The organism is Bifidobacterium callitrichidarum (assembly GCF_003129905.1).
GTDB lineage: Bacteria > Actinomycetota > Actinomycetes > Actinomycetales > Bifidobacteriaceae > Bifidobacterium > Bifidobacterium callitrichidarum.
This window is the reverse complement of sequence record NZ_QFFM01000014.1, coordinates 54,191-98,184: the sequence shown is the minus strand read 5'-3', so window position 1 is coordinate 98,184 and position 43,994 is coordinate 54,191. Positions and strand designations below refer to the sequence as shown.

Annotated in this window: 40 protein-coding genes and 4 pseudogenes (1 of these 44 cut by a window edge); 16 read left to right on the top strand and 28 right to left on the bottom strand. The window is 61.5% G+C overall.

Features of this window, described 5'->3' with window-relative positions; all coding sequences use genetic code 11:
• Positions 1–127: 127 nt before the first annotated feature.
• The 6 genes from DF196_RS08045 to DF196_RS08020 form a co-directional block, all read right to left on the bottom strand.
• Entirely contained in the window at positions 128–1,423 is a 1,296-nt protein-coding gene (locus DF196_RS08045; protein ID WP_109057332.1) for an O-acetylhomoserine aminocarboxypropyltransferase/cysteine synthase family protein, read from the bottom strand.
• A gap of 83 nt (positions 1,424–1,506) precedes the next feature.
• The gene (locus DF196_RS08040) at positions 1,507–2,736 is read right to left on the bottom strand and encodes a trans-sulfuration enzyme family protein (RefSeq protein WP_109057331.1); all 1,230 of its coding nucleotides are present in this window, start codon (positions 2,734–2,736) and stop codon (positions 1,507–1,509) included.
• A 226-nt stretch (positions 2,737–2,962) separates the two neighbouring features.
• Positions 2,963–3,868, bottom strand: coding sequence for a cysteine ABC transporter substrate-binding protein (locus DF196_RS08035; protein ID WP_109057330.1), 906 nt, complete (start codon positions 3,866–3,868; stop codon positions 2,963–2,965).
• A gap of 109 nt (positions 3,869–3,977) precedes the next feature.
• Positions 3,978–4,865: an amino acid ABC transporter ATP-binding protein gene (locus DF196_RS08030; RefSeq protein ID WP_109057329.1), complete on the bottom strand. Its 888-nt coding sequence runs from the start codon at positions 4,863–4,865 to the stop codon at positions 3,978–3,980.
• Positions 4,858–5,532 (bottom strand): amino acid ABC transporter permease, encoded by a 675-nt coding sequence (locus DF196_RS08025; protein WP_109057328.1) that lies wholly within the window; start codon positions 5,530–5,532, stop codon positions 4,858–4,860. Before DF196_RS08025 ends, DF196_RS08030 begins: the two co-directional genes overlap by 8 nt.
• A complete protein-coding gene (locus DF196_RS08020) occupies positions 5,519–6,178 on the bottom strand; it encodes an amino acid ABC transporter permease (RefSeq protein ID WP_109057327.1) in 660 nt (219 codons plus the stop codon). The genes DF196_RS08025 and DF196_RS08020 overlap by 14 nt, the downstream gene beginning before the upstream one ends.
• A gap of 467 nt (positions 6,179–6,645) precedes the next feature.
• Here DF196_RS08020 and DF196_RS08015 point away from each other — a divergent pair, with 467 nt between their 5' ends.
• Positions 6,646–7,296: an alpha/beta hydrolase gene (locus DF196_RS08015; protein WP_109057326.1), complete on the top strand. Its 651-nt coding sequence runs from the start codon at positions 6,646–6,648 to the stop codon at positions 7,294–7,296.
• Positions 7,297–7,303: 7 nt separating this feature from the next.
• Here DF196_RS08015 and DF196_RS14215 read toward each other — a convergent pair.
• Both DF196_RS14215 and DF196_RS14210 read right to left on the bottom strand, forming a co-directional pair.
• Positions 7,304–8,341, bottom strand: a pseudogene (locus tag DF196_RS14215) (GTP-binding protein); the annotation flags it as partial.
• Between the two features lie 137 nt (positions 8,342–8,478).
• A pseudogene (locus DF196_RS14210) lies at positions 8,479–9,511 on the bottom strand (GTP-binding protein); the annotation flags it as partial.
• Positions 9,512–9,758: 247 nt separating this feature from the next.
• Between DF196_RS14210 and DF196_RS08005 the strand changes: the two are divergent.
• The gene (locus tag DF196_RS08005; protein WP_109057324.1) at positions 9,759–10,463 is read left to right on the top strand and encodes a 3'-5' exonuclease; all 705 of its coding nucleotides are present in this window, start codon (positions 9,759–9,761) and stop codon (positions 10,461–10,463) included.
• A gap of 245 nt (positions 10,464–10,708) precedes the next feature.
• On the opposite strand, the gene DF196_RS08000 is transcribed toward DF196_RS08005, so the two are convergent.
• From DF196_RS08000 to DF196_RS07965, 9 genes and pseudogenes are all read right to left on the bottom strand, one after another.
• A complete protein-coding gene (locus DF196_RS08000; RefSeq protein ID WP_146194735.1) occupies positions 10,709–11,032 on the bottom strand; it encodes a hypothetical protein in 324 nt (107 codons plus the stop codon).
• Between the two features lie 242 nt (positions 11,033–11,274).
• Positions 11,275–11,901, bottom strand: a complete 627-nt coding sequence (gmk, locus tag DF196_RS13905; RefSeq protein ID WP_241519648.1) for a guanylate kinase — start codon at positions 11,899–11,901, stop codon at positions 11,275–11,277.
• A 57-nt stretch (positions 11,902–11,958) separates the two neighbouring features.
• Positions 11,959–12,873, bottom strand: a pseudogene (pyrF, locus tag DF196_RS13900) (orotidine-5'-phosphate decarboxylase); the annotation flags it as partial.
• The gene (gene carB, locus DF196_RS07990) at positions 12,873–16,256 is read right to left on the bottom strand and encodes a carbamoyl-phosphate synthase large subunit (RefSeq protein WP_109057321.1); all 3,384 of its coding nucleotides are present in this window, start codon (positions 16,254–16,256) and stop codon (positions 12,873–12,875) included. The pseudogene pyrF and the gene carB, both read right to left, overlap by 1 nt.
• A 1-nt stretch (position 16,257) precedes the next feature.
• A complete protein-coding gene (gene carA, locus DF196_RS07985) occupies positions 16,258–17,508 on the bottom strand; it encodes a glutamine-hydrolyzing carbamoyl-phosphate synthase small subunit (RefSeq protein WP_109057340.1) in 1,251 nt (416 codons plus the stop codon).
• 207 nt (positions 17,509–17,715) lie between these two features.
• Positions 17,716–18,252 carry a transcription antitermination factor NusB gene (gene nusB / locus DF196_RS07980; protein WP_109057320.1) on the bottom strand — a complete coding sequence of 179 codons (537 nt, stop codon included), beginning with the start codon at positions 18,250–18,252 and terminating at the stop codon, positions 17,716–17,718.
• Positions 18,253–18,307: 55 nt separating this feature from the next.
• Positions 18,308–18,871 carry an elongation factor P gene (gene efp / locus DF196_RS07975; RefSeq protein ID WP_109057339.1) on the bottom strand — a complete coding sequence of 188 codons (564 nt, stop codon included), beginning with the start codon at positions 18,869–18,871 and terminating at the stop codon, positions 18,308–18,310.
• A 132-nt stretch (positions 18,872–19,003) separates the two neighbouring features.
• Entirely contained in the window at positions 19,004–21,736 is a 2,733-nt protein-coding gene (locus DF196_RS07970) for an ABC transporter permease (protein WP_109057319.1), read from the bottom strand.
• Positions 21,737–21,755: 19 nt separating this feature from the next.
• Complete coding sequence (locus DF196_RS07965; protein WP_109057318.1) at positions 21,756–22,457, bottom strand: ABC transporter ATP-binding protein; 702 nt, start codon at positions 22,455–22,457, stop codon at positions 21,756–21,758.
• A 183-nt stretch (positions 22,458–22,640) separates the two neighbouring features.
• Here DF196_RS07965 and DF196_RS07960 point away from each other — a divergent pair, with 183 nt between their 5' ends.
• The 3 genes from DF196_RS07960 (at position 22,641) to DF196_RS07950 (ending at position 25,230) form a co-directional block, all read left to right on the top strand.
• Positions 22,641–23,261, top strand: a complete 621-nt coding sequence (locus DF196_RS07960; protein ID WP_109057317.1) for a TetR/AcrR family transcriptional regulator — start codon at positions 22,641–22,643, stop codon at positions 23,259–23,261.
• Between the two features lie 124 nt (positions 23,262–23,385).
• Positions 23,386–24,249: a LysR family transcriptional regulator gene (locus tag DF196_RS07955; RefSeq protein WP_109057316.1), complete on the top strand. Its 864-nt coding sequence runs from the start codon at positions 23,386–23,388 to the stop codon at positions 24,247–24,249.
• Positions 24,250–24,660: 411 nt separating this feature from the next.
• Entirely contained in the window at positions 24,661–25,230 is a 570-nt protein-coding gene (locus DF196_RS07950; RefSeq protein ID WP_109057315.1) for a sugar O-acetyltransferase, read from the top strand.
• A 78-nt stretch (positions 25,231–25,308) separates the two neighbouring features.
• Here the strand turns inward: DF196_RS07950 and DF196_RS07945 are convergent, their stop codons facing one another.
• Both DF196_RS07945 and DF196_RS07940 read right to left on the bottom strand, forming a co-directional pair.
• On the bottom strand, positions 25,309–25,623 hold the full coding sequence (locus DF196_RS07945; protein ID WP_421728465.1) for a cupin domain-containing protein: 315 nt from the start codon (positions 25,621–25,623) through the stop codon (positions 25,309–25,311).
• A gap of 269 nt (positions 25,624–25,892) precedes the next feature.
• Complete coding sequence (locus DF196_RS07940; RefSeq protein WP_109057313.1) at positions 25,893–26,885, bottom strand: aldo/keto reductase; 993 nt, start codon at positions 26,883–26,885, stop codon at positions 25,893–25,895.
• A 463-nt stretch (positions 26,886–27,348) separates the two neighbouring features.
• On the opposite strand from DF196_RS07940, the gene DF196_RS07935 reads away from it, so the two are divergent.
• Positions 27,349–28,536 (top strand): MFS transporter, encoded by a 1,188-nt coding sequence (locus DF196_RS07935; protein ID WP_109057312.1) that lies wholly within the window; start codon positions 27,349–27,351, stop codon positions 28,534–28,536.
• 93 nt (positions 28,537–28,629) lie between these two features.
• A complete protein-coding gene (locus DF196_RS07930; RefSeq protein ID WP_109057311.1) occupies positions 28,630–29,070 on the top strand; it encodes a GNAT family N-acetyltransferase in 441 nt (146 codons plus the stop codon).
• Positions 29,071–29,075: 5 nt separating this feature from the next.
• Here the strand turns inward: DF196_RS07930 and DF196_RS07925 are convergent, their stop codons facing one another.
• Complete coding sequence (locus DF196_RS07925) at positions 29,076–30,293, bottom strand: ATP-binding protein (RefSeq protein ID WP_241519645.1); 1,218 nt, start codon at positions 30,291–30,293, stop codon at positions 29,076–29,078.
• A gap of 150 nt (positions 30,294–30,443) precedes the next feature.
• Positions 30,444–30,809: a winged helix-turn-helix transcriptional regulator gene (locus DF196_RS07920; protein WP_241519644.1), complete on the bottom strand. Its 366-nt coding sequence runs from the start codon at positions 30,807–30,809 to the stop codon at positions 30,444–30,446.
• A 143-nt stretch (positions 30,810–30,952) separates the two neighbouring features.
• On the opposite strand from DF196_RS07920, the gene DF196_RS07915 reads away from it, so the two are divergent.
• Together DF196_RS07915 and DF196_RS07910 are read left to right on the top strand one after the other, a co-directional pair.
• Positions 30,953–31,468 (top strand): flavodoxin family protein, encoded by a 516-nt coding sequence (locus tag DF196_RS07915; RefSeq protein ID WP_158276296.1) that lies wholly within the window; start codon positions 30,953–30,955, stop codon positions 31,466–31,468.
• A 62-nt stretch (positions 31,469–31,530) separates the two neighbouring features.
• Positions 31,531–32,250 carry an SDR family NAD(P)-dependent oxidoreductase gene (locus DF196_RS07910; RefSeq protein ID WP_109057308.1) on the top strand — a complete coding sequence of 240 codons (720 nt, stop codon included), beginning with the start codon at positions 31,531–31,533 and terminating at the stop codon, positions 32,248–32,250.
• Between the two features lie 188 nt (positions 32,251–32,438).
• On the opposite strand, the gene DF196_RS07905 is transcribed toward DF196_RS07910, so the two are convergent.
• Positions 32,439–32,768 carry an SDR family oxidoreductase gene (locus tag DF196_RS07905; RefSeq protein WP_277745506.1) on the bottom strand — a complete coding sequence of 110 codons (330 nt, stop codon included), beginning with the start codon at positions 32,766–32,768 and terminating at the stop codon, positions 32,439–32,441.
• A 58-nt stretch (positions 32,769–32,826) separates the two neighbouring features.
• On the opposite strand from DF196_RS07905, the gene DF196_RS07900 reads away from it, so the two are divergent.
• Positions 32,827–33,060 (top strand): LysR substrate-binding domain-containing protein, encoded by a 234-nt coding sequence (locus DF196_RS07900; protein ID WP_241519643.1) that lies wholly within the window; start codon positions 32,827–32,829, stop codon positions 33,058–33,060.
• Between the two features lie 55 nt (positions 33,061–33,115).
• Here the strand turns inward: DF196_RS07900 and DF196_RS07895 are convergent, their stop codons facing one another.
• Both DF196_RS07895 and DF196_RS07890 read right to left on the bottom strand, forming a co-directional pair.
• Entirely contained in the window at positions 33,116–34,453 is a 1,338-nt protein-coding gene (locus tag DF196_RS07895) for an MFS transporter (RefSeq protein WP_241519642.1), read from the bottom strand.
• A gap of 303 nt (positions 34,454–34,756) precedes the next feature.
• A complete protein-coding gene (locus DF196_RS07890; protein ID WP_109057305.1) occupies positions 34,757–34,972 on the bottom strand; it encodes a hypothetical protein in 216 nt (71 codons plus the stop codon).
• A 478-nt stretch (positions 34,973–35,450) separates the two neighbouring features.
• Here DF196_RS07890 and DF196_RS07885 point away from each other — a divergent pair, with 478 nt between their 5' ends.
• Entirely contained in the window at positions 35,451–36,107 is a 657-nt protein-coding gene (locus DF196_RS07885) for a sugar O-acetyltransferase (RefSeq protein ID WP_109057304.1), read from the top strand.
• Between the two features lie 13 nt (positions 36,108–36,120).
• Here the strand turns inward: DF196_RS07885 and DF196_RS07880 are convergent, their stop codons facing one another.
• Positions 36,121–36,678: a DUF1349 domain-containing protein gene (locus DF196_RS07880; protein WP_158276295.1), complete on the bottom strand. Its 558-nt coding sequence runs from the start codon at positions 36,676–36,678 to the stop codon at positions 36,121–36,123.
• Between the two features lie 225 nt (positions 36,679–36,903).
• On the opposite strand from DF196_RS07880, the gene DF196_RS07875 reads away from it, so the two are divergent.
• Complete coding sequence (locus DF196_RS07875; protein ID WP_109057302.1) at positions 36,904–37,887, top strand: AraC family transcriptional regulator; 984 nt, start codon at positions 36,904–36,906, stop codon at positions 37,885–37,887.
• 121 nt (positions 37,888–38,008) lie between these two features.
• The gene (locus DF196_RS07870) at positions 38,009–38,530 is read left to right on the top strand and encodes an NAD(P)H-dependent oxidoreductase (protein ID WP_109057301.1); all 522 of its coding nucleotides are present in this window, start codon (positions 38,009–38,011) and stop codon (positions 38,528–38,530) included.
• A gap of 62 nt (positions 38,531–38,592) precedes the next feature.
• Here the strand turns inward: DF196_RS07870 and DF196_RS07865 are convergent, their stop codons facing one another.
• Positions 38,593–39,564, bottom strand: coding sequence for an L-lactate dehydrogenase (locus DF196_RS07865; RefSeq protein WP_109057300.1), 972 nt, complete (start codon positions 39,562–39,564; stop codon positions 38,593–38,595).
• A gap of 69 nt (positions 39,565–39,633) precedes the next feature.
• Complete coding sequence (locus DF196_RS07860) at positions 39,634–40,419, bottom strand: methyltransferase domain-containing protein (protein ID WP_109057299.1); 786 nt, start codon at positions 40,417–40,419, stop codon at positions 39,634–39,636.
• 190 nt (positions 40,420–40,609) lie between these two features.
• Here DF196_RS07860 and DF196_RS07855 point away from each other — a divergent pair, with 190 nt between their 5' ends.
• The 3 genes from DF196_RS07855 (at position 40,610) to DF196_RS07845 (ending at position 43,804) form a co-directional block, all read left to right on the top strand.
• Entirely contained in the window at positions 40,610–41,140 is a 531-nt protein-coding gene (locus DF196_RS07855; RefSeq protein WP_109057298.1) for an NAD(P)H-dependent oxidoreductase, read from the top strand.
• A gap of 585 nt (positions 41,141–41,725) precedes the next feature.
• Positions 41,726–42,841, top strand: a complete 1,116-nt coding sequence (locus tag DF196_RS07850) for a CTP synthase (RefSeq protein ID WP_109057297.1) — start codon at positions 41,726–41,728, stop codon at positions 42,839–42,841.
• Between the two features lie 354 nt (positions 42,842–43,195).
• Positions 43,196–43,804, top strand: a complete 609-nt coding sequence (locus DF196_RS07845) for a sugar O-acetyltransferase (protein ID WP_109057296.1) — start codon at positions 43,196–43,198, stop codon at positions 43,802–43,804.
• Positions 43,805–43,825: 21 nt separating this feature from the next.
• On the opposite strand, the pseudogene DF196_RS07840 reads toward DF196_RS07845, so the two are convergent.
• Positions 43,826–43,994 (bottom strand): annotated as a pseudogene (locus DF196_RS07840) (3-hydroxyacyl-CoA dehydrogenase family protein); its annotated part runs 476 nt beyond the window's last position; the annotation flags it as partial.

Sequence of the window (43,994 nt, the reverse complement as noted above, 5' to 3'; positions counted from 1 at the left end):
GGACTAGGATTTCACGCTCACCACAGGTGAGGCACCACTCCGGATTACGCGCTCATTTTCAAATGAGGCACCTCGTGGGTACGCAGGCGTTTACCGGCTGTTCAGCGGAGGAGCCAGCGGATCTGATTCAGTACGCGCCGGCGATGGCCTGATCGAGATCGGCGATCAGATCGTCCACCGACTCCAGTCCGATGGACAGGCGAATCAGATTGTCGCTGACCCCGGCCGCGATGCGGGCGTCCACGGGCACTTCGCGGTGGGTGATGTGCGCGGGATCCACGATCAGAGAACGCGCGTCGCCGATGTTCGGGATGTAGGAGAACAGCCGTGTGCCGTCGATGATGCGGCGCACGTTATCGGCGCTGCCGTCCACCAGGAAGGACAGGATCTGGCCCACGCCGCGCGGGAAGTACTTGCCCACCAGGTCGTACTGCGGCGTGTATCCAAGACCGGAGTAGTTGACCTTCATCACGTGCGGGCTGCGGGTCAGATGCTCGGCGATACGACGCGCTGAGGCGACCTGCTGACTCACGCGCTGCGGCAGCGTCTCGAGACCCACAAGCGCCAGATAGGCGTTGAACGGGCTGGCCACCGCGCCGAACGTACGCAGGTACTTGATGCGGATACGTTTGATGAACGCCGCCGCACCGAACTTTTCGGCGAAGCTGTGCCATTCGCCGGCACGATCGTCGCTGATGACCTGCTGACGTGCGGTGAACTGCGGGAACCGACCGTTGGCCCAGTCGAAGTGACCGCCGTCGATGATGGCGCCGCCGATGGCGTTGCCATGCCCGGTGATGCCTTTGGTGGTGGAGTGCACGACGATGTCCGCGCCGAAACGGATGGGATTGAGCAGGTAGGGCGTGGGCACGGTGTTGTCCACGATCAGGGCGATGCCGCGCGCGTGTGCGAGCTTGGCGAGCGGTTCGATGTCGAGGAGTTCGGTGGACGGGTTAGCCACGGTCTCGGCGAAGATCGCGCGCGTGTCCGGACCGATTTTAGAGGCGACCTCGTCCAAGTCGTTGATGTTCTTCACGAAGTCGGTGTGGATGCCGAACTGCGGCAGGAAGTCGCCGAGCGCGTCCACGCTGGCGCCGTACAGGTTGGTGGGGGCGATGATGCGACCGCCGCCCTCCCCCGCGCACATGAGCGCATAGCTCACGGCCGCCATGCCGGAGGCGAGGGCCACCGCACCGACGCCGCCTTCGAGCGCCGCAAGCCGCTTCTCCAAGGCGTCGACCGTGGGGTTGGCCACGCGCGAGTATTCGAACCCGTCGATGGCACCGCCGGCGAGCGCGTCGCCACGCACGGCGTTCTCGAGGTCGAATGCGGCCGAGGCATAGATGGGCGGCACCGCCGCATGCCCATTGTCCAGCGGTTCATACCCCGCATGAATGGCTTTCGTGGCGAAATCGATGGTCATGGGCGTGCGGAATTCCTTTTGTGCTGCGGCCCGGCCGGTCGCGGCCGTGCCGTCGGTGTGTGCGGCTGGGTTGCGGGTCGGGTTCAGGCGAAGATGCCGGAGGTGAGCTGGCCGAAGATATCGGATTCGCCGTGACGTTCGAGGTAGCTCTCGTAGGCGATGTCGAAGGCCTGGCCCAGATCCTCGATGAGGTCGGCGGCGTCTTCGATGCCGATGGCGAGACGCACGAGCTCATCGGTGATGCCGACCTTGAGGCGTTCCTCGCGCGGCAGTTCGAAGTGCGTCATGCGACAGGGCAGTTCGGCGAGGGATTCGACCGCACCCAAGGAGACGGCCAGACGGAAGACGTGCAGGTTGTTGAGCACGTCCGCCGGGTCCACGCCGGGCACGACTTCGAAGCTCAGCACGCCGCCGGCTCCGCGGAGCCCCTTGGCGGCCAGTTCCCGGTCACGGCCGGGAAGGCCCGGATAGTTCACGGTCTTGACCAGCGGATGGGCGAGCAGATATTGGGCGATGGCCTTGGCGTTCTCCTGCTGGCGGTCCATGCGCAGGGCGAGCGTCTGGATGCCGCGACGCACCGCATCGCATTCGGCCGGCGCGAGCACGCCGCCGAAACGGTTCTGCGCGAAGTAGACGGCCTTGCCGATCTCCTCGCTCAGGGTGACCACGAGTCCGGCGTTCACGTCGGAATGGCCGGCGAGGTACTTGGTGGCGGAATGGATGACCACGTCCGCGCCCAGGTCGAGCGGACGCTGCAGGTACGGGGTCACGAAGGTGTTATCCACGATGGCGACGGCACCGTGCTTGTGGGCGATGTTGGCGATGAGACGCACGTCGTTGACGTCAAGCAGCGGATTGGTGAGGACTTCGAAATAGACGGCCTTCGCCGCGGGGACACCCTGCTTCGGGTCGCCGGCGACCGCGCTTTCCAGCGCCTGGGCGTCATGCGTGTCCGCCGCCTCGAAGATGAGGCCGCGGTCGGCGAAGTACTCGTGGAACAGCGAATAGGTGCCGCCGTAGATGTTCTTGCCCACAATGATGCGGTCGCCGGGCTTGAAGATGGAAAGGACGGCGTGGATGGCGGCCAGGCCCGAGGCGAAGGCGAAGCCACGGGTGCCGTGCTCAAGCTGGGCGATCTGGCGCTCGAGGAAGTCGCGCGTGGGGTTGCCGCTGCGTGCGTAGTCGTAGCGGGGCATCGCATCGACCTTCTCGAAGGCATATGTCGTTGAGTTGTAGATCGGCGGGTTCACGGCTCCGGTGGTGTTGTCCCCAACCGGCAGTCCGTGGACGAGCTGAGTGTTGAACCTGGTCATTGCGCACCTCCCTTACGGTGTTTCCTTGGCGCCATATCTGATTGCGGGGGCTCTCCCCGCCGGGCACGATTACGACAGTAATGCAAAACGCCGGCCCGCGGGCCGGCGTCGTTATATGTGTTGGTTATGGGAGGCTATGCACCGCTCGATCAGAGCTCTCTGCAATTACGGACGGCCTGCGGCCGGCTCAGCGTTACCTTCGCGCGGCTATCACCTCGCTCAGGCATCAGAGCTTTCCGCCTTCCACCACGATCTCGTCGGGGTTGACCTCGTCGCCGTAGACGGGCTCGAGGGTCTGCTCGTAATCCTTGTGGAAGAAGTTCTCCTCGCCGAGTTTGACGATCTCCTCGTTCACGAAGTCGAGCAGCTCCTTGTTGCCCTTCTGCACGGCGGGGGCGATGGTGTCGTCGTCGCCCAGGTGGGTGATGCCGACCTTGAAGCCCTTGTTGGCCTTGGCCCAGGCAAGCACCTCGGTGTTGTCGGTGGAGAAGGCGTCGCCACGGCCGTCAAGCAGGGCGTTGTAGGCGTCGGCGTACTGGTCGTACTTCTGGAGCTTAACGTTCGGGGCGTTCTTCTCGAACCAGGTTTCGGCGGTGGTGCCCTTGGCGATGATCAGGGTCTTGCCGTCCAGCTGGCTCACGTCGGTGATCTGCGCGTCCTCCGGGGAGACCACGCCGAGGGCCACCTTCATGTACGGCTTGGCGAAGTCGACCTTCTCGGCACGTTCGTCGGTCACGGTGAAGTTGGCGAGCACCAGATCCACCTTGTTGGAGGTGAGCACGTCCACGCGGGCGGCCGGATCCACGGAGGTGTATTCGACTTCGACGCCGAGGTCCTTGGCCAGGCGCTCGGCGAAGACGATGTCGTAGCCCTGGTACTTGCCGTCCTGATCCACGTAGCCGAACGGGGCCTTGTCGGAGAAGACGGCGATCTTGATCTTGCCGCTCTTCTTGATGTCGTCCAGGCTACGGGCCTTGGCGTTCTCGCTGGAGCTGGTGGCACCGGAATCCGAGGACGCGGTGTCGCTCGGGGTGGCGGCGGACGGGCCGCATGCGGCCACGGACACGGCCATCATCAGGGCCGCGCCGGTAGCGACGATCGTTTTCAGTGCGTTGCCAATCTTGATGGTCATTGGCTGTTTCCTTCTCTTCTTGTGGTTGGTTGTTGGGATGGTAGGTCTATCGGTAGGGGATGCCGGAATCACCGGGAATTACTCGGGAATCACCGGGGTCCGCGTTCCGTCACTCGAATTCGAACGTGCGCAGGAACTGACGGGCGCGTTCGGTTTCGGGGTGGGCGAAGAAGGCGTGCGCGTCGTGCGATTCCTCCACGATGTGGCCGCCGTCCAGCAGGATCACATGGTCGGCGATGGCGCGGGCGAACTGCATCTCGTGGGTCACGATGAGCATGGTCTGGCCGGCCTTGGCCAGTTCCAGGACAACGTCGAGCACCTCGCGCACCATTTCGGGGTCGAGGGCCGCGGTGATCTCGTCCAGCAACAGCACCTCCGGGTGGAGGATGAGCGCACGGCAGATGGCCACGCGCTGGCGCTGGCCGCCGGAGAGCTCATGCGGCCAGGCATCCTTGCGGTCGGCGAGGCCCACGCGCTCCAGGAGCTTCAACGCCTCGGCCTCCACTTCGGCCTTGCCGCGCTTTTGCACGAGCAGCGGGGCCATGGTGATGTTGCCGAGCACGGTCTTGTTCGGGAACAGGTCATAGCTCTGGAACACCATGCCGATGCGCGTACGCAGCTCGCTGGAGCGGTTGGAACGGCCGGCCTTCTCGGTGCCGGGTCGGCCTTCGTCGATGACCTTCTCGTTGATGGAAATGGTGCCGCCCTGGATCGGCTCGAGGCCGGCGATGGTGCGCAGCAGCGTGGACTTGCCGGAGCCCGAGGGACCGAGCACCACGAGTACCGTGCCGTGCTCCACCTTGAAGGAGATGTCGTTGAGCACGGGCTTGTCCGCATTGGCGTACCGCTTGACCAGGTGCTTGACCTCGAAGCCCTTGCAGTCGGAGACGGCGGAGGGACCGGCTGTTTCGAACGCGGCGATCGCCTCGGTGGATTGGACCTGCGGCTTCCGCTCCGCCTGCACGGTTCGCTCGGTTCGTTCGGTTCGCTCAGTCATGCGACCACCTCTTTTCCAGACGGCGGGCCACAATGGACAGCGGCCAGCACACGATGAAGTACATGAAGAAAATGGCTCCGTAGATCCACAGGGTTCCGGTCGGATACTGGAACCGGTTCGCATCGATGATCTGCTGGCCCACCTTGATGACCTCGACCACGTCGAGCAGCACGGCCAAGGATGTGGTCTTGACGATACGTGTGGCCAAGTTCACGCTGGCGGGCAGAAGTCGGCGGATGGCCTGCGGCAGAATCACGCGGGAGAACGTCTGCCAGGGGCTCAGGCCCAGCACATAGCTGGACTCGTACTGCACCTTGGGAATCGACTGCAATGCGCCGCGCACCAGATCGCCGAGCTCCGCGCCGCCCCAGAGGATGAACACGAGCACACAGGCGCCGGTGGCATCGAGGTTCCAGTCGAACCAGCGGGCGAAACCGTAGTAGGCCAGGAACAGGAGCGCCAGCTGCGGCATGATGCGGATGAAGTCGAGGTAGACGCGCATGATCGCGCGCACCACGGGGTTCCTGAGTGTCATCAGCCAGCCGACCAACAGGCCCACCGGAATGGACACGCCCACGGACACGCCGGCGATCCACACCGTGACCCACAGTCCCTGCAGCAGGCGGGGGAAGACGCCGGGCTGGAGGAGAATCTCAGCGCCGTGCATAGTCGAACCTCCTCTCCAGCCAGGTGCCGAGGATGGAAATCGGCAGCAGAATCACCAAATAGGCCACCACCAGCATGAACAGGGATTCGTAGGTGCTGTAGTACATGCCGATGAGGTCCTTGGCCATGTACATCACGTCCGCGAGGGCGATGGCGGAGACCACGCTCGACTCCTTGAACAGGAAGATCACGTTGGCCACGAGACCGGGAACCGCGGTGGAGATGGCCTGCGGCAACACCACGCGCGTGATGGACTGCACCGGGGTCAGGCCCAGCACGTAGGCGGTCTCACGCTGCACCTTGGGCACCGATTCGAGGCCGCCGCGCATGGCCTCGGCCATGTAGGAACCGCCCAGGAAGCCGAGGCCTACGATGGCGCAGGTTTCGGCGGACCAGACCACGCCCAGTTTGGGCAGGCCGAAGTACAGGAAGTACAGCTGCACCAGCAGCGGGGTGTTGCGGCTCAGCTCGATGTACGCCCGCACGATCTGCCGGGCCACCGGGACACGCGCGATCTCCACTCCGGCGCATACCAGTCCCACCGCGATGGCGAGCAGGATGCCGAACACGGAGATGAATACGGTCATCAAGGTGCCGTTGACGAAGAAGGGTGCGTAGCGTTGCACGAACGACCAGTCAAACGCCATGGACGCACTCCTTTCCCTTCAGCTCTCTCATGTCTTTCGTCTTTACGTCTTTATGTCTTCTGATGTCTCTCGGTTGCGTTCGTATGCGTTTGCGATGCTCCGTTCGCGACGCCGCCGGGCGGGGTCCCAAAAATTCGGATGGATACCGACGTATACGATTCGGGGGCCGAACAATCCGTCCAAGCCCCCGTTGGTTATCGTAGAGTATCACAGCGTGCAACGGTGCCGTCTGGCTATAGAGGTTGGTTATAGGACCTTATTTGCGGCGGTGTTTCAAGGTTTCCAGGCCGGATTGGTTTTACGTGGTGCTGTACGGAATGCGCTACCAGCGGAACCGTCTGCACCCCGCTCCCCGGACCGAGGCGAACGTGTGGCAGCAATACACATATACAACAAACGTGCGTAATGGGCGAGGGTCAGGCATGGGCCAACCGGCGGCGAACATAGGCGGACTACACTGTGGAGGCATGAAGATTTCCAAGGCTTTGACCCGGCTGAAGGGTCCGCAAACCGCTCCGGTGTTCGTGCTGCTGCACGGCTGGGGCTCCAACGAGTACGATCTGCCCGATCTGTTGAATTACTGCGGCGCAGGTTCAGCCGACTATGCCAGCTTGCAGGCGCCTATCGCCTACGGCATGGGATACACATGGTTCGGCGACTGGGCGCACGAAGGCGTACCGGAGGGCGAATCGCTGGACAGGCAGGCCCTTGAAGCGGCACAGGCCATCGATGATTGGGTGGCGACGAATATCCCCGCGGATCGTCCGGTGGTGACCATGGGTTTCTCACAGGGCGGTCTGCTGGCTTGCCATCTGCTGCGCGTGAATCCGAAGCGCTATGCGGCCGCCGTGTCCTGCTCGGGCTGGCTGGCTCCCGGGCCGGTTGCCGGCGATGCGGAACTGGCGTCGATCAAACCGCCGGTGTTCTACGGTCATGGTGCCGTGGATGACATCTTTCCGAAGTCCGATGTGGCTGCCATGGGCGAATTCTGGCGCGGGCATGGCACGCTGACCGAGGAGATCTACCCCGGTATGGCGCATTCCATCAACATGCCGGAAATGCGCGATATCCAGCGTTTCCTGGAGGCCAACGGCTTCGTCCGCCCACAGATTTGGTGATTGCGGACTATGCCGTGGCGTAGTCGAGGTGCTTGAATTCCGGGACCTTGTACCATTTGACGGGGTAGCCGGCGCCGTGGGCGCAGAAGACCGAGTCGGGGGTGTTGTCCAGGTCGGATTCGGGGTCGTAATGGGCTTCGCGGATGATTTCGTCCTCGTTATGGCAGGGGCGGTAGCCGCCGAAGGTGGCGGAGAATCGACCATGGCCATGCGTGTACTGGTTCACGTCCATGGCGTAGTCTCGCATTTCGGAGACCGGCGCTGACCCTTCAATCACCACGTAGTCGCCGTCCATGACCGGTGAGTCGAAGGTGCCGCTCATCCGTTGTATGTCGCTCATGGCGCGGCCGATCATGTCCGCTGGCACTTCGAGACGGAACCGGTACCACGGTTCCAACAGACGGCAGTTACCCGCGCCGGAGGTGTCCGGCCTCTCCTCCACCGGCGCTGCCGGATGGCCGCTGACTCCGGCACGCAGCTCCATCAATCCTTGCCGAATCGCCCGGTAGGTGGCTTGGCGGAAATCACCGCCCTCGGTGTGCTTGAGATGTGCCTTGCCGGCCACCAACGTCATCAAGATGTCTGCGAGCGGCGAACCGGTCAGCACGCCAAGATGCTCACGTTCGGTCAGATGGGTGAGGATGAGCCGCTGCCAGTTGCGGTCCAACTCGTTTTCCGACAGTGCCGACTTGACTCGGATGCCACTGCCCGGCTCCCCCGGTTCCAGCAGGATATGTGCCTCCGCGTAATGACGCAACGGCTCAAAATGTCCCACGCCTTCAATGGGCGCGGTGATGGTTTCGCGATAGAGAATCGAGCCCGGACCGAACGCCACATCCAGCCCGAACCGGTCGTGTAGCGTTTGCTGGATGATCTCCAACTGCACCGCACCCATCAGCTGTATATGGACTTCGGCCAGTCGTTCCACCCACACCACATGGAGCAGCGGATCCTCATCCTCCAGTTCACGCAACGCGCGCATGACCTTATGCAAGGTCAGGTCATCGAATCGGGGGCGCGGAGACTCGGGAGACGATTCCTCGGCAGTAATTTCGCCACTCTCGTCGTCCTGGTCGTCTCGGGAATCGGAGGCCCTGTCCCGAGACGCATCGGAGACTCCGTTCCCCTTGACCGTGGTACCGGAATCATCGGGCTTCCGCCTATCAGTCGCATCCTCTTCCGCCGCATCAGCCGGCAGCACCGTGTAGGTCAACACCGGCTGCAACGACGGCGACTCGGCATCCGGTTCCGCGCCTAGTCCCTCCCCGGGGAACGTGCGGGTCAAACCGGTCACCGCACACACCGCACCCGCCGGCACTTCGGTCACCGTCTCGAATTTGGCGCCGTTGTACACGCGCACCTGGTCGATCTTCTCCGGTTCCCCGTTGACATCCACCATCTCCTTGGCCTTCAGTGTGCCTCCGGTCACGCGCAGCCAGGTCATGCGGTTGTGCTGCTGGTCGTGCGCGATCTTGAACACGCGCGCGCCGAACGGCTCGGACCATTGCGGTTCCGTGCAGAATGTTTCCAAACCGTCCAGAAACTCCTCAACGCCTTCCAGCTTCAACGCCGAGCCGAAGTACACAGGGAACAGGCGGCGGGCCGCGATCATGGACCTGATGCGTCCCACGGTCAGCGTCTCGGATTCCAGATATTCGTTCATCGCCTGCTCATCCAGCGTGGCGATGTCCTCGGCGCTCTCCCCCAGCGGTACCTCCACATCGTCGCCGGCGGACTCTTCGACGGCCGGCAACGGGAACACCGCGTCGCTCAGTCGGGCACGCAGCTGAGCCAGCACCGCTTCGCGATCGAATCCGGCGGCATCGCATTTGTTGACGAAGATGAACGTCGGCACGCCATATCGTGTCAGCAGTCGCCACAACGTTTCCGTATGCCCCTGCACCCCGTCGGTGCCGGAGACCACCAGAATCGCGTAATCCAACACGCGCAGGACCCGTTCGGTTTCGGCGGCGAAGTCCACGTGGCCCGGCGTATCGAGCAGGGTCAGTTGCAGTGAACCATGCTCCACCAACGCCTGATGGGCAAAGATGGTGATGCCTCGGGCCTTCTCCAATGCGTTCGTGTCGAGAAAGGCATCGCCGTGGTCCACGCGGCCGAACTTACGGATTTCACCGGTCCGGTACAGCAGCGCCTCGGACAGCGTGGTCTTGCCTGCGTCCACATGCGCCACGATGCCAGCCACAATCCGTTTCATCACAAACTCCTCCCCCGCCGATCTTCCGCCGTTTCCATGCTGAATAACCAATATATCCGTAACTATCCGTAAGGGAATAATTTTACCGGCCGGCGGGTTTGCCGCATTCCAGAGCGTTCTCCGCACTCCCTTCGGCCAGCTACGCTGCCGGCTCCCCTCAGCGAGGGGAAGCCGAGAATAAAGACGGGGATGCCGGTAGAATGAATCACCGAATATCAAGACCATCGAGCCAATGCGAGGAGCAATTGTGACCACTGCCGGCATCACCGTTTTCGGCCAGCCTTCCGATTCCGCACGAAACGCCGGAGAGATGCCCGCAGTGGATGCCACGGGATTCCCGGCCGATTACGTGGCTCTCGATCTGGAAACCACCGGATTCTATCCGAACAGCTGCGCGATCACCGAAATCGGTGCCGTCCGCGTGCGGGAGGGGCGAATCGTGGACCAGTTCCAGCAGCTCATCAATCCCCTCCGTCCGATTCCTCGTCAGATCACCGCACTGACCGGCATCAGCGACGCGATGGTCGCGGACCTCGAGCCCATTGACGAGGTGCTTCCCCGATTCATCTCCTGGCTTGGCAAGCCCGGCGCGCAGCCCATCCCCGAGCCGATTATCGGCCATAACGTGAGCTTCGACCTGCGCTTCCTGGATTACAATACCCGGCACATCGCCGGCACGGGCTTCGCCTGCACGGACTACGACACCATGCAGATCAGTCGTACGCTCTTCCCCGAGCAGCGGCATCACCGCCTGGCGGACCTTATCGTGCGGTTCGGCATCGCGGACAACGAGGAGCACCGGGCGTTGAGCGATGCCATCCAGACGCAGGAGTGCTTCGAATGGATGCGGCGGTACATCGCCGAGCATCATGAATCGGACCGGATCGACTGGCGTCCGGTGGCGGCCAAGTCCAGCACGCCGATCCTGCACCAGCAGTTGGTGATCCGATAGGTTTGGCCTTGTTGGACCAAGATCGGCATGAATCCGATGGAACTACCCCTCAGTCGGCTTCGCCGCCAGCTCCCCTGACAAGGGGAGCCAAGAGATAGAATTCATGCCGATCTTGGTCCAACAGAGCCGCATTTCGGCGACCGAGCGGGTATACGAAAATGTGCCGGGTCATCGGATTGGTACGATGACCCGGCACATGCATTCATGCCGCCTGTGATGTCAGACGGCAATGCGGAACGGAAGCGTCAGCCGCGTTTGGCAACCAATTTCTCCGCGTCCTCGGTGAGCGCGGTCATGATGGCGTGCTGCGACTCCTTGACGTACTCGAATCCGTTCGCGGCAGCGAACGCCTGCTTGGTTTGCGGATTATAGGAGACGGCCTTGGTCACATGCGCGATGGCGACCAGCACGTTCGGCCATTGCGAGTCGGGCGCGTCGTTGCCGAGTTCGGCGTAGAAACGAATGGTTTCCACGTCATTGGGGTTGGCACCATTGCCTGGAGCGGACTTCAGAGCTTCAACGATGCCACCCAGGTACTGCTTCATTGGATACTTGGTTGGAATGCTCATGCTTCTTACGGTAGGCGCGTCAACCTTGATTGTGAAGGGTCGCGGGCCGTTTTTACCGTAGGAACAATCAACCGAATATTTAGGCACAGCAGTGCGACCTGTACAACCAGTCAGGCGATGGCAATAGTCTTTCCTGGCCTGTATATGACGGCCATATACAGCGGAAGGCCGCCGGGAAATCACATCCCGGCGGCCTTCCATACAACGTCACTGAACGTCGTCGGACGTCGCTTCCTGCAACGTCACAGACCGTATTCCTTGGCGATGACGGACCACAGTTCGTCCGCGGCGCGGTTCACATCGTCGTTGACGATGGTCACATCGAATTCGTCTTCGGCTGCGAGTTCCACCTTGGCGGTCTCCAGTCGCTTGGACACCTCGGCCTCGGATTCGGTGCCACGGCCCTTGAGACGACGAACCAGCTCATCGAAGCTCGGCGGCGCGATGAACACATACACCACATCCACGCCGAGTTCCTTCGCGCGCTCCTTGATGCGGCGCGCACCCTGCAGGTCGATCTCCAGCACGGTGGGGACGCCCTCGGCCAGATGCTCCTGCACCGGCTTGAGCGGCGTGCCGTAATGGGCGAGCCCATGCACCAACGCGGTCTCCAGGAATTCGCCGGCCTTCTCCTTGGCAGCGAATTCGTCCTCGCTCATGAACCAGTAGTTCACGCCGTTGACCTCGCCGGGGCGGGGCTTGCGGGTGGTGGCGGAGACGGACATCCAGATGCTCGGATGCTTCTTGCGCATCGCGTTCTCCACGGTGCCCTTGCCCACGCCGGCCGGGCCAGTGAGCACCACCAGACGTCCCTTCGGCTTGGTCTCGGACCCGGTCGTTGCGGCGGCCGCGTCGGAATCGGTGGTCACTGTCGTCTTTTCGGTCGTCTCGTTTGCTGCCGTCTTCACGGTGCCTTTTCCGTCCTTTTCCTCGTTCTCGCCTTCGTTCATGGCCTCGTACAACGCCTGACGCACGTCGAGCGCGATGGACTCGGTGGCCTGCTTGAGCGCGCTGATGGAAGGACCGTGGGATGCGATGAAGCGGGACACGGTCACCAGCACATTGCCGCGCGTGCCCTTGAACACGGTCTTCAGGTCCTTGGCCTCGGCGCCCTGCCAGCCGTAGCCGGGAGAGAGGATCGGGCCGGTGAAGCTCGCCGGGTTCACGCCGGAATCCTGAATCCACTGACCGATGGTGGCGCCGATGATCAGGCCCACGGAACCCATGCCTTCGATATCCACGTTGTGCTTCTGCGCGGTGGCGGCGATGCCGTACGCCACGGTGCGGCCCTTGTAGTCGCCGCTCTGGCGGATGGAGGTCTGCAGGCTCATGCCCTCCGGGTTGGAGGTCAGGGAGGCGATGAACACGCCGCGGCCGTTCTCCAGCGCCTCGTTGATCAGTCCATTGAGGGACCGGGCACCGTAGTACGGCAGCAGGGTGATGGCGTCGGCCAGCATGGGGGCGCCGGGCTTGAAGTAGGCGTCCGCGATGGCCGAGATGGTGGTGGGCAGACCGCCGTGCAGGCAGTCCACGATGGTGATGACGCCCATCTGGCGTGCGGCGTAGAGCACGCGCTCGAGCGCCTCGAATCCCTTGGATCCGTAGCGCTCGAACATAGGTGTCTGGAACTTCACGGCCGCGGCGCAACCGCTGGCGGCCTGAAGCATGCGCATGGAGAACAGCTCGGCGCCTTCGGCGTCGACGTTGTAACCCCAGTCGGTGAGGAGTTTGCGGTGCGGGTCGATGCCCACACACAACGGCCCGTATTTGGCCATTGAATTACTCAACCGTAAACCGAAATCGGAACGCTGTGCCTGCAACTCCTCATCGCTGGTTACCATCAGAACTCCTGTCTCTCCAATTCGAACAGCTGCTTCGAATGATCCTGGATGCTCATGATCTGATAATCATTATGCTTCACGGCCTCGATTGCGAGCAACGCGGCCTGGAACTCGGTGATGGTGGTGAACTGCGGCAAATCCGCTGCAATGGCGGCGGCACGGATGGAATAGCCATCCGAACGGGAGCCACGGGAGTTCGGCGTGTTGAGGATCATGTCGATCTTGCCGTCCTCGATGAGCTGGACCACGTTCTTGCCCACGGAGCCCTCGGCGTGGTGAACCACCACCGGGGCCTCCGGATCGGAGTCCACGCGGGTGCTGATCTTGTCCACGATGTTCGAGTCGATGCCGTAACGGCGCAGCACGGAGGCGGTGCCCTCGGTGGCCCAGATCTTGAATCCGAGTTCCTCAAGGCGTACGGCGATGAGCGGCAACTGGCGCTTGTCGGTGTCGTTCACGGAGATGAACACGTTGCCGTGGGTGGGCAGGCCGCCGTCGTACGCGGCGAGCTGGCTCTTGGCGAAGGCGTGCGGGAAGTCGCGGTCGAAGCCCATGACCTCGCCGGTGGAGCGCATCTCCGGTCCGAGCAGGATGTCCACGGTCTTGCCGACCGGGGTGCGGAAGCGCTTGAACGGCAGCACGGATTCCTTGACAGCAACCTGCTGACCGCGGTGCATCACGCCACCGTCGCCCTTGGGCAACAGCAGGCCGTTGGCGCGCTGGTCGGCGATGGATTCGCCGGCCATGATGCGTGCGGCGGCCTTGGCCAGGGCCACGCCGGTGGCCTTGGAGGCGAACGGCACGGTGCGGGAGGCACGCGGGTTGGCCTCGATCACGTACAGCGTGTTGGCCATGAAGGCGTACTGCACGTTGATCAGGCCCTGCACGTGGCAGCCCTTGGCGATGGCGTAGGTACCCTCGCGCAGTCGACGGATCTGGTCATCGGACAGGGTGGACGGCGGCAGGGTGCAGGCGGCGTCGCCGGAATGCACGCCGGCTTCCTCGACATGCTCCATGATGCCGCCGATGTACAGCTCCTCGCCGTCGAACAGCGCGTCGACGTCGATCTCGATGGCGTCCTGCAGGAACTTGTCGATGAGCAGCGGGGAGGGCAGACGGCCGGACACCACGGTGTCGGCCTTGGCCTCGGCCAGGGCGCGGTCCACGTACTTGGTGAGCTGCTTGTCGTCGTAGACGATCTCCATGCCGCGGCCGCCGAGCACGTAGCTCGGGCGCACCAGCACCGGGTAGCCGATGCGGTGGGCGGCGTCCATGGCCTCTTCGAGGCTCAGGGCGGTGCCGTAGCGCGGGGCGTTCATCTCAGCCTTCTTGAGCACCTCGCCGAACAGCTCGCGGTTCTCGGCCAGGTCGATGGATTCCGGCGTGGTGCCGAGGATCGGCACGCCTGCGGCCTTGAGACGCGCGGCGAGGGAGAGCGGGGTCTGGCCGCCGAGCTGCACGATGACGCCCTTGACCGGGCCCATCTTCTTCTCGGCCTCGTAGATCTCCAGCACGTCCTCGAAGGTGAGCGGCTCGAAGTACAGGCGGTCGGACATGTCGTAATCGGTGGACACGGTCTCGGGGTTGCAGTTGACCATGATCGTGTCGTAGTCCTTGCCGAGTTCCTGCACCGCGTGCACGCAGGTGTAGTCGAACTCGATGCCCTGGCCGATGCGGTTCGGGCCGGAGCCGAGGATGATCACTGCCTCACGTTCGCGCGGACGCAGCTCGGTCTCGTCGGCGTAGCAGCTGTAGTAGTACGGCGTGACGGCGTCGAACTCGGCGGCGCAGGTGTCCACTGTCTTGTAGACCGGGCGGATGCCGTAGTTCCAACGCAGTTCGCGGATGGTGTTCTCGCCTTCGTCGCCGAGGCCGCGCAGGTGGGCTATCTGCACGTCGGACAGGCCGGCGAGCTTGGCCTTCTTGAGCATCTTCGGGGTCAGGTGCTCGGCGTCGCGGACCGTCATGGCCATGTCGTTGATGAGCGTGATCTGCTTGAGGAACCACGGATCGATCTTGGTGGCCGCGTACAGCTGCTCGATGGTGGCGCCGCCCCAGATGGCGCGCATGAGCTGCAGGTAGCGGTGCTCGGTCGGCACCTTGACGGCTTCGAGCAGATCGGCCACCTCTTCAGCGGTCGGCTTCTCGCCATCCCAGTTGAAGCCCATGTGGCGCTTGTCGATGGAGCGCATGGCCTTGCCCAGGGACTCCTGGAAATTGCCGGCCAGGGCCATGGCCTCGCCTACGGACTTCATGGAGGTGGTCAGGGTCGGATCGGCGCCCGGGAACTTCTCGAATGCGAAGCGCGGCACCTTGGTGACGACGTAGTCGATAGTCGGCTCGAAGGAGGCCGGCGTGGACTGGGTGATGTCGTTGCGGATCTCGTCCAGCGTGTAGCCGAGGGCCAGCTTGGTGGCGATCTTGGCGATCGGGAAGCCGGTGGCCTTGGAGGCCAGGGCGGAGGAACGGGAAACGCGCGGGTTCATCTCGATGACGATGATGCGGCCGGTGTCCGGGTGGATGGCGAACTGGATGTTGCAGCCGCCGGTGTCCACACCCACGCCGCGGATGATGGCGATGCCGATGTCACGCAGCTTCTGGTATTCGCGGTCGGTCAGCGTGAAGCAAGGGGCCACGGTGATGGAATCACCGGTGTGCACGCCCACGGGATCCACGTTCTCGATCGGGCAGACGACCACTACGTTGTCGTTGCGGTCGCGCATGAGCTCGAGCTCGAATTCCTTCCAGCCTTCGATGCCTTCCTCGATGAGCACCTCGTCGGTCGGCGAGTAGTGGATGCCGGCGCCGGCGATGCGGTGCAGCTCCTCCTCGTCATGCGCGATGCCGGAGCCCAGGCCGCCCATGGTGAAGCTCGGGCGCACGACCAGCGGATAGCCGAGCTCCTCGGCGATGCGGTCGCACTCCTCAAGCGTGTGGGCGATGCGGGAGCGGGCGGATTCGGCACCGGCCTCGTCCACGACCTTCTTGAACAGCTCGCGGTCCTCGCCTCGGTCGATGGCCTCCAGGGAGGCGCCGATGAGCTCGACGTTGTACTTCTTGAGCACGCCGGCCTCACCGAGGGCCATGGCGGCGTTGAGGGCCGTCTGACCGCCGAGGGTGGGCAACAGCGCGTCCGGGCGCTCCTTGGCGATGATCTGCTCGAGGATCGGAGTGGCGATCGGCTCGATGTAGGTGGCGTCGGCCATCTCGGGGTCGGTCATGATGGTTGCCGGGTTCGAGTTCACGAGGATAACGCGGATGCCTTCCTCACGCAGGACGCGGCATGCCTGGGTGCCCGAGTAATCGAACTCCGCAGCCTGACCGATCACGATCGGGCCGGAGCCGATGACCATCACGGATTTGATGTCGGTGCGCTTCGGCATATCACTTACCTTCCTTGATGTTGCTGTTGGCGCGAGCGTCGCGCGGGTTGTTCTTCATGAGTTCGCAGAAACGGTCGAACAGGTAGGCCGCATCGTGCGGGCCGGCTGCGGCCTCCGGGTGGTACTGCACGGAGAAGGCGGGGATGTCCACGCACTGCAGACCCTCGACCACGTCGTCGTTCAGATCGATGTGGGAGACGAACACCTTGCCGTACTTGCCGTCCTCGAACGGGGCGTCCACGGTCTCGCCGATGGGCGCGTCGACCGCGAAGCCGTGGTTGTGGGCGGTGACCTCGACCTTGCCGGTGGTCACGTCCTTGACCGGCTGGTTGATGCCGCGGTGGCCGAACTTGAGCTTGTAGGTGCCGAAGCCGAGCGCGCGGCCCAGCAGCTGGTTGCCGAAGCAGATGCCGAAGAACGGGTAGCCGGCGTCCAGCACCTGGCGCAGCAGCTCGATCTCCGGGCCGGCTTGTTCCGGGTCGCCCGGGCCGTTGGAGAAGAACACGCCGTCCGGGTTCAGGGCCTCGATCTGCTCGAAGGTGGTGGTGGAGGGCACCACGTGCACGCGGCAGCCGCGCTCGGCCATGCGGTGCGGGGTCATGCCCTTGATGCCGAGGTCCACGGCGGCCACGGTGTACAGCGGCTCCTTGCCCTCGTACTCGCCGCACGGCTCGATGGTGTACATCTCCTTGGTGGAGACCTCGTCGTACAGGCTCAGGCCCTGCATCTTGGGGGTGGCCTTGACGGCGGCGAGCAGCTCCTCGACATCGCGCAGCTTGCCGGTGTCCGGGTTGGTCAGGGCGCTGCCGGAGTAGATGCCGGCGCGCATCACGCCCGCGGAGCGCAGGTGGCGCACCAACTTGCGGGTGTCGATGTGGCTCAGGGAGACGATGCCGTTCTTCTTGAGGTCGTCGTCCAGGCTGCCTTCGGCACGCCAGTTGCTCACGTTCGGGGAGGGGTCGCGCACCACGTAACCGGCCACCCAGATGCGGGAGGACTCGGGATCCTCACTGTTGACGCCGGTATCGCCGATGTGCGGGAAGGTCTGCACCACGATCTGACGGTCGTAGCTGGGATCGGTGAGCGTTTCCTGGTATCCGGTCATGCCGGTGGCGAAGACGATCTCACCGGTCGTCTCGCCGAGAGCGCCGTACGGCTCCCCCACATATACCTGTCCGTCTTCCAAAACGAGGACTGCATCGTCCTGGTCATACGTCGGAATTGCGATGGTTCCGGACTCGTTCTGGCTCACCAAAACCCCCTTGTGTTTCGTCGGGTATTCGTACCAAGGTTAACGGCCAGCGAAGACTCACACGCCGCGGCGTGCGAACCTTTCTCAGGCCCGCTGGCGGGGCCTCCGGCCGGTTGGGCCGGTCGAACAGAGTTTGAAAAGGTATGGGAACGGGTGTGTCCGCTCATAAAAAAGCCTCCCGTAGGGGGAGGCTTGAAAAGGAAAACACTAGGCGACCGTCGGCTGATCGTCAGCGGACGGTTCGGCGGCGTCGGACTGCGCGGCTTCCGTGGCCTCGCCGACGGAATCATCGGCGGAATCGGAAGCATCGGCATCGTCCCCGGCGTTCTCGCCGGTCTGGACGGAATCCTTGCCTGCGCACACCGCGGACAGCAGGCCGTGGATGAACGCGGGCGAATCGTCGTCGCACAGGGTCTTGGCCAAGGCCAGGGCCTCGTCGATGGCGACCTTGTCCGGCACCTCGCTGTTGAACAGGATCTCCCAGGCTGCGATACGCAGGATGTTGCGATCGACCACGCCCATGCGGCGGACCTTCCAGCCCGTGGAGTGCTCGTCCAGGGTGTTGTCGATCAGACGACGGTGCTCCGCCACTCCCCTGACGATCTCGATGGCGTAGTCGGGAAGCGGGGTCTGGGCACCGGGATGGGCAATGCGCTCATCCAGCAGGGAGAGGATGTCCTGGCTTTTTTCGTCGGCCTCATACAGGGTATTCAATGCCCTCTTGCGCGCGGTGGAACGTGCCATGCTGCTAGTCCTCCAGTGTTACCGGTGTTTTCGAAGATGCGTAAGACGCGGAGAATCAGTTCTCGCGGCCGGTGTAGGAGCCGTCCTCGGTGTTGATCTTGACGCGGTCGCCCTCGTTGATGAACAGCGGCACCTGGATTTCGGCGCCGGTCTCCACGGTGGCCGGCTTGGTGCCGGCGTTGGAGCGGTTGCCCTGCAGGCCCGGCTCGGTGTGGGTGATGGTCAGGACCACGGAGCCCGGCAGGTCCACGTTCAGCGGGGTGCCGTCGTGGAAGGAGACGAGGCAGTCGGTGCCCTCGAGCAGGAACTTGGCCTTGTCGCCCACGAGGGACTTCGGGACCATAATCTGGTCGTAGGTGGTCATGTCCATGAACACGAAGTTGTCGCCGTCCTCGTAGGAGTACTGGAGGGTGCGGTTGTCCACGGTCTCGAATTCCATCTTCATGCCCGCGTTGAAGGTCTTGTCGACGATCTTGCCGGAGAGCACGTTCTTGATGGTGGTGCGCACGAAGGCGGGGCCCTTGCCCGGCTTGACGTGCTGGAACTTCATGACGGTCCACAGCTGGCCGTCCAGGTTCAGGACGGAACCGTTCTTGATGTCGTTGGTAGTCTGTGCCACGTTATTCACCTATTTTCAAATTCGACTCACTGGGGCAATGCCCAAAAATTGCCTTGGCAATTATGCCACAATGGGTATACAGCGAGGCGGCACGGTGTGGTATGCCATGCCGCCCAGCCGCGAAGGACACCGTCACTCCGGGCTCTTCAGGGCGCCGACCATGTCGATGCGGTCGAGCGACCGGTTGGTGGCCAGACTCACCAAAAGAGTGAATACGAACGCCAGCGCGGCGGCGGCCACGTAGCAGAACCAGAGCACGTTGGGCACGATGTTCATGCCGGGCAGATCCAGCTTGCCGACCAGGAAGCCCAGCAGCGCACGGCCGCACGGCATGCCGACGACGATGCCGAACGCGCTCAGCAGCAGCATCTCCTTGTTGACGTAGCCGTGCACCTCGCGTCTGCGGAAACCGAGCACCTTGATGGTGGCCAGCTCGCGTTCGCGTTCGGAGATGTTCGTGCTGGCCAGCGTGTAGAGCACCACGACGGCCAGGATCGCGGCCATGACCACGATGAAGCCGACCATCACGAAGAACATGAGGAAGCTCTTGGAGAAGTCGCGCTCCTGCTTGGCCGAGCTCGTCACCGAGAGGTATTCGCTCTGTCCGGCGAGGCCGTCCGCGAAGGCGATCTGGGCGTCCGCGCCGCCCTTCACGTTGATGAGGGCGGCGTTCGGCGCGAACTTGGCATCGAACGTTCTTTCGTAAGCCGATTGCGTCATGACCGCGAGGTTGCCGGTGTAGTACTGGGCGACTTCGCGGACGGTGATATCCGCGGTATTGGCCATCGCATCGGTGAGGTTCACGGTGGAGCCGGAGGCGAGCGCGAGCTTGCGTGCGGCGTTGGCAGTTACGATGACGCCACCGTCCCCGCCGCCCGCATCATCAAGTTCGATCGGTGTCCCGTCCGGGGTTTGCAGGTTGATGTAGCCATCCATCGACTCGCCGTCGGGGACGACCATGAGCTGCGCGGTGAGTTTCGCATCGTCCGCCGAACCGGCGGCATTATCATCGCCATCGCCGTCTGCGGGCGCAAGAGTGACGCTGCCAAGCTGCAACGGCAGCGTGGATTCCACGTCGGCATCGTCATCCAGGGACGACTGCGCCTTGTCGTGGTTGGCGGCGGAGGTCACGGCCATCACGTCATAGGGGGCGATCTCGCTATGCTGGCGGGGCATGAGGGTCAGCGCGGAGCTGCCCATGCCGAATCCGGCGGTCATCAGGGCCGTGCAGCCGAGTACGCCGATGATGACCATGAGTGCACGGGACTTGTAGCGAAACAGGTTGCGCGCGGTCACTTTGCCGAGGAAGCTCAGGTGGTTCCAGACGAATCCGATGCGCTGCAGGACGATGGTCTTGCCGGCCTTCGGCGCCTTGGGACGCATCAATTCGGCCGGCTCCAATCGCAGCGAACCTGCGCAGGCGATCATGGCGGCACCGGTGATGATGACCACGAACAGCAGTACGCCGCCGAGCGCGAGCCGCCAATCAACCAACAGCGGATAGCTCGGGAGCACGTATATATCGGAGATGATTTTGCGCGTGAACATGAACGGCAACCCGATCAGCCCCAGCACATCACCAAGCAATCCGCCAAACAGGCAGGCCGCACCCGAATACACCAGATATTTGAGCATGATTTCGTGGCGCGTGTAGCCGAGCGCCTTGTAGGTGCCGATGAGTCCGCGGTCCTCCTCCACCATGCGCGTAATGGCGGTCAGGCTTACCAGCAGCGCGATCACCAGGAACAGCACCGGGAACATCGTGCCCAGGCGAGCGATCATTTCGGTCTGGGTTTTGACATCCTCGTAACTGGTCACGGCGCTGCGGTCGCGGATGATCCACTTGGCCTTGGGCATGGCGTCCACCGCGCTCTTGATCTTGGCTTCCGCGGCGGCGACCTGCTGTTCGGCGGTGGTCTTGGCGGGCAGGCCGTCCGGCAAGACCGCGATTTTGGTCTTTTGCGCTTCGACTTGTTCCATGGCCTTGTCCAGCGCCGCCTGATGCACGGTGTCGGTTCGGGCCTGTTCGCGGGTCGCCTGGATGGCTTCGATGTTGCCGGTGACCCGAGCGACCGTGTCGAGATAGTCGTCGTCGTACGTGTTCATCGCCTTCGCGCCGGCCATGGTGATGACGGCGGACGTGTACGGCGAGTCGGCATCGGCCAGCGCATCATCAGACACGAACATCGGGTAGACGGTCTTCGCGCCGGAAACCAAGGCCAACGGACCGGATGGGTTCACGATGTCGTTCGGATCGATGACAATGCCGACGATGGCGTACTTGCCGTCCGCGAACGTACCGGTAGCGTCAGTCGAGGAGTCGGACGAGTCATCAGCACCGCCCGATCCGCCGGATGCCAAAGTTGCGGACACGGTCGAGGCCGCGGACGCAAGTGAATCATCCGGCGCGAATGTCAGCGTATCGCCCAGCGATTTGCCACTGTTGTCCAGGTACTGCCGCGTCACGGCGATTTCGTGGGCGGATTGGGGCAGGCGACCGTCCTCGAGATACGGTTGCTCGATACCCTGATTGTTCAGGGTGGTGACGGTGGCGGAGGCCTGTCTGCCGTCGACCGTGGTGGTCACGTTGGCCGTATGCTCGCCGGCGACCTTGTCGACGCCATCGACTGCGCCGAGTGCGGCGATGTCGTCATCGTCGAGACCGAGGGTGGAGATGATGGTGATGTCGTGCATGGAGGTCGAGTCGAAGAACTCGTCCAAGCCGGCGCGAATGTCCTTGGCTATGGTGTTGAGGCCGCCGAGCATCATCACGCCGACCGCCACGATGACGAGCATGGCTGCGAAACGCTTGCCGTTGCCGGCAATCGCACGCCAGGAGTCTTTCCAGAGTGCCGTTTTCTTCATGATTGTTCCTGCCGCTCCCCTACCATTCGATGTCCGCGATGGGCGTGGGGTTCGGGTTACGGGTGATTTCGGTGACCTTGCCGGAGCGGAAGCGGATCAGGCGGTCGCCCATCGGGGCGAGGGCCGAGTTGTGGGTCACCAAAGCCACGGTGATGCCATGCTGCCGGCAGGAGTCTTGCAGGAGCTGGAGCACCTCCTTGCCGGTGTTGTAGTCGAGCGCTCCGGTCGGCTCGTCGCACAGCAGGAGCTTCGGGTTCTTGGCGAGCGCGCGGGCGATGGAGACGCGCTGCTGTTCTCCGCCGGACAACTGTGCCGGGAAGTTGGCGAGGCGATTCCCGAGCCCGACTTTGTCGAGCGTATCGCGGGCATCCAATGCGTTCGGGCAGATCTGCGAGGCGAGTTCCACGTTTTCGAGTGCGGTGAGGTTAGGCACGAGGTTGTAGAACTGGAAGACGAAGCCCACGTCGAAGCGGCGGTAGTCGGTGAGCTGCGCCTCGCTGGCCTTGGTGATGTCCTTGCCGTCGATGACCACGGAACCGGAGGTGGCGCGGTCCATGCCGCCGAGGATGTTGAGCGTGGTGGATTTGCCGGCGCCGGATGCGCCGAGGATCACGGCGAGCTCGCCCTGTTCGATGTCGAAGCTGGCATGGTCGAGCGCCAGCACCGCGGATTCGCCGCTGCCGTATTGGCGCACCACGTCGTGGAATTCCAGGAAAGCCATGGTAGTTCAAGTCCTCTCTTGCGATTGTCGTCGTTATATCGCGACTCAAGAAATACATCACTCTGTTGGGTAATAAAATCCACGTAATTCAGCATTGTGCTGGGTTTTAACCCCGAAACCGCGGTATCATGCGGAAAACACGATACGATGTTGAGTTATTGATTGAAGACAGGGAAGACACGCATGGCACGACCGAAGACAGGCGAGCAAAGCGCTCCGGAGAAGATGCAGGACGCCTTTTGGGCGCTGCTGGAACAGAAGCCGTATGCGCAGATCACCATCAGCGACATCACGCGCGCGAGTGGCTTGAACCGTAGCGCGTTCTACTACCATTACGGCAATATCCCGGAGCTGGCGGACGATGCGATCGCCTCGATTTACGACGACCCGGACATCACCGCGTTCATTGCACATATCATCAGGCAGGACGAAGGCATCGAAGCGCTGCGCGATTACGCCATCGCCAGCATCACCACGCCGCAACGCATTGCCAGCATTCGCCGCTTGTCCCTCATCGCCGGCCCACACGGCTCCACAGGGTTGGCCGATCAGCTCAAAACCCATGTCATTGAAATCTGGCTTTCGACGCTCGGGCGCAATCCAGCCGAACTCAATCCGGGCCAGCGCATCCTGCTGGAATTCGCTTCCAGCGGCATGCTTGGCATCCTGGCCAAGGCACCGGAGGTGTTCACCCCGGAGAACATCGAATGGCTAAGCCGGTCAATCCTGCCGACCATCATCGCCCAGCTCATCAATTCACTGAAGAGCGAAGACGGCGCATCCGCGCAGACACTGCCTGATTAGCCAGAGAAACCGTAAGCACCTGACCCGCGTGTGCCCACCGTTCAAGCGTACAGTTACCGTCCACAGCAACCCCTCCCATCTACAATGGGGGCATCACATCAACTGCAAACGGGAACGAATCATCATGGAATTGCGCGTGCTCAGGTATTTTCTGGCAGTGGCCGAAGAGGGCAACATCACGTGGGCTGCGCAACTGTTGCGCATATCCCAGCCTACGCTGTCCCGCCAGTTGAAGCAGCTGGAGGAGGAACTGGGCGTCACGCTGTTCGAGCGCGGCAGCCACACCATCACGCTGACCGAGGCCGGCCGTCTGCTGCGCGATCGCGCGCAGACCATCGTCTCCCTTACGGACAAGGCGGAATACGAGCTCAAGCAATCCGGCTACGAATTGGGCGGCGACATCACGGCCGGTTGCGGCGAGGTACGCGCCATGACGTTCCTCGCCGACCGTATGGCCGCATTCCGCGCCCTGCATCCCGGCGTACGATTCAACGTGATCAGCACCACCGCGGATGTAATCCAGGATCAGCTCGAACAGGGACTGATGGACTTCGGTCTGCTCGCCGACCCGGTGGACACCAGCCGATACGAATTCCTGCGCACCAACATCACCGAACACTGGTGCGCGATGATACCGGACGGCCACCCATTGCAAACCCATGACTCCCTTTCCCCCGCCAATCTGGCCAACGAGTCGCTGCTCCTGCCCTCGCGCGAGCCGGTGCGCCGCGTGGTGTTGAACTGGTTCGGCCCCTACGCCCCGCATCTCAACATCGCCGGCACCTGCAACCTGCCCGCGAACGGCGCGGTGATGGCCGCGAGCGGCCTCGGACTGTACCTGTGCCTCGACCACGGCACCACCTATCCGGGCGTGCGCGGGGTTCGTCTTGCGCCATCGTTGGAAAGCAGCTCGGTGCTCGCATGGAAAAAGCAGGGCACGGCCTCCCCGGCCGCGGCCGCATTCGCCAGGTTCCTGCAGACGATGTAATCGTTTCTCCAGCTTCCCTCTGGCGAGGGAGCTGCCAGCCATAGGCCGACTGAGGGAGAGCGGCAAAAAATAAGGCTCTGTTAAACCAGGATTGATATACCTCTTATTTTTGGCTCCCCCTTGTCAGGACATTGCCGCAAAGCAAACAGCAAAGCTGTTTGCAGGCAATGTGCGAGACGAAAGTCGAGCCAGTAACACGCGAACGAAGTTCGTCCCTAATTGCGGGACGAGCTGGCGGTGAAGCCGACTGAGGGGGTAGTCCAATGGAATTCACGTCAATCTTGGTTTAACAGAGTCAAAACCAACGGAACCGCATCATGCCCCGACAGCATACAGGTGCATAAACCATAGGTATTAGACGGTACCCACCAAGCGCGGTTCAATGATGGCAGATTCAATCAAGGAGCCATCATGACAACCACAGCAGCCGACATCCTCGAACGGGACCGCTCCGGCGAACCAGTCAATCCGCGCGACCCCGGATATTGCGCCATCGCGACCATTATCAGCGAGGCCAAGCGGCTCTGCGCCGAGCTCAACACCGGCTATCACGAGCCGCGCGAGGCGCACACCCTATTCGAACGGATCGTCGGGCATCCGGTCGACCCATCCTTCCGCTTCAACCCGCCGTTCTACACGGATTTCGGCCATAATATCGAAATCGGCCGGGGCGTGTTCATCAACTGGGGCTGCACACTGATGGACCGTGGCGGCATCACCATCGGAGACGGCACGTTCATCGGCCCGAATGTGCAGCTCATCACCATCAACCACAGCAAGAACCCGATGGACCGCGCCACCACCACAAGTCTTCCCATCACCATCGGCAAACATGCGTGGATCGGCGCGGGTGCCATCGTATTGCAGAACGTGACCATCGGCGACGGCGCCATCGTGGGCGCCGGCGCAGTCGTGACCCATGACGTGCCGGCCGGGGCCATCGTCGCCGGCAATCCCGCCAAGGTCATCGGTCACATCTGATGCCCGGCGGCGAAGCTGCCATCAAGTGTGCTCTCTGCGGGTGCAAAGTCCACATCGGCTTCGCACCCGCATTCTCATTCAGTGACGCATCATAATCAGCACCATCTTGGAGGCTTCCTCGGCGTAGACCGCATGAGGCAGACGTGTCGGGAAGTGTAGGATGCCGCCGGGCACGAGGTCCACGGTCTTGCCACCACCGGTCACCTTGAGATGGCCTTCGAGGCATTGCACCAGCACCGGCATGGCGGCGGTGTGCTCGCTGAGCTCCTGGCCCTTGTCGAAGGAGAACAGCACCACGTTCGCGCCCTCCACCTGCATCACCGTGCGGGAAACAGTGGCCTCCGGCTGTACTTCGACCAGCGGATGCAGGTCATCGATGAATTCCATGACCATCGGCTCGGTATTCGTATCAGTGTTCTGAGTCGCGGTTTCGTCAGTCATTTCAAGCTCCTTATATAAGGGGTACGCGCAGCGGCGTCTGCCCTGATGCCAATGCGCTTGCGTCCACAATTGTGACGTAGTATCAGCTTAGTCTCGCAGCCACAGCATTGCAGACATTATGGCCTTATGCATTCCCGCATGTTCGCGCAGGATATGTGTCTTGTGCGCGCGTATCTGACTGCATGCGGTACCGCTCGAGTACCGCACACAGCAGTGAGCAATCAGTGGTTAAAGGCCATGACGCCGACGAGCTTGTGCGGCACGTACGGCTCCTCCAGGTAGGCGATCTCCTCGTCCGTGAGCTTCAAGGCCACGGCGTCGAGCGCGCCGTCGACGTGGTGGGGCTTGATCATGCCGACCACGGGCGCGGTCACCTTGGTGAGCAACCAGGCGAGCGACACGGCGGTCATGGACGTGTCGTGCTTGGCGGCGACCTCGGCCACGCGCTCGATGATCACGTCGTCCTGTGCCGCGGTGGCATCGTACTTGGAGTGCGCCACCTGATCCTCCGTGAGGCGCTTGGTGGCGGCCGAGCCGGACAGACGGGACAGGCGTCCGGCGGCGAGCGCGCTGTACGGGGTCATGGCGATGTTGTCTTCCCGACACAGGCGCACAAGTTCGCGCTCATCCTCGCGGGCAATGAGGTTGTAGTGGCTCTGGATGGACACGAACTTGGCCCAGCCATTGGCTTCGGCCAAATCGTTCATCTTGGCGAGCTGGTAGGCGTAGCAGTTGGAAATGCCGATGGCGCGCGCCTTGCCGGCCTTGACGGCCTCGTTCATGCCCTCCATGATCTCGGCCATGTCGGTGTGGTAGTCCCACATGTGGCAGATGTACAGGTCCACGTAGTCCAGGCCGAGGTGCTCGAGGCTCGCATCGAGGTTGTTCATCACGTGCCGCTGGCCGGTCACACCGGCTTCGCGTTCGGCGTTCGTGCGCGGCAGGAACTTGGTGGCCACCTGGTAATCCTCGCGCTTGGAAGCGATGGAGCGCAGCGCGCGGCCCACGTATTCCTCGCTGGTGCCGTCCGCGTAGCCGATGGCGGTGTCGTAGAACGTGATGCCGTGCTCGAAGCCGTACTTGATGATCTCGCGCGACTGGTCGGCGTCGAGGATCCACGAGTGATGACCCTTGGTCGCGTCGCCGAATCCCATGCATCCCATGCAGATGCGGGACACGGTCACGTCGCTGCTGCCGAGCTTGGCGTATTCCATGAGACGATTTCTCCGATTCGGTAGACCGGCGATTCCCGGCAGTCGCACGAAACTGGATCGTTCCTTCGAACGGTACGTGGACCCATTTATCGCATTCCATGATTCATTACACGGCATGGCAACGGTCATGTCCAATACCGTCGTTCAATACCCATCCATGCAGATCGGGCATACGCCAACGGCATGCATGCGGAAGGCCGGGCATATGCGGGCATGCGCACCAAAGCGTGAACTACCACATCAAAATGGAATCGTTTCCTTTTTTGCAATTTATCAAACAATGTATGAACTCCACCGAAATCATCGGTAAATCATTGTAAATATGCCACACACAGGAGCAACGCCCTCCTCCGCCGAGCCTTGACTGGTACATCGGTCGACATATAATTTCACATCGATTTGGAAACAGTTCCATAACTGTATCGCGTAACGCTCAATCACAATCATGAAGTCAGAAGGAATCATGAAGAAAAGTCTGCTCGCGCTCGCCGCCGGCTCATTCATCCTCGGCGCCGCCGAATTCGTGATGATGGGCATCCTTCCCCAAGCCGCAGCCGCAACCAACGTCGACATTCCGACCGCCGGGCACTATATCTCCTCGTATGCGCTCGGCGTGTGCGTCGGTACGCTGATGCTGGTCTTCGGACGCAAGGTGCCGCCGAAGAAACTCATCATTCTGTTCATGGCCATCGCGTTCATCGGCAACCTGCTCTCCGCGTTCGCCATCAACGCCCCCATGCTGCTTATCACGCGATTCATCGCCGGACTACCGCATGGCGCGTTCTTCGGCACCGCGACGTTCGTGGCGAAGACGCTGGCCGAGCCCGGTAAGGAGGCACAGTCCGTCTCGATGATGGTGGCCGGTCAGACCATCGCCAATATGCTTGGCGTGCCGGCTGGCACATTGCTCGCCGAATTTGTCTCGTGGCGACTGACATTCGGCATCCTCGCCGCATGGGCGGTCATGACCATCGTCCTCGTGTCTCTCTGGGTACCGTTCGTCGCACCGGTCAAGGACACCGGCATCAAAGGACAGTTCAGGTTCCTCAGCAAACCTGGCCCGTGGTTCATCATTGCGGCCATTTTCACCGGCAACGCGGGCGTGTTCTGTTGGTGGAGTTACGTCTCCCCCTGGCTGCAGAAAACAGGCGGCTGGGCGAGTGCGCTGGTGCCCGCGTTCATGATGCTCGCCGGATTCGGCATGGTCATTGGCGGTCTGGCCGGCGGATGGATCGCCGATCATTGGCGTCATACCGGCACTGCCGCGCTCGGCCAGACCATCTCCTGCCTTGGTCTGCTTATGGTGCTGGTCGTGCCGGGCAACCATGCCACGACCACCATGCTGACCTTCTGGATTGCGTTCGGCCTGTTCTTCGTCAACTCGCCACAGCTGTTGCTCATGGCCGAAGCCGGTCAGGGAGGCGGCGAACTGATTGCGGGCGCAGCCGCACAGGTCGCCTTCAACTTCGGCAACGCGGTCGGATCGGCAGTAGGCGGCATGACGCTGAACGCATTCGCGATGGATTACAGGTTCACCGGCCTCGCCGGTCTGCCGTTGAGCATCCTCGGCGTCGCGTTGCTTGCGATCTATTCATGGCGGTACGAAACCGATACCGACGCGATTCATCGTCTGCGCCCTGTTGAGGTGTGACGGCTCAAGTAAAAGATGCTTTATGTGGGAGCGGAGGCCCGAGGATGCCCTTCCTTGGAGCTTCAGCCCCGCATACTTATATATACTGGCGTCATGCAGTTGACAGTGAAACGATTCGAGGAACTGAGCGCGGCCGAGTTGTACGAAATCTACCGGGTGCGTGTGGCGGTGTTCGTGGTGGAGCAGCACTGCGCCTATCAGGAAGTGGACGAAGCGGACCGACACTGCTGGCATGTGTTCCTGCATGACGAGAACGGCATCGCCGCCTACTGCCGCGTGATCGACCCGGGCATCACCTTCCCCGAAGCATCGATCGGCCGCGTATTGGCCACCCGTCGCAGGCAGGGATTGGGCACCCGAATCGTGAGCGAAGGACTCAAGGTGGCGCGCGAGCACATGCATGCCGACACCGTGCACATCGAAGCCCAGACCTATGCGCGCAAGCTCTATGAACACCTCGGTTTCACGCAGGTCTCCGACGAATTCCTGGAAGACGGCATCCCCCACATCGGCATGATCTGGCGGGCGGAATAAATCAATCAGCCTCGTCCGTCATAGGATTGCGTCTCAGCCGGCATAACACGGCGTATGAACTCATCCATTCCAGGCACAGTGAATGCGATCTGGCCACGCTCCGGAGAATAAATCAGGCCGAGTTCAATCAACGAAAAACGAATCGAAGATAGATCGGAAACGCTGCGGCCCATATGGTTCGCCACTTGCGCAGACGTGCAGGTATCACCGATAGCGGCCATTGCAGCCAGATATTCGCGGCCCAAAGGCGTGGCGCGCTGCCAACGCGATACGTAAAGGCCCTGATCCAGGTCAGCCCGAGCGACAGGCTCACCTTTTTCCACCGCACCAACGGTAATCGGATTGGAATCCGAAGCGTCCCATGCAGCCTTGCCGTACGCCTGAATGAAATATGGATACCCATTCGACAAATCAATCAAACGACTCAACGCCTGATCATCGAATGCATATCCCAGTTCGCGCGCAGGCTTCTGGAAACCATCGGCAACGGCGGCATCATCCAAGCGACCGATGGAACGATATTCAAACAAACGCTCGGCATATGAACGTGCTTTGGTAAGCACACCCGGCAGATTAGGCAGCCCCGCCCCAATGATGTAGAACGGCAGATTACGCTGCCCCATCTTATGCTGCACGGTAATCAGCGTCATCATCACTTCAGAAGACATATCCTGAAATTCATCCACAAACAGGAATAGGCCCAGACCACTTGCCTTCAGCGATTCAGCCAAGCCCTCAATCAACAATTCCAACTTATACGACGATGCCCGAACGGCTCTTTGCTCCTCGGCGGAACCGTTCAATTCAATCTTTGCTGAGCCAAGAACAAAGTCCAGATTCACCGATCCGATATGCGAGAACACGCTCGAAAGACGCTCCCTAACATCAGTCTTCCTGACACGCATAATCGATAGGGACATTTCATGGAGCAGCTCGTCATACTCTGCCGCAGCATCGCCATTCGCCTCAACCTGCACAGTGACCATCCCCTGTCGAGTCGCCATGCCATTAAGTTTGAGCAGCAACACCGTTTTTCCCATGCCTCGCAAGCCGCTATAGACAATTCCGCGATCCAGCAATCCAAGTTTGGTACGGGCAATCATGCGATCCATGAGTTCAAGATCATGCGTACGCCCTACCAGCTCTGGAGGCTGCTTACCGGCACCCGGCATAAATGGATTCAATGAATGCAATGGCAACTTTGCAATAGCATCAGCGTCCAACAGACCCTCCAACTCTTATATGCCCAGTACACCACTTATTGTATCGGACTTTATATACCTATATATATTCATATAGATCAAAAGTGAACCATTTTCGCTTTTATATGCCAATATCCAATCCATGACGCAACATGAGCCCACAATCCACGCTTAGTTACGGACACTGCTATTTTTCGCATCAAGCAGGAGCTGGCCCCATTTTTCGAATTCCTTGAGGGCGGGGATGATGGCGTAGCCGTTATCGGTCAGCGAGTATTCGACGCGCGGCGGCACTTCGTTGTATTGGGTGCGATTGACAAGACCGTATTCCTCGAGGTCACGCAACGTGCTGGTGAGCATCATGTTGGTGATGCCGAGCTCTCGCTTGATTTCGTTGTATCGCGCGGCGCCCCGCTCGCCGAGCACATACATGACCGGCAGCTTCCACTTGCCTTCGATGGCCTTGAATGCATAGCCCATCGCGCAGGTGGGTGCAGTGATGCCGCCGGTTCCGGTGTTCTCAACATGCTCGCTCATGATTTCTCATCCTAACATCGTTGCCATATCACAAAAATCAGTTTTTTATTCTAAGGATGAAAGGTATATGTACTGATGCATACCGTCCTTATCAGCAACACCGCGGCACGACGGCCGCGCCACCGAAAGGAACAGGAATCACCATGGCCAAGCACATCCTCGTCATCCAGGGCAGCCCCACCAAGGGCGGCAACGCCGACATGCTCGCCGACGCCTTCATCGAAGGTGTCGAAGCCGCCGGCAACACCGCGACGAAACTCACGCTCGCGGACATGAACATCGCCCCGTTCACCGCCTACGACCAGCCAGCCGATGATATGACACAGGTGATGGAGCAGATGAAGGCCGCGGACGGCATCGTCATCGCCACGCCGACCTACTGGATGCAGTTCTCCGCACAGATCAAGGCGATGATGGACCGCCTGCCGTTCGACGCACATGACGATCTGGCCGGCAAGGAGTCCGCGCTGCTGGCTGCCGGCGCCAGCCCCGAGGAAGTACTCACCAAGAACGTGTTCGGCTATTACCAGATGTGCTTCGGCGAAAGCCTCGGTTGGAAGATCAAGGGCTCAGTAATCGCAGCCGGCGTGTTCGCGCCCGGTCAGGTGGCCACTACCCCGTACCTCGATAAGGCCCGCGAGCTCGGCCGTGAGTTCTGAGCCATACAGCACATAAGCGCATACGACGCAGACAAGCCATAGCACAACAAGGAAGCCTCATCATGCAGATCGCACTCATCACCGGATCCGGCCGCAAGGGCGGCCTCGGCTATGAAACCGCCCGCCAACTCGGCGAAGCCGGCTACCATGTCATCCTCGCCGCTCGCCACCCTGAGCTCGCACAGCTCACGCAAGAACTCATCAGTCAGGGCATCTCCGCCAGCTATGTGGTGATGGACACCACCGACGAAGCCAGTGTCAAGGCCGCCGCCACGGAGGTCGAGCGCCGTTTCGGCCGGCTCGACGTGCTCATCAACAACGCGGCCTCCATGCGCGCGGGCGACTCGGTGGAACGGCAGGACCTCGCCGAGATGCGCATGGTGCTCGACACCAACGTCATCGGCACCTGGAACGTCACCCAGAAGTTCATCCCGCTGCTGCGCAAGTCGGAGCACGGCCGCATCGTCAACGTGTCCAGCGGCGCCGGCTCGTACGGCGACCCGCAATACGGCTTCCTGCACGGTTCGATGGGCATCCCCGCCTCCGGCTACGGCATCTCCAAGCTCGCGCTCAACGGCCTGACCATCAAGACCGCGAAGGAGCTCGCCGCGAATCATATCCTCGTCAACGCGGTCTGCCCGGACATCACCGGCACATACGGATCGGGCATGTTCGGCCGCCCGGTCGAGGTCAGCGCGAAAAGCGTCACCTGGGCCGCCACCCTGCCGGACGACGGCCCGAACGGCGGCTTCTTCCGCGACGGCCAGCCGTTGCCGTGGTGATCGACGTCACCGAAGAATGACATCAAGCCAATGCCGAGCGCTCGGCGAAACCGCAGCGGCATCATGCCGGACGGTTTCGCCACGCAGTTCTAGGCCTGCACGTACATTCGCGCCAGTGACCCGCGCAATCGATTCCTCGGTATCAGACAAACCACTGCCTTCATGCGCGCAGAACGGGATGATGGCTCTCACGGACGCAGCGGACCGTAGAAGTAGCTGGCGGTGGCGCCGCCGTCGATGAGCACATCGGTTCCGGTGATGAACGCGCCTCGGTCGCTCATCAACAGTTCGGCCACGTTCGCCACTTCGTCGGCGGTGCCGGGGCGTCCGGCCGGGCACTTGGCGAACATGTTCTTGTAGAAGTCGCCGCGCGGCCCGTTGAACTCGTCGATGGCCAACGGCGTGATGATCACGCCCGGTGAAATCGAATTGATGCGGGCTCCACGTTCGCCCCAGCGCACGGATTCGGCCATCACGCGCTTCTCATTGCATCGCTTGGCCAGCTGGTAGGCGTGCAGGGTGTCGCGAATATTCGCCGGTTGCAGCAGGTCGAGCGACAGGAGTTCCTCGGCGGGCGTGGTGGCGAGCTGCTCGTCCTCCTCGGGTGTGAGCTGCTTCGTTGAGGAAGGCTACGGCTGCGCGATATGCCCGGCGGGCCTGGTGGACACTTCCGGGGAGTCCGGCCTCGTATTCCGTCCGCTCGAGCCGCCGGTGTATACGAAACTGGCCATCGCCTGGAAGAAAAGCCAGCCACTCGCCCCAGCGGCAGCCGCATTCCTCGACGAACTTCGTGCAGTGATCTCAGACTGATTGTTTGACAACGAATCACGACCCGTCCTCCGCCTGACTCGCCGCCAATCATCAATCAGCCATCACATCGGGCACGCGCCGGCACATCCTTGCGGGACAACACCAGCACATACCAGGCGACCGGCAACGTCAGCAGGCCGCCGGCCACGAACACCCAGGCGATCGGAATCACATCGGCGAGCGGCGCGAAGATGAGCATGCCCAGCGGCATGCCGAGCGTGGCAAGCATGGTATCGAGGCCGAATACGCGACCGACCATCGCATCGTCGGATTCGGTTTGCATCACGGTGCGCATCGGGCCGACGCAGACCGCCGAGGCGACGCCGTTGAGCACATCGATGATGAGATAGAGCAGCAGGTTCCGTGAGACACCCAGACCGATGACGGTGACGCCCACCATCGCAATGCCGAACGCGACCGCAACCATCTGGGCAACACTTCCGCGCAGCAGCTTGGGCCCGATCGCGGACATCAGCGCACCGCCGAGCAGCATGCCGACGCTCAGGCCGAGTTCGTTGGCGGCGAGCTTGTCGGACGCGGTGGTGAGGTTCACGAATCCGAGGTTCAAATCGATGCCATCGAATTCGCGGGTCATGAGCAGTAGCGTCAGGTTCATCGGCGCGACCGCCACGAAGCAGGTCAGCGCATCGCCCAGAATCACGCCCTTGAGGTGCGGGTGGCGCATCGCGTACGCCAGACCGACCTTCAGATCGGCGAAGGTGCGGCGCAGTATCGCGATGGGATTGGTGACAGCGGGGGCGGCGGCACCAGTAGGGGCGGCAACCTCAGCAGTCGCACCGCCCTCCTGCGCTTCCGCCTTGGCGTTCCGCACAGCCGTACGAGGCACGCGAATCATCGCCACGAAACTCACGCCGATGACCGCAGTGGTCACATCCACCAGCAGGATCGCCCACAACGGCACCAGATTGACCAGCACCGCGGCGAGCGCGGGTGCGGCGATTCTATTCGCGGAATTGATCACGCCGAATATCGAATTGACGCGCAGCAATTTGCCGGCCGGCACCACGTCCGGAATGAACGATTGCACGGCGGGTTCCTGGACGCCCGCACCGGCCGAGCGGATGAGCAGCACCACGAAAATCAGGGACAGGCTCGCCCAGTCGAGCGCGAAGCTCACGGACAGCAGCACCGTTACGCCGGCGATGATGAGGTCCGGCAGCATGATCAGCGCTTTGCGATTGTACCGGTCGGCCATCGGCCCGCCGAAAATCGAGACCAGCGACTGCGGCAATACGCCGAACAGGGTGGCCAGCAGCATGGCCGAGCCGGTGCGGGTCTGCATCACGATCCACCACCAGATGGCGAATTGCACGATGCTGGAGCCGAGCAGCGAGAACGCCTGACCGGCGAGCAGCAGTATGGCGCGTCGCATCCATCCGTTTTCGGATGGATCAGATGCGGGACCGGCGGACGGTGCAGACGTCGATCCTGAGGCCGGGATAGTTGTCGAATCGCTTGCCGAACCGGTCATCGTCCCGTTTTCGAGCAGCGTCGATTCTTCGGGGAATTGGTGAGACATATAGTGTGTTCCGGACTTTCTCTTGCTCACGCGCGATGTACGGACGAACGGATAGTCGGACGCATCAATAATCGCGCAACGTTGATTTGCAGTTGATTTGCATATGACAAAACGGCATACCCGCTGATTCGAGTACGCCAAGGCCCGCCCCTGGGCCTACTTACCCGTTAGATCGCGGGCTTCAGCGCGAATCGCGCCATCGTCATCATGCAACGCATAGAACACATAGTTGCCGACCATAATCATCGACATTGACATACCGCACCGATATGCGGTCGTACCGTTCATTCTTCGGGACACCATGCCAATATCCGCCATTGCCTCACCGCCCGTAATACCGACGCGACGTTCCGCCGTCCAACAATCGAACATGCTCGGCTTGCTTTTCGACCCCTCCCACTAGTATCCGGTTCCGGCTATTGGAAAAGAGAGGAAGGAAGTTCTTATGGCCGCCATTACTATCGCAACTATCACCACCCTTGCCGCTGCTGCCCTGTGCCGCCTGTGAGGTTGAACGCGAGATTTCTTGCATAGGTCGTTGTGTGGCGCACTGGTTTCCAGTGCCTCGCACAGCGACCTTTTTCCATAACGATTCGATACGACCTCGATGCCGGTTCGCATCCATCATTCGCGGGCCCTCATGCAGCACCCCATGCAGCCGCCCTCAACAACAACTCAGCCTCGTAATGGAATAATCGTTATAGCAGCTGGAATCATCATGGTGCAATCGCCTGCCGCCCGGCCGACGCGCGAACTGCAGGGAAACTACGATGGTCTGAGACCGTGAAATATGCGAGGCGACAGCACATCATGTTTCAGCGGCAAACGAATCCCCAGCAAAGGAGCGATCATGACCGTAAACACGTACGACGTCACCGCGGACCTCACCCCGGAGGGACTTGCCGAATGGCAGCGCATGGTGGCCGGCGAAGTCTATGAGGACTCACACCCCGAAATCGAACGCAAGCGCGTGGAAGCCAAGAAGCTGTTCCGCGCCTACAACCAGCTCGATTACGACCAGGAGACCGAACGCCGCGCCATCATGGAGCAGCTGTTCGCCGCGGTGGGCGAGGACGTGTTCATCGAGCCGAACTTCCGGTGCGAAATGGGCCGCAACATCACCATCGGCTCGCACGCCTACATCAACTTCGACTGCGTGATGCTCGACAACGCGCCCATCACTTTGGGCGACTACGTCTGGATCGCCCCGATGGTGGGCCTGTTCGCCACCAATCATGCGCTCGACTTCGAGGAGCGCAAGAACGGCGCCTGCCAGGCCAAGCCGATCGTCATCGAGGACGGTGTCTGGCTCGGCGGCCACGTGACCGTGCTCGGCGGCGTGACCATCGGACGCGGTTCGGTGATCGGCGCCGGTTCAGTGGTCACCAAGGACATCCCAGCCGGCGTGATCGCGGTCGGCAACCCGGCCCGAGTGCTACGCCCGATCACCGAGTCCGACAAGACCGGCTTCTGCGAACGCATCGCCGCCCGCAATGCCGCGCGCTGAGCATCTACCGGCCTCACTGCCCTGCGCGCGAATCCTTCAGTCCCTCACGCACGATGGTGAAATCGGTGAAGTATCGCTTGCCGCCCTCGCCGGTAGGCGACTGCGCCTCGAATCCCACTTGGAGCGTCCTGGCGAACGGCATGCGTGCCAGGCGGGACATGTAGTAGAAGTCGCCGTCATACGAGTAGTGGATGGAGAACACGTCGCCGGTGCGGGCCAGCTGGAGCCAAATAGAATCGCCGGGGATGGTCACGCCATACCCGTCATCGGAATGATCGTTTGTCATCACCGTGACCACCGACTTGAATCCGTAGTCACCTTGTTCGAAGCAGGCCTTCACCCAGTGGGTGTCGTCCTGGAAGGCGAACAGACCGGCGCCATCGAACTGACTTTTGTGCTCCAACTGCACTTTGGCGCGGCAGGTGAAATCGCCCTCGATCGTCGTATACGCGAACGCGGCGTCCGCCTTAATCTCTCCGCTGACGGGATTGGCGAAGTAGTCCCTGCCTGGCTCCGCTTCCATGATCAGCATGTTGTCCTTGATTTCGAAAGTGCAGTCTCCCTGCAACATGATCGTCTCCTTCGGTCGTCTCGCCCGTAGTCCTTTGTCGGGATGCAGCCGTTGTACAGGTACGGGGTCCGGTTGTGCGAACATGGCTTTACTGAGCCATGCGTACTATGAGATTAATTCCAGAACCAATTCACCAGCGCCAGAGCAATGGCCTGTTTTCGCTATTATTGAATCAGAATATGCAACTATATTTCCACAATCGTTGCGATAGGCAAGGAGTCAACCATGCCAGCCGAACTCACATCAGCATCCTCGCCATATGCCATGCCGCCCATCGCAAGACATGCGGGCGACGCGCTGAATAAAGCGGTCCCCGTCAATGACGATTATTCGGAAGACATCCACTACGACGACCCATCCATACCGATTCATTTCTGCATGGACTACTTCGATACGCTCATCGGTCACGAGATCAACGTCCACTGGCACACGGATTTCGAATTCGCCTTCATGCTGAAGGGCTCGTGCGATTATCACCTGCACGGCGCCTCGAATACGATCCGGCTGCGGCAGGGCGACGGCGTCTTCGTCAACTCCAAAATGCTGCACTCGGCGGATAATCCCACGCCGGGGGCCGTGATGAGCTGTCTGACCGTCTCTCCCCTGTTCTTCTCGGGGCAGCCGGCCGGGACCATCTATCTCGACCATGTGTTGCCGGTGGCCAACAAGCCGTTCGCGGGGTTGAAACTCACCGCCGAACGGGACGCCGCCATGCTCGGGGAGATTCGGACGCTCACTGCGGTCGGTCGGCACGACCCCATGCGGGCATTGGACTACATGACGCATATGGCCACACTATGGAAGGAATTGCTCCGCACACTGTCCACGAGGAACGTCCCGGAAGCGCCGAGCGTCGAACAGCGCCGCGAACAACGTATGCGAGTCATGCTCGTGTTCATCCAGCAGCATTACGGTGAGCCGATCGACCTGAATGACATCGCGGCGAGCGCTTCGGTCAGCAGGACGGAATGCTACCGTCTCTTCAAAACCCATACCGGCAGCAGCCCCGTGGACTATCTGCTGTCGTACCGCCTGAGGCAGGCGGCCTCAAAGCTTGCCTCCGACGATGACAGCATCGCCCATATCGCCCGCACCTGCGGTTTCACCAACGCCAGCTACTTCGGCAAGCGTTTCCGCGAGCATTTCACGCTCTCCCCCGGCGCATATCGCAAGCAATATGCACACCGCGATTCGTCAGCTATGAGATGAATATGACACGCCGCCCGCCTTTTGCTACACGGCTGCATATATAGTTCATTTTGAGATATATCGGCTTGCGATATTGCTGCGCGAACCATATGCACACTTACTCTGATTAAGGAGAAGCAACATGAAGACTCTGGTGCTTGTATTCCACCCGTCCCTGAAGGGCCAGTCCCACGTCAACGCCGCTCTGGCCAAGGCCGCCGAGGGCCTGGAGAATGTGACCGTGCGCGACGAGTACGCGCTCTACCCGGACGGCAAGATCGACGTCAAGGCCGAGCAGGCCGCCGTCGAGGCCGCCGACCGCGTGGTGTTCCAGTTCCCGCTGTACTGGTTCTCCTCCCCCGCCCTGCTCAAGACCTGGGAGGACGACGTGCTGGAGCACGGCTGGGCATACGGCTCCGAAGGCCACGCCTTCGAGGGCAAGGAGTTCGGCGTGGCCGTCTCCACCGGTTCCCCGGAGTCCAAGTACCAGCCGGAAGGCGACAACAAGTTCAAGATCGAGCAGGTGCTCGTGCCGTTCCAGGGCACTGCCAACCACATCAACGCCACCTGGATCAAGCCGTTCGTGACCTTCGGCTCCTTCGGCATCTCCGATGAGGCGCTGGCCGAGGCCGTCAAGAACTACAAGGACTACCTGACCAAGTAGTCTCAGGTTTTCCTCCGCGCATTTACGGCTCCTTCCACCACGAAGGAGCCGTTTTTTCATATTCAGGTCTCCAATCGATCAGCAATTTGAGCGCAATGTTTCCGAACCACGTCAGCGGAAGCGTGGAATTTCGCCAGTTCCTCATCGCTCAGATGAAGGTCGACGAAATCCCCCACGCCGCTGCCATCAAGCGCGACCGGCAGCGAGAGGAATACATCCCGTTCACCGTATTCGTATTCACCATCGATCAGCGTGGATACCGACACTACGCTGCGTTCATTCCACAGAATCGTTCGAATCAGACCGGCGACGGTGGCGGCAATACCATAGCTGGTCCCACCTCGCAGCCCCTTGATATCAAGGCCTCGCCGGCGGGTCTGCTCTTCGATACCGACAAGCGTGACTCCCGGGTACCGATCCCGATTGTCTTCCAGATACTGCGCGAACGATTTGCCGATGAATGAGACCGTGGACCAAGGCACGAATTGTGAGTCACCATGCTCGCCAATCACATATCCTGATACCAGTCGTGGATCCAGATGCGTGGTCGCACCGATAATCGCTTTCATACGGGAAGTGTCAAGTGCGGCACCCGACCCGAATACCTGCGCACGTGGCAAGCCGGTCCTTCGCCACGCGAACCAGCTCAGCACGTCAACCGGATTCGACACCATAATCAGGATGCCATCAAAACCGGAATCCGTCATGTGTCTCAGTATCGGATCCACGATGTCGATAGCCGCACCCAGCTCCTGCATACGAGTCTCGCCCGGCTTTGGCTTCGGACCAGCGGCGATAACCACCACGTCAGCGTTGGCACAGTCTTTCCAATCACCCTGACGAATAGTGATGAACCGGCCGAGGAATTCAGATCCATCGGCCAGATCCATGGCCAAGCCCTTCGCCTTGTCCGGATTGTGGTTGATCAGCACCAACTCGTTGCATAACCCCTGCTCCACAATGGCACTGGCCACTGCCGAACCAACGCTGCCGGTACCGACTATCACCACTCGATTGTGATGCGATGCAATCATCCATCTCTCCTCTCTCCGTGAATACTCGCCAAGAGTCTTAACCCTTATCGGCACCCGGCAACGCTTGGCTCACTTCACCGCAGTGAAGAAGAACCGTGGGAACGGGAAGATGATGCTGCCGTCCGACTGGGTCGGATACGCTTCGCACACTTTCGCGAAGACCTTGGATTCGAATGCCTTACGGGCCTCGTCATCCGGCAATGCCTGCAGGTACGGACGCAGACCCGTGCCGCGGTACCAGTCCATGATGGCCTCGTGCGAGGGCAACGTATGCATGTACGTGATCTTCCAGATGCGGAAGCTCGCGGCGGCGGCATGCAACAGTTCCCAGTATTCGGGCGGTGTGAGGTTATAGAACTCGCGCTGTTGCGGCAGCCGATCCGCGTATTCCGGCGAATGCACGATTTCAGCGATGATGCGGTGAATCGGCTCCTCGTAGTTCATCGGGGTCTGCACCGCCAGCACGCCGCCTTGTCTGAGCCGTGCAAGCAGTTCCGGAATCAATCGTCCATGATCCGGCACCCATTGGATGCAGGCGTTGGAGAATACCACATCGAAGTCATCGGGCAGCGCGGCAAGCTCGGCCGGTTTCGACACGTCACATAGCGCGAAGTCGATATCGGGATGGGCCTTGCGTGCGGCATCGATCATCTCCGGCGAATTATCGACACCGAGAACCTCCGCATGCGGATAACGATCGCGCAGAACCGCGGTGCTGTTGCCCGGACCGCAACCGATATCCAGCACACGCTTGACGCTGCCGTCATCGGGTGGCAACTGCATCGCCAGATCACGCGAGGGTTGTGTGCGTTCGTTTTTGAAGCGCAGGTATTGCGCGGAATCCCATACGACCATGGGCCCCACGCTAATCCGCAGCCCGGCAACGTCCATATTGCCGGCCACATACCGGACCGCATGACCGACAGTCGCGGCTGCGCACGGTTGCATACGGTTGCACGGAACGGCGCATCGATGGCAGTACGATAAGAACGGCAACGTTGCCGCACCCTCGGCATCCGCAACCCACACGGCAGAAAGGTCCCCCATGAAGACTTTGGTACTGGTATTTCACCCGGATATGAGCAGGTCCCGCGCCAACGCGGCGTTGATGGCCGCGGCGCAGAATCTACCCGTTGACGACGATACAACGATCACCGTGCGCGACGAATACGCGCTGTATCCGGACGGCAAAATCGACGTCGTAGCCGAGCAACAGCTCATCGAATCGCACGACCGTATCGTGTTGCAGTTCCCGCTCTACTGGTACTCATCCCCCGCCCTGCTCAAGGAATGGGAGGACCAGGTGCTGGCCTTCGGCTGGGCATACGGACCGGACGGCAAGGCGCTCGAAGGCAAGGAAATCACAGTGGCCACCACCGCAGGCGGCCCGGAAAGCGAATACCAGCCGGAAGACAACGGCGCCACGATGCGCGAAGTGCTCTCGCCATACCGCATGATGGCCCGCTACGTGCATGCCGCTTGGCGCGAGCCGTTCGTGGTCTTCGGCGCGATGGAGCTTTCCGACGAGGCGCTGGCGGAGACCGCCAAGCAGTATCAGGCGTTCCTTTCGGCCTGACACGTCGATGACGGTTCCGACGGGAGACAGCTGAATTCGCCGGGACCGCATATTGGCGCCACGGGTCAGGCTCGCACGGGCCGGGCACATCCTCATCATGCGGCAGCCTCAGCGGGCCACGGGGGCGCGACCGGCGCCACGGGTCGGACTCGCATATGTCAGTACACGCCCATCGTGCGGCAACCTGACGGGCGGGCCACAAGTCGCCGGCCCGACGCGCTATTGCACATCCACCCCGACGCATGCCCGCCCGCCGCACACGCCTCAACTCTCACTATGTATGCGCCCCAACGAAGCACCCGCGTACTTAGTGAGGGTTAAGACCCCCGAATCCTCACTAAGTACGCGGGTGCTTGGTTCAGCCGCATACATAGTGAGGATTCAAAATCGAATCGCAGACCACCAACACCATTCAGCGCCCACACAACTCCGTCAGACCCGCAATGCCCCAGCAACCGAACACGGTTTCATACCATCGCACGGTCACAACCGGGCCACCAACAGCACCATGCGGCCAACCGAAGTTGGAACCACATACCCCGTTCCACCTTGCCAAGCACACACATTTCACCTGACCATGACGTCATGAGAACCCATCATGTCCTTGACCAGCTCATCAGCGACGCCGAGCGTAACCTACGTTGCTTCTATCCGCCGACCAATACCTTGCGCCAAGCCGTCCTCGTACGAGTTCGCAATGGCTATGTGACCCGAACGTTCCGCAACGCCTACGCACGCACCGATTACTGGAAGTCGTTGAATGCAGCGGAGCAATCGCGGCATATCATTCGAACACTTTCCCTGCAATTCCCCAACCGGGTGTTTGCGGGCCTCAGCGCGGCGGCGATCCTGCAATTGGACTACAGCTGGAGCCTTCATCGCGACAATGCCGTATTCGTCACACAACAAACCGGGACATCCGCACGCACATACCAAGGCATACAACGCATCAGCGCTTCAACGACGTCAGTCACAACCATGCTGCATTACCGCACCGGCAGCGGGATCAACACACTATTCCTTGCGCTACCGCCGGAATCACCTCGAATAGCAAACATAACGATTGGCGGAAGAAAGCCGGAAATCACCAATATCGTGCCGATAACTTCCCCTGCGCAGACCCTGGTCGACTGCGGATTGCAGTTCTCATTCATGCAGGCCTTGCCCATGTTCGATTCCGCGGCACGTAAACATCTCATCACCGCCGAACAAATCATCGAGGTTTGCGACCAATCACGAATGGATTGCAGTCGCGTGTTGAGGCTTGTGCATTATATGAATCCGCTCAGCGAGAACGGCGGCGAATCCTTATGCCGCGCCGTCATCATCGAAGCCGGGTTCGCGGTTCCCGATCTGCAGCATGTATTCATGAACCCGGATGCCCCATGGAGGGAGTATCGGGTGGATTTCGTCTGGCACACGCCCGCGGGGCGCATCATCGCGCTGGAGTTCGACGGCACCGCCAAATACGTCGACCCGGCAATGACCAACCGCCGGAACATCCAACAGGTGGTGAACGCCGAACAGGAGCGAGAAGCGGGCTTGCGTAAGGCAGGCGTATCGACGATCATCCGGACCAATTACGACGAGGCCGTGCAGCAGACGCCACTCATCCGCAAGCTGTTCGAGGCTGGAGTCCCCATGGTCACCATGAATCCGTTCTTCGAACGGGCGACGGACGTCAGTGGACGAATGATATGACATGAGCGCCGAACATGACACGCAGCGCCGGCTAGGCGACGGCCATGCGAACGGCCGCGGACACCGCCGCCGGCTTTATCCCGCCCGCACGGATGACACTCTGTGCGCATCACGCCACGCCAGCGGGCATTGCGCCGCCGCGATCCTCACTATGTATGCGGCCGGACCAAGTACTCGCATACTTAGTGAGGATTCAAGGGGCCTAATCCTCACTATGTACGCGGGTGCTCCGTTGAGCCGCATACTTAGCGAGGATCGCGACCCCGCCATGCGCCCCACTACCCCATCGCACTGCAGCAACCTATAATGATAACGCAAACATCGTTGGAATTGCGGGACTATAGGAGGCCATCAATGGACAACGCAAAGCGGCGCGAAGAACAGCTACCCTATCATTACGACGATCCGAGCATCATGGGCGGCCAGCTCGAATATCAGGAGAAGCTGTGGGAGTTCAACCAGACGCACCCCACGGACCAGGCCGGCAAACAGAAGCTGCTCAAGGAAATGTTCGCGGAGATCGGCGATGGCTGCCACGTGGAGACGCCGGCACACGCGAACTGGGGCTTCCACCACGTCCACATGGGCAAGGGCATCTACTGCAACGTGAACTTCACCTGCGTGGACGATGCGGACATCACCATCGGCGACTGGTGCATGTTCGGCCCGAACGTGGTCATCGCCACCGCCGGCCACCCGGTGCTGCCCGTACTGCGCGAGCATCATTACGTGTACGCGATTCCGGTGACCATCGGCCGCAACGTCTGGGTCGGCGCCAACGTGACGATCCTGCCGGGCGTAACCATCGGAGATAACTGCGTCATCGGCGCGGGCTCGGTGGTCAGCCACGACATTCCCGCAGATACCGTGGCCTACGGCGTGCCCTGCAAGGCCGTGCGCCCGATCGGCGAGAAAGACAGGGAATACTACTGCAAGAATCGCAAGCTCGACGTGTGGGAGTAGCGGTATCCGGCCTTCACCAGGTTACTTTCCGGCTTCGGCGGCATCCTCTTTGAGCGCGCGCAGCAGCGCCTTGTCACGCTGCTCGATGACGCGCTTGCCGTCCTCGCCCTGCCATGAGAAGAACCCGCGTCCGGTTTTGGCACCAAGGTTGCCGGCCTTGACTTTTTCGGCGAGCAGCGGCGAAGGGCCG

Excerpts from the sequence above, each read along its gene's own strand:
- DF196_RS08045 (WP_109057332.1), bottom strand. The coding sequence starts at position 1,423 with ATGACCATCGATTTCGCCACGAAAGCCATTCATGCGGGGTATGAACCG.
- DF196_RS08040 (WP_109057331.1), bottom strand. The coding sequence starts at position 2,736 with ATGACCAGGTTCAACACTCAGCTCGTCCACGGACTGCCGGTTGGGGAC.
- DF196_RS08035 (WP_109057330.1), bottom strand. The coding sequence starts at position 3,868 with ATGACCATCAAGATTGGCAACGCACTGAAAACGATCGTCGCTACCGGC.
- DF196_RS08030 (WP_109057329.1), bottom strand. The coding sequence starts at position 4,865 with ATGACTGAGCGAACCGAACGAACCGAGCGAACCGTGCAGGCGGAGCGG.
- DF196_RS08025 (WP_109057328.1), bottom strand. The coding sequence starts at position 5,532 with ATGCACGGCGCTGAGATTCTCCTCCAGCCCGGCGTCTTCCCCCGCCTG.
- DF196_RS08020 (WP_109057327.1), bottom strand. The coding sequence starts at position 6,178 with ATGGCGTTTGACTGGTCGTTCGTGCAACGCTACGCACCCTTCTTCGTC.
- DF196_RS08015 (WP_109057326.1), top strand. The coding sequence starts at position 6,646 with ATGAAGATTTCCAAGGCTTTGACCCGGCTGAAGGGTCCGCAAACCGCT.
- DF196_RS08000 (WP_146194735.1), bottom strand. The coding sequence starts at position 11,032 with ATGAGCATTCCAACCAAGTATCCAATGAAGCAGTACCTGGGTGGCATC.
- carB (WP_109057321.1), bottom strand. The coding sequence starts at position 16,256 with ATGCCGAAGCGCACCGACATCAAATCCGTGATGGTCATCGGCTCCGGC.
- nusB (WP_109057320.1), bottom strand. The coding sequence starts at position 18,252 with ATGGCACGTTCCACCGCGCGCAAGAGGGCATTGAATACCCTGTATGAG.
- DF196_RS07970 (WP_109057319.1), bottom strand. The coding sequence starts at position 21,736 with ATGAAGAAAACGGCACTCTGGAAAGACTCCTGGCGTGCGATTGCCGGC.
- DF196_RS07965 (WP_109057318.1), bottom strand. The coding sequence starts at position 22,457 with ATGGCTTTCCTGGAATTCCACGACGTGGTGCGCCAATACGGCAGCGGC.
- DF196_RS07960 (WP_109057317.1), top strand. The coding sequence starts at position 22,641 with ATGGCACGACCGAAGACAGGCGAGCAAAGCGCTCCGGAGAAGATGCAG.
- DF196_RS07955 (WP_109057316.1), top strand. The coding sequence starts at position 23,386 with ATGGAATTGCGCGTGCTCAGGTATTTTCTGGCAGTGGCCGAAGAGGGC.
- DF196_RS07950 (WP_109057315.1), top strand. The coding sequence starts at position 24,661 with ATGACAACCACAGCAGCCGACATCCTCGAACGGGACCGCTCCGGCGAA.
- DF196_RS07945 (WP_421728465.1), bottom strand. The coding sequence starts at position 25,623 with ATGGTCATGGAATTCATCGATGACCTGCATCCGCTGGTCGAAGTACAG.
- DF196_RS07940 (WP_109057313.1), bottom strand. The coding sequence starts at position 26,885 with ATGGAATACGCCAAGCTCGGCAGCAGCGACGTGACCGTGTCCCGCATC.
- DF196_RS07935 (WP_109057312.1), top strand. The coding sequence starts at position 27,349 with ATGAAGAAAAGTCTGCTCGCGCTCGCCGCCGGCTCATTCATCCTCGGC.
- DF196_RS07930 (WP_109057311.1), top strand. The coding sequence starts at position 28,630 with ATGCAGTTGACAGTGAAACGATTCGAGGAACTGAGCGCGGCCGAGTTG.
- DF196_RS07920 (WP_241519644.1), bottom strand. The coding sequence starts at position 30,809 with ATGAGCGAGCATGTTGAGAACACCGGAACCGGCGGCATCACTGCACCC.
- DF196_RS07915 (WP_158276296.1), top strand. The coding sequence starts at position 30,953 with ATGGCCAAGCACATCCTCGTCATCCAGGGCAGCCCCACCAAGGGCGGC.
- DF196_RS07910 (WP_109057308.1), top strand. The coding sequence starts at position 31,531 with ATGCAGATCGCACTCATCACCGGATCCGGCCGCAAGGGCGGCCTCGGC.
- DF196_RS07895 (WP_241519642.1), bottom strand. The coding sequence starts at position 34,453 with ATGCGACGCGCCATACTGCTGCTCGCCGGTCAGGCGTTCTCGCTGCTC.
- DF196_RS07890 (WP_109057305.1), bottom strand. The coding sequence starts at position 34,972 with ATGTTCGATTGTTGGACGGCGGAACGTCGCGTCGGTATTACGGGCGGT.
- DF196_RS07885 (WP_109057304.1), top strand. The coding sequence starts at position 35,451 with ATGACCGTAAACACGTACGACGTCACCGCGGACCTCACCCCGGAGGGA.
- DF196_RS07880 (WP_158276295.1), bottom strand. The coding sequence starts at position 36,678 with ATGTTGCAGGGAGACTGCACTTTCGAAATCAAGGACAACATGCTGATC.
- DF196_RS07875 (WP_109057302.1), top strand. The coding sequence starts at position 36,904 with ATGCCAGCCGAACTCACATCAGCATCCTCGCCATATGCCATGCCGCCC.
- DF196_RS07870 (WP_109057301.1), top strand. The coding sequence starts at position 38,009 with ATGAAGACTCTGGTGCTTGTATTCCACCCGTCCCTGAAGGGCCAGTCC.
- DF196_RS07865 (WP_109057300.1), bottom strand. The coding sequence starts at position 39,564 with ATGATTGCATCGCATCACAATCGAGTGGTGATAGTCGGTACCGGCAGC.
- DF196_RS07860 (WP_109057299.1), bottom strand. The coding sequence starts at position 40,419 with ATGGTCGTATGGGATTCCGCGCAATACCTGCGCTTCAAAAACGAACGC.
- DF196_RS07855 (WP_109057298.1), top strand. The coding sequence starts at position 40,610 with ATGAAGACTTTGGTACTGGTATTTCACCCGGATATGAGCAGGTCCCGC.
- DF196_RS07850 (WP_109057297.1), top strand. The coding sequence starts at position 41,726 with ATGAGAACCCATCATGTCCTTGACCAGCTCATCAGCGACGCCGAGCGT.
- DF196_RS07845 (WP_109057296.1), top strand. The coding sequence starts at position 43,196 with ATGGACAACGCAAAGCGGCGCGAAGAACAGCTACCCTATCATTACGAC.